Below are 57,671 nucleotides of genomic sequence, written 5' to 3'. Positions count from 1 at the left end.
ATACAAGCAGAATAAGGCTGATGTTGCAGAACCCTACACCTCTTAACCCTCCACATTTTACCTTTATTTAAGCGAGTTTTTCTTTTACAATTTCTGCAATTAATTTGCCATCTGCCTTACCAGCAAGTTCCTTATTGGCCATACCCATCACCTTTCCCATATCCTTAACCGATGTTGCGCCAGATTGTTTGATTACATTCTCGATTATTGCCGCAGCCTCATCCCTACCCAATTGTTGAGGCAAGAATTTGTTAATTACCGCAATTTCCTCTTCCTCTACCTGAAACAAATCCTCACGGTTTTGTTGCTTGTAAATATCCGCAGATTCGCGACGTTGTTTAATTAGTTTTTGAAGAATTTTTAGCTCCGTTTCCTCAGTAATTTCTTCCGAAGAACCTTTCTCCGTCTTAGCCAAAAGTAAAGCCGCTTTTATCGCTCTTAAACCCCTTAACTGCGCACTATCTTTAGCCAACATGGCTTGTTTAATTTCTTGATCTATTGTAGATGATATCATTGATGGTTAATTCTTTTAACTGGTTAATTGTTTAATTGTTGACTGAAAACTGTCAACTGAAAACTGAAACGTTTTATCCTCTATTTATAATTGTAGCCGTCGCTTGTACGGTTGGCATAATCAGCATGTCGTTAATATTTACATGTTTTGGCCTGCTCACTGCGTACCAAATGGCATCAGCAATATCATCGGCAATTAACGGCTCTAGGTTTTCGTAAACCTTTTTTGCCCGGTCTTCATCGCCCTTAAAACGAACTACTGAAAATTCCGTTTCTACCATTCCAGGATTAATTTCCGTCACCTTAATTCCGTGAGGTAAAAAATCGATTCTCATCGCCTTACTCAATGCATCAACAGCGTGTTTACTGGCGCAATATACATTTCCGTTGGGATAAACCTCTTTACCAGCAATAGATCCAATATTGATAATGTGTCCAGAATGATTTGGTATCATCCAGTTAGAAACGATCTTTGTTACGTAAAGCAAACCTTTAACGTTGGTATCAATCATTGTATCCCAATCATTCGTATCGCCTTTATCTAGTGGGTCCAAACCCTGACTCAATCCTGCATTGTTAATTAGAATATCAACCTTTTTCCATTCCTCAGGCAAAACTTCCAGCGTAGCTGATAAATTTTCTTTGTCACGAACATCAGCAATAACCTGATTAATGGTAATCGCATATTTATCTTCCAAGTGGTGTGCAATTTTAGCCAATCGATCTTCGCGACGAGCCAACAAAATCAAATTATAACCTTGCTGTGCAAATGTATGTGCGCAAGCTTCGCCAATACCAGAAGTTGCGCCCGTAATTAATGCAATTTTAGACATATTTATGAATTTTAAGTCTCGATAAATCATGCAACGCATCAGGCTGATGATTTACCTATGCGGGCAAAGGTAAGTTTTTTTGAATTTGTACGGCTATTGAAAAATTAAACTGAACGTTAATTGACGCAATTTCAACTTATCGATCGGGTTTGCAAATGCTGTATCATCGTGTTGTAGTAAATCGTTTGTAGAATATGCAACTTTAATTTCTGGAGACATTTTGAAGTACTCGAAATACAGATCGAAACCAATTCCGGTTTCATAAGAAAGGTAACTCCGCTGATTTTTTAGCAGTTTATTTATCGGCGTTTCGCCCTCATCGAAAAACTTTTTCTTAGAGGCTATATCAATTGAATATTTAGCGCCACCCAACCAATAAGCCCTAAAATTATTTAATCGGTTCGATTTTACTTTTATCCCCAAGGGAAATTCGAACATCGTTGCCTGAACTTTTTTATCGATTATAGTTTGAAAGTTTTTTGTTTGCCCATTGCCAACATTTAGCGGATCCGTAGGTACATACTCGTAAGTAACCACCCTGTCGCTAAAAATTAAAGATGGTGTAGCACGAACATCGAAGTTTTCGGCCAATCTCCTATTCATTACAAAGCCTAAACCAAATCCTTGAGATGGCGGACTTGAAATTGAATTTAACTCAGGTGTAACAGGTAAGCCAGAATTTGGATCGTAAGAAACGCCTAATGAATTTGGAACCTCGTAGAATGGAGATCTCCAATTATCCTTTTTCAAGATTTTGTATTCTGCAGAAATGTATTGAAAATTAAAGCCAAAACTCCAATCCTCATCATCAATTCCTCCACCCCAATTTTGGGCAAAGAGCTGTGTGGTTGTTAAGAAAAGAATGAGGATGAGGCTTAATTTTTTTATCATTTAGTACCGACGTATATAGAACTTATTCCAAACGTTAAAATTTTCTGTTTGGTACTTTTGAAACCCACTTTTTCCATTAAGGTTGTAAAATCCGTTCCATCAGGAAATGCAGCAACCGATTCTGGCAAATAAGTATAAGCTCTGGCATCTTTAGAAAATAGTTTTCCGAAGAAAGGCGTTACCTGTTTAAAGTAAAAACTGTAAAGCTGCTTAACCGGGAAAACTTTTGGCTTAGAGAACTCCAATACAACCATTTTTCCATTTGGTTTTAAAACCCGAAGCATGTCTGCCAATCCCTTTTCAAGATTTTCGAAATTACGGACACCGTAGGCGCAAGTAATGGCATCGAAAGTATTATCCTCAAAATGCAAGCCCTCCGAATCGCCAACCTGAACTGTAAAAACTTCGTTTAAGCTGCGTTCGTTAATTTTCTTTTTCGCTACATCGAGCATTCCCTCAGAGATATCTACACCAATCACTTTTTCTGGGTGAAGTTTTTTAATCGCTTCAAAAGCGAAATCGCCAGTTCCGGTAGCAACATCCAGCAAATTTCGCGGCTGAATGGAAACCAATTCCTTTATCGCTTTCTTACGCCATATAACATCTATCCCTAGAGATAGAAAATGATTTAAAAAATCGTAAGTACCCGAAATGTTATTGAACATGGTTGCAACCTGCTCTTTTTTGGTCGCATCTTCTACTTGATAAGGAGTGATATTCTGATTCATGATATAGGCAAAGATAGAGAAAAAGTCCGGAGTCTTTAGTCGGGAGTTCAGAGTCTGGGATGCTAAAAACAAGGTAAAAATATAAAATTTACATTTCCACGAGATTATTCAATTTGGACTCAAGACTTCGGTCTTCGGACTTCCGACTCAAAACCTTACCTTTGCCCCATGGTTATCAAAACGGCAACATTTGTTTGCAGCAACACCCAAATTTCGGCTTTACCGGCACCAACTATGCCCGAATATGCTTTTATTGGCCGATCTAATGTGGGCAAATCTTCTTTAATAAACATGTTGGTTAATCAACATGGCTTGGCAAAAACATCTCAAAGACCAGGTAAAACGCAATTAATAAATCACTTCTTAATTAATGAGAAGTGGTACATTGTCGATTTACCAGGTTATGGTTATGCGAAAGTTTCTAAAACAAGCAGAGAAAAATGGGAGAAATTTATTCGTGCCTACATCACTAAAAGAGAAAGCCTACAATGCATTTTCGTTTTACTTGATAGTCGTTTAGATCCGCAACAAATTGATATTGAATTTTGTTATTGGTTAGGGGAAAAAGGAATTCCATTTTCGCTCATATTTACCAAAGCCGATAAACAAGGAATGACCACAACACAAAAAAATGTTGCCGCTTTTAAGAAAAAGTTGGGTGATTTTTTTGAGGAAATTCCTGCAACTTTCATTTCATCAGCAGAAAAAGGAACCGGAAAAGATGAAGTTCTGGATTTTATTTTTGAAGTGAACAAGGATTTTGTAGTCCCGATAGATTATAAAAAGTTTTAAGCAGTCTGATTTTTCGGTTCGCAAGCCGAAAATCTCATCTATAGAATATTCGTATATCAATAAATGAAAAAATACTTTTCACTCGTATTATTCGCACACTCGGTTTTTGCATTACCGTTTGCAATGATCGGTTTCTTTTTAGGCGTAACCCCAACCAATAATCCTTTTGAATGGCATAAACTGATATTGGTTTTGCTGTGCATGGTGTTCGCACGCAATTCGGCGATGGCTTTTAACAGATATTTGGATAGAGATATCGATGCGAAAAACCCACGCACCAAAATGCGAGATATTCCCGCTGGTAAGGTTTCTGCAAACGAGGCCTTGATTTTTGTAATTATAAATTGCATTCTATTTGCCGTTGCAACCTACTTTATTAATCCACTGTGCTTCTATTTATCGCCAGTTGCTTTATTTGTAGTATTATTTTACAGTTATACCAAAAGGTTTACGGCACTTTGCCACTTGGTTTTGGGTTTGGGTTTATCCCTAGCTCCTATTGGCGCCTATATTGCCGTAACTGGTCATTTTGCTTTAGTGCCCGTTTTATATTCACTAACGGTACTATTTTGGGTGAGTGGCTTTGATATTATTTACGCTTTACAAGATGAAGATTTTGATCGTGATGAAAAATTGCATTCTATTCCATCGGCACTTGGCATAAAAAATGCGTTAAATGTTTCAGTTTTACTGCATATTTTGTCGGCAACCTGCGTTATTCTTCCTGTGTTTTTCACCCAATTTAGCTGGGTTTATTATGTAGGGATCGTATTTTTCTGCTCGATGCTGATTTACCAACACTTACTTGTAAAACCAAACGACATCAGTAAAGTAAATAGAGCATTTCAAACTTTAAACGGTTACGCATCGGTTGTATTTGCCATTTGCTTTTTGATTGATGCATACATAAGATCGAAATAATTCAATGAGTGAGTTTTGAATGATTGAATTAGAGAATGTTGCCTTTCTAAAAATCATGCTGAAATCAATCACTCATTCAAAATTCAATAATTTAATAGATTTATGATTATTAGCAAAAAACCTAGAACATATATTCCTCAAGATTTAGCGATTTCTTGGGATGGCTTAGCGCCACTTTTTACAGAATTGCAAAATCGCGAAATTAATAGCGGTATTGAATTAGAAATATGGTTAAAAGATCGTTCTGAACTAGAAGCTGCGCTTGAAGAAGATTTTGCTTGGCGATATATTAAAATGAGCTGCGATACAGCAAACGAGGAATTGGTTAAAAATTTCCAATATTTTGCAGAAGAGATCGAACCTAGAATCTCTCCATTAGCTAACGATTTAAACAAAAAATTTGTTGAGAGTCCTTTTATGGATGATTTAGACAAGGAAAAATATTTTGTTTACAGCAGAGCGATAAAGAAAGCACTAGAGATTTATCGTGATGAAAATATCGAATTGTTTACCCAATTACAGGTAAAGCAACAAAAATATCAAGGCATCACGGGCGCAATGAGTGTGGAGATTAATGGTCAGGAATACACACTTGAACAAGCCTCTATATTTATTAAGGATTTGAACCGTGAGGTTAGGGAAAATGCTTGGAAAACGATTCAACAACGTCGTTTAATTGATAAAGATGATTTGAATATTCTATTTGATGAATTAATCAAACTGCGTAATCAAGTTGCCTTAAATGCAGGTTTCGAAAACTACCGCGACTATATGTTTCAGGCTTTAGGTCGTTTTGATTACACGCCACAAGATTGCTATGATTTTGCCAATGCCATTGAAAAGGAAATTGTTCCAATCTTGAAAGAACAGGCAGAAAAACGTCGCGAGGCTTTGGGTTTAGAAACGCTAAAACCTTGGGATTTAGAAGTGAGCGTAAGTGGAAAGCCAGCATTAAAGCCTTTTAATAATGGAACTGAATTAATCGATAAAAGTATTGCTTGTTTTAATGCCATTGATGAAAAGTTGGGCGATAAATTGGCTATGATGAAAGCCAATAATCTCTTCGATGTAGAAAGCAGAAAAGGTAAGGCGCCAGGTGGTTACAACTATCCTTTGGCTGAAACCGGAGCGCCATTTATTTTTATGAATTCGGCTAACTCACTTCGTGATTTAACCACAATGGTACATGAGGGCGGTCATGCAATACACACTTTCTTAACGGCAAATTTAGAATTGAACGATTTTAAACATTGTCCGTCGGAAGTTGCTGAACTGGCATCGATGAGTATGGAATTGATTTCTATGGATAATTGGCATGTTTATTTCGATAATGCAGAAGATTTAAATCGTGCCAAAAAAGAGCAATTGGCCGATGTTTTGAAAACCTTGCCTTGGGTTGCCGTAATCGATCAGTTTCAACATTGGATTTACACCAATCCGGAGCATACAGCCGCCGATCGTGAGGAAACCTTTAAACAGATTTACAATCGTTTTGGAGCTGGCTTTGCAGATTGGACAGATTTAGACCATGAATTTGGAAACGTTTGGCAAAAGCAATTACACTTATTCGAGGTTCCTTTTTACTACATTGAATATGCCATTGCACAATTAGGTGCCATTGCAGTTTGGAAAAATTACAAGGAAAACTCAGAAAAAGCTTTGGAGCAATATTTAGCAGCACTTTCTTTAGGTTACACCAAACCGATGAATGAGATTTACGAAACCGCAGGAATCAAATTCGATTTCAGTGCAGAATATGTTAAAGAATTGGCAGCTTTTGTAAAAGAAGAGCTGGATAAATTAGGATAGGTTTAGGTTCAATTCTATAAATATAAACTTGTTTTAAGTAAAGGGAAAGTCGCAGCATAATGCTGGGATTTTTTTTTGTTTTTTTCTCATTGGGAATTAAGATTTTCTAAAAAAAACCTACGGGAGAAAAAAATTGAGAAATATAAATCTAGAATATATCTCCCATAGATAAAATCCAGTTTAATAGCATTTCAATTATTTAAGTTTTTAAGAATACTAATTGTAAAATTTTGTTAATTAAGTTAAACATTGTTAAAATGCTCATCTTGATAAACCTAATGATTTAGTTTAGTGGAATTATTTCTTCAGATAAGGAAATACTAATCATCAGGCTATCTAATTAACATGAAACAAATCTCTATGTTTTTCATATTTCTATTTGTTTTTTTTCTATCTCAGGTAAAGGCTCAGGATAAAAATGGAAAGATTTTGGGTTTAGTTACTGATGAAAATAGTAAATTAATCTCAGCGACAATCATCCTTAAAGATCTAAAAGATTCTACAATTTCGAAAAAGACATTTTCGAACGACCAAGGAAAATTTGGTTTTAAAAACTTATCAATTGGAAAATATCTGATTGAAGTAACCGCAGTAGGTTATTCACCAAAAAGTGAAAAATTTGAAATCAATCACAATCAATTATCCATCAATAAAAACATCATACTTGCCAGTGATTCTAAAAACTTAGGCAGCGTTAGCGTATCAATTAAAAAACCATTAATTGAAAGATTCGCCGACAAAACGGTAATGAATGTAGAGAGCAGTATTGTTGCAACAGGAAATACGGCTCTTGAGGTTTTAGCCAAAATACCAGGTGTTTCGGTTAATCAAGATGGAGTGATCAGCGTGAAAGGAAAATCGGGCGTTAATGTGTTGATTGATGGAAAATCTACCTTTCTCTCGAACGAACAGTTAGCAATACGACTGAAATCTCTTAACAGCAGTGAGCTGAAATCAATTGAATTAATTACTAATCCATCAGCTAAATATGATGCAGAGGGAAATGCAGGAATAATCAACATCAAATTAAAAAAGAATTCGGGTTTTGGCACAAATGGAAATATCGATCTAGGTTTTGGCTACGGGAAAAACCCTAAAAGTGATGCTGGAATTTCACTCAACCATAGAGATAAAAATTTAAACATTTTTGGGAATTTTGCTAACAATAACAATAAATATCAGGAGGATTTGAATATCGACAGAGTCACAAATGATGGGTTTTCCAATACTTTCTTTCATCAATATAACACTCAGATACGTTCTCTTCACAATAACAATTACAAACTTGGAGCAGATTTTTCTATAAATGAAAAGAATATCATCGGCTTTTTAACCACTGGTTATTTCAACAATGGACATGATAGCTCTAACGGTTTCACCGATATTGGAACGAGTTTTACAAAAATTGATTCTACTATCCTAGCGGATAATCCATCCTCAAGTAAATATAAAAACCAAGCCTATAATCTAAATTTTAAATCTGTTATTGATACACTTGGGCAGGAATTCTCTGTTGATTTAGATTACGCTCAGTACCGCAGCGAAGAATATACCGTTTACAATAATTATTTTTCTGATACGGATGGTTTCCAGTACAAAATCCCTTTAATTTTCAGAAACTTAACGCCATCAATGATAAAAATTAAAGCGGCAAAAATTGATTATTCATTACCGTTAAATGATAAAACAAAATTCGATTTTGGATTGAAAAGTAGCTGGGTAAGCACAGATAATGATTTCAGATTTGAGAATTTAATCACCTCTCAATGGCAAAATGATTTAACAAGAAGCAATCGATTCATTTACGAGGAAAATATAAATGCCGCTTATGCCAATTTTAAACACGATTTCGTATCAACGGGTATAGAAATAGGTTTGAGAACCGAGCAAACCAATTCGAAAGGCAATTCTGTTAACGAACAAAAAGTTGTTAAACGAAGTTACTTCGATTTTTTTCCGAGCTTATCGATCAATCAAACGTTATCAGAAAATAATCAATTAGGTTTTTCTTACAGTAGAAGAATCGACAGGCCTGATTACAAATCGCTCAATCCTTTCGTGTATTTCGTAGATTTATATACTTTCAGTCAAGGAAATCCATTTCTAAATCCGCAATATACTAATGCGTTTCAACTTTCTTATAACTACAAAAAAGAGCTCAATATTTCATTAGGATACAGCATTACGAGCAATTTAATTATTGATGTTTTGCTTCCTGATGATGAGAAAAAGATACTTTATCAAACCGTACAGAATTTAGATAAGCAGTTTTCCTACGATTTAACGATCGGCTATCCAACAACAATATCAAAATTCTGGAGCATGGATAACACCGTTACAAGTACCTATAACCAAATAAAATCAGCAAATTTAGGTGGCACAGATTACGATAGAAAAAAGGTAAACTTTAATTTAAACAGCAGTCATAATTTTACCATCACGCCATCAGCCTCTGCCGAACTTTCTGGAGAATTTGCATCGGCACAGATTTATGGAACTTATGCCATTAAACCTTATTACGAAATAGATTTCGGTTTAAAAAAATCGTTTATCGATAAAAGATTAAACTTGAAATTCGCTATAAATGATATTTTTAATAGCCGGATAGGTAGGATTAGCAGTGCGTTATCGAATTTAAATTATAGTCTAAGCCAAAAACAAGAAAGCAGAATTTTTAGGTTTAGTTTAAATTATACTTTTGGCAGTAACAGCATAAAAGCAACAAGAGATCGCAAAACCAGTGTAACAGATGAGGAACGTAGAATAAAATAATGGTTATAAATCTTCGCTAGGTTTCTTCATTTTAAGAATAATAAACATTACGATAACCGATAAGAGAATCATAATTAAATAGCTATAGCTGAGATTTCTTTCATCTTTCGCTGGCACAAAATTCACAATGGCATAACTCAAGAATGAAACAATAACATAGGTTATTCCTCCGGTTAAGCCGCCAGCAATACCTGCATTTTTCGGAAATTTGCTTAAACAAAAGGTGAAGTAGTTGTTAAAAGTAAAGCCTGCTCCGATGTGAATCAAGAAAGCAAAAAAGATCAGCGACCAAAGATTGGAAACGAAATTTAAACTGATTATCATCGCGATTACGAAAACAACTTGCATCAAAGAGTTAATCATTAGTCGCTTAAAAAATGGTCTATTAATAGTTGCTTTCCCAATAAAGCCGCCAACCATCCACGCGAAACCCAAAACTAAAGAGCTATAACCCGCAATAATTGGAGAATATTTTAATTCGTGTTCGATAATGAAAGGTCCCGTCATATTGTAAACCATCACCATACAATAAGCCAACCCAAGCATTACAATGCCTAAAGTAAAGCTGGTGGTTTTAATCATATCGATATAAATCCTAGTGATATTTTTAATTTGAAAAGCAGTGAAATGTTTTAACGTTTCGCCACTGAAAACAAATTCCAACAGGGCAAAAACGAGTGCAAAACCAGCTAAAAAATAAAAGTTAGATTCCCAACCAAATGCAGTTTGCAAATAACCGCCCACAAATGGTGCAATGATTGGTCCGGTAGACCAGATGATTGAGAATAGGCTCAAATAGTGCTTGAGTTTATCGCCTGAGAATAAATCGACAAAGTAGGCTCGCTTGGCTACCACAATAGCCCCAACTGAAAGACCGTGGATAATCCTCATAAAATAGATGAGGTAGATATTGTGCGTAATGGCGATAATGATACTTGCAGCGGCAAAAACCAATAAGGCATACAAACAAATTTTATAACGTCCAAAGCTATCTAACAGACTACCAACAAACAACTGTGCTACACCATAACTGATCAAAAAAATACTTAAAGTTAATTGAACTTGAACATTACTCACGCTCATTTCGCCAGCCATAGTTGGCAACGATGGAATGTAGATATCTGTAGCAAAACCAGAAAGTGGAATCAATGCAAAGGCCAATATTGTTGCTATACCTTGATATTTTTCTTTAATGTATGGAGAATTGATTGTTGATGAAGTCATTTTAAAATATGGAAAGTTACTTAGCGAAAGGGCTAATTTCTCTCTGGATATTGATGAGGTGGCAAAATTAACTTTCTAAGAACACATAAAATGATACTTTTCAAATAAACACAAACAGATTACATTTCAGCCTCAATTTTTACTTTCAAGAGGTAATTTCCATAGCACTTTAGTTGCTAAATCAATCATAAAAAACCATTTTTTATTCCATTAAAGTGGATACAATGAAATTTATATCTCCCTTTAAACGTTTTTAACTGATATTTTTATAAGTTTGAGGAATACAACAACCAAACACAGATGTTCGAAAAGCTATTCAGAAAGAAATCTATTTCCAAGATATTAAAAGATGCGGCAAACGGCTATGGCGACCACGAAAATACCTTACATAAAACCCTCGGCGTACGAGATTTAACAGCTTTTGGTATTGCAGCAATTATTGGAGCTGGTATTTTTAGCACCATTGGTAAGGCAAGTGCAGATGGTGGTCCGGCGGTAATATTCTTATTTATTTTTACTGCTGTTGCTTGTAGTTTTGCAGCATTTGCCTACGCAGAATTTGCATCGATGGTGCCAGTTTCTGGGAGTGCTTATACTTATTCTTATGTTGCTTTTGGAGAATTAGTGGCCTGGATTATTGGTTGGTCGCTGATTATGGAATACTCTATCGGTAACATTACGGTAGCCATTTCCTGGTCGGATTATTTTACAGGACTGCTCTCTAGCATCAAAATACCATTTCTCGGAATAGACAGTATCCACGTTCCAGATTGGATGACGATGGATTACTTGAGTGCCTACAACGGACATAAACATGCTGAAGCTTTATTAGCTGCCGGTAAAAACCTAGCCGATTTAGATGCTGCAACCACTTTAGCGAATAATGCTTGGCTTACTGCACCGCAAATTGGAAGCTTCCATTTGGTTGCTGATATTCCAGCTTTGGGAATTATCATCTTGATTACCTGGTTAATTTACCGAGGTATGAAGGAAAGCCGAAATGCCAGTAATGCGATGGTTGTAGTTAAACTTGCTGTAATTCTTTTGGTATTGGCAGTCGGTATTTTTTATGTAGATACTAAAAACTGGAATCCATTTGCACCCAATGGTGTTTCGGGCGTATTAAAAGGTGTTTCAGCGGTATTTTTTGCTTACATCGGTTTCGATGCCATTTCTACAACTGCCGAAGAATGTAAGAATCCGCAACGCGATTTACCTCGTGGAATGATGTGGGCAATTATCATCTGTACCATTTTATATGTGGCCATTGCTTTAGTTTTAACCGGAATCGTAAAATCAGATACACTTGCTGTAGGCGATCCGCTGGCATTTGTATTCGATCAAATCAATCTAAAATTAATGAGTGGAATTATTGCCGTAAGTGCTGTATTTGCGATGGCAAGTGTGCTTTTGGTTTTCCAAATGGGTCAACCTCGTATTTGGATGAGCATGAGCAGAGATGGTTTATTGCCGAAATCTTTTTCAAAAATTCACCCAAAATATAAAACGCCATCATTTGCAACTATAGTGGTTGGTTTTGTGGTTGCTGTTCCATCCTTATTTATGAATTTAACCATCGTAACAGATCTTTGCTCAATAGGAACCTTATTCGCATTTGTGCTGGTTTGCGCAGGCGTTTTGGTGCTACAAAACCGTCCGGATGTACAGCGTGGTAAATTTAAAATTCCTTATGCCAATAGTAAATTTATTGTTCCTATAGCCTTTGTAGCAGCCATTGCATTTGCATTTACCCAATATGGAAAGGAGACTAAATCTTTCTTGCTTAATTCTCCAAAAACTGTTACAACAGTAAATTTCGTAACATCCTTAAGTGGCGATGAGCTGAGAATAGTGAAAGAAGAAATTGTAAGAAATGCAGCTCCACAGATTATATTGGCTGATAAAGTTGATGCTGAATCTTACTTGAGTGCGCTTCCCGCAGATCGTTACGAGCAGTTTATTTCTGCATCAAATGTTTCTATGGAAAAAAAATATGAAAGTGGTTGGAGCTTGTTCAAACATAAAATCCCGATGTGGATTTTCCTAATCATTTGTGTGGTGATTTCTTATTACTGCATCACCAAAAACCTATCGCTAATTCCTGTTTTAGGGTTAATTAGTTGCCTCTACATGATGTGCGAACTAGGTATTTCTAATTGGATTGGTTTTGGGATATGGCTGGTAATAGGCTTAGTGGTGTACTTTGCGTACGGTTATAGGCATAGCAAGTTGGCACAGGCTGAGGGATAATGGGTTATAATCCCTTGATCCATCATCGAAGATCGATTAGACTAAAAGATTATGATTACTCTACAGTAGGGGCATATTTCATTACGATTTGTTGTGAAGATATGTCACACAGATTTGGCAAAATTTCTAGCGATGATATGGTCATAAATGAATCTGGAATTATAGCCTATAACGAATGGAATAATTTAGCAGAAAGGTTTTCAAATTTTGAGCTGGATGTTTTTTCAAATTATGCCGAATCACATGCACGGCATAATTGTTTTAAAAGAAAATGGAATTATTGATATTGCGGATGTCGGGGCAACCCTTGCGGTTGCCCAAGAAGAAAGTGAAACAATTAGGGCAACCGCAAGGGTTGCCCCGACAATATCCGATATAGTCGGAGCGTATAAATCAATTGTTTCTAATTCTTGCTTAGAATTGTTCAAATCACAAAACAAAACTATGGGAAAGTTATGGCAGCGAAACTATTACGAGCACATTATACGCGATGAGACTGCTTACTATAATATCTCGAACTATATTATAAACAACCCAAAGAAGTGGAGTGAAGACAGGTTTTGTAAATAACAAAATAAGCTCCTCAGTTTGCAAACTAAGGAGCTTATTTTTTTTGGGATTGAATTATGAAACTAATCTTTTTTCTTTATAAAACCTAAACCAGTAATCATCAACAAGCCAATTCCTGAAGCGATCATGTAAATATTTGCATGATCTAAACCATAAACTTTCGCCGCTGGCCCAGCGATAAAAAGACAAATTGCCAGTATCATAATTGCAGTTCTCATTTTTTAAACTGGCAATCTGTGCAATTCAATATCATCAGGTGTTACAAAAATTAGTGGCACTTTCTCCACATCAACATAACTACTGTCTAAACCAAAACTTCGTTCTTCAGATAGACTTAATTTCTTGAGGATGAAGTAATAATCCATGATCTGTCTTTCATAAAAACTCAATTTAGTGAACTTAGAAAGATGTTTCTCCAGCAGTACGAATCGGAAATCTCCAGCAATTTTGTGCTTATTTAATGAAGTATATTGACTCGTGATATCAATCTCTCCGTTTTTAACCAACTCTTCTACAACCTTACGATAAAGTAAGTTCACACGTTGTTCAATACGGAAACCTAATCTAAAATCGATACGAATTAACTTACCAGGTATCAAGAATTCTACCTTGTAATCCAAAGTATAAGGCTCGTCCATTACATCAACGTGAACCAACCAATACACATCGGCACGTTTCGGCTCCTTTTGAATAATTGAATAAATAATCTTCGATTCTATTTCAGTTTTAAAGTTTGCACTGGTTAAATAAACCAGTTGTGATGAATATTTAGGAACAGATTCATCACTACTTAATTCTGTTAAAATCTGATAATAATCTTCAATTTCTACATATTTAACAAATCGGTTCTTGATTTTCCTGGCTACAAACCAACTCCACATTACGGTAAATAAAAATGAGCCGATCATCACTGTAACCCAACCGCCATGCAAGAATTTAGTTAAATTACTGATTAAGAAAGTACCTTCAATAATAACATAAGTGAAAAAGAAAGTGGCAATCAGGTATTTTGGTAAACGTTTACTTCTCAGGTAGAAACTCACCAAAATCGTAGTCATCAACATGGCAATAGTAATGGATAATCCATAAGCGGCATCCATACGTTCGGCCTTTTGAAAAAGTAAAACGATACCACAACATCCAATCCAAAGCATCCAATTAATAGATGGAACATAAAGTTGTCCTTTAGAAACTGATGGATAAACAATCTTAATTTTTGGCCAAAGGTTTAAACGAACAGCCTCAGCAATTAAGGTAAACGAACCACTAATCAACGCCTGACTGGCAATTACAGCAGCCATTGTAGCCAAGATAACCATTGGTACTTGAAATTGGTCGGGTACGATTTGAAAAAATGGATTCATCTTCGCTCCAGGAATATAAGTACTGCTGTTTTGCAGAATCCAAACACCTTGACCCAAATAATTTAAAATAAGGGTAAGCTTAACGAAGATCCAGCTAATTCGAATATTGTTTCTTCCGCAATGCCCTAAATCAGAATATAAAGCCTCGGCTCCAGTAGTACAAAGGAAAACACCACCTAAAATTAAAAAAGCTAATTTATTGGTAACTAATAAATGAATGGCGTAATAAGGGTTAAAGGCCTTTAAAATTGTTAAATCCTTAACAATAAAAAACATGCCCAAAACACCCAAAACTGCAAACCAAACAAACATTACTGGTCCAAAAAGCTTTCCTACCAGATTAGTTCCAAACTGCTGAATAATAAAAAGTACAGTTAAAATCACTAATACAATTGGAATAACCTGAACATCGAACTTGTTTGTTAATCCCTCAATTGCCGAAGTAACCGTAATGCTCGGCGTAATTATACCATCGGCGAGTAAAGCGCAACCTCCGACAACAGCCGGAACAACAAGCCATTTTGCTTTTTTTCTTACTAAGGAGAATAATGAAAATATGCCACCCTCACCCTTGTTATCAGCCCTTAAAGTGATGATAACATATTTAATAGTGGTTTGTAGCGTCAATGTCCAGATGATACAAGAGAGAACACCTAAAACATTTGTTGGGTTAATATCTTGCTTTCCACCTAGAATGGTTGTAAAAATTGCATTTAAGGTGTAGAGGGGTGATGTACCAATGTCGCCGAACACAATTCCTAAACTTATTAGAACCCCACCGGCGGTTAATGCGTTGACATTTTTATGATTTGACACTTCGATATTTTTTAGTGCGGCAAAAGTAAACTAACTATAACAAATTAACAACCAAATTATTGTGTATTTTTCACACTTTGAAAAACAAATATTATTGTTAAATTGTGTTAAATTATGGCTTTTAAACAAAATGTTTAATTTCTTTGTTTTAAATTAATACATTTGCTATACCAATTTGATGAAACTCTACACTAAGATAACGTTGCTCACAAAATTCGCTTGCACATTGTGCATCGTTTTACTGTGTGCGGTAAATTCTTGGGCTCAACAAACTGATAGTATTCACATCAGTTTAAAAAATCGAGCTAAAAAAACCACGAGTAGAATTCCTGAAATTAAAGCAAACATCCAACCTTATAAGCCACTCTACATGTCTATAGGTGGATCTGGAATGTTTAACACCTACTCTAACACCACTAAAAACAATAATGTTACAGCAGCAAAAGATAAACTTTTAACCATTGTTAAAATTTATCCAAATCCTGTAGAACAACAACTGAATATTATTTTATCAATCGGTAAGGATAATACCCAGACTACTATAAAGATAATCGATTTACTGGGCAATGAGGTAGTTACCCTTTTAAATGAACGATTGAATGCTGGTGAGCAAACCAAAACGTTCACCATGCCTAGCAGGGTAAATGCAGGAATCTATTTCTTAAGGGTTATTGCTGGCTCCGAAAGTCAAGTAAAACGTTTATCAGTTTTATAACACCATTTTCTTTTCTATTTTTGATTTTTACGATTTTACGTCGTAAGTAATTATTTTATACCTCAATTTTAGATAATGAAAATCATCGCCATAGGCCGTAATTACGCGGAGCACGCCAAAGAATTAAACAACCCCATTCCTACCACGCCAGTTATCTTTATGAAACCAGATACTGCGGTATTAAAAGACAATAAGCCTTTTTATTTGCCCGATTTCTCAAACGATGTTCATTACGAATTGGAAGTGGTTTTAAAGATTTGCAAGGAAGGCAAGCACATTGCAGAAAAATTCGCTTCAAACTATTATGATGAAATTGGACTGGGAATAGATTTTACGGCTCGCGATATTCAAAGCAAACACAAAGAAAAAGGCCTCCCTTGGGAATTGGCAAAAGCATTTGATAATTCTGCTCCGATCAGCATATTTTATCCTAAAGGTGATTTTGAGGATCTGTATGACTTAAACTTTGAGCTTAAGGTTAATGGCGAAAGTTGCCAGAAAGGGCATACCAAGGATTTATTATTCTCTTTCGAGAAGATTATAAGTTTTGTTTCACAATACATAACCTTGAAAAAAGGCGACTTAATTTTTACAGGAACGCCTGAAGGCGTAGGCAAAACAGAAAAAGGCGATAAATTAGAGGCTTGGTTACAAGGCAAACAACTTTTAAATTTTGATGTTAGATAAAGAATGATTAAAAATCTGATCCCACATATAATTAAACCCGCTCTTTTCGTTTGTTTTGTTCTTACTGCTAATTTTATCCAGGCACAACAAATTTTCAGCACCAATAAATACCCAATAACTGATTTTAGACAACCGCTGGATATTATGCCTCCTGCCCTAGCAGGTTCTTTTGGCGAAATTCGCGGAAATCATTTTCACTCTGGTATAGATTTTCGCACTAATCAGAGAGAGGGCTATCCTGTTTATGCAGTTGCTGATGGCTATATTTCTAGGTTAAGGGTTCAAAATAGTGGTTTCGGACAAGCGCTTTACATCAACCATCCAAATGGTTTTACAACGGTTTATGGTCACTTGCAACGCTTTTCACCTAAAATCGCTACGATTGTAAAAAATCTAGAGTACGAAAAGAAATCGTTTGAAATTGATGAGTTTCCTGATGCTACTTTAATTCCAGTGCGCAAGGGCGAAGTTATCGCTTGGTCGGGCAATCGTGGTAGTTCTGGCGGGCCGCATTTACATTTTGAAATCAGAGATACTAAAACAGAAGAAACCATTAATCCGCAGTTTTTCGGCATCAACATCCCTGATAATATTCCGCCAATAATTCATGGCTTATACGTTTATCGTTTAAATGGAAAAGTTTTCAATGAAAATACACCTAAACAAGCCATTGGAATTACTGGGGCAAATGGAAATTACAAAGCATTGGCTCCAATCAGTTTGAGTGGAGAAGTTGGCTTTGGTATTGTTACCACCGATCGCCACAATGGTTTATCTGGCACAAACGGAGTTTATTCTATTCAATTGGAGTTAGATGGAAAATTAATTTATACATCGGCTTTGGAGCGTTTTTCTTTTGAAAACAGCAAAGCCATCAATTCTCATATAGATTATCCAACCTTCTTAAACACCAAACGAAGTATTCAGAAGAGTTTTGTTGAACCAGGAAATCCCTTGAAAATTTATAGTGGCTTGGTTAATAGCGGAAAAATTAATTTTAATGACGGTGCAAGTCATCAGCTTCGCTATATTATTACCGATTCAAAAGGAAATTCATCTGTATTACCATTTACCGTAAATGCAGGTTCAGCTGCAATTGCAGCATTGATAACTCCATCGGGCACTATTTTCCCTTACAACAAAGTAAACGAATTCAATACAGATGATATTAAGGTGATCTTTCCGCAAGGAACCTTGTATAACGATTTAAACTTCACTTATAAAAAATTACCTAAGCCTGCTGGCAATTCCTGGTCGGCATTGCACCAAATTCATAATCGTTACACACCGCTGCATGTAGGTTTTGAATTATGGATTAAAACTGACAATCTTCCTGAAAACTTAAGATCGAAAGCATTAATTGTAAACTCAAACGGCTCATCGCAGGGTGGAAGTTTTGATAATGGCTATGTTAAGGCAACTCCAAAAAATTTCGGCAGCTTTTATATATCAACAGATACCATAGCGCCAAGAATTGTTCCAGTAAATATTGCAGAGGGTAAAAGCATGGCTGGTTTATCAAAAATATTTTTCAAAATAAGCGATAATCTTTCTGGCATTAAAAGTTTTAACGGTTATCTCGACGGGCAGTGGGTATTAATGGAGTTCGATACAAAAACGGCAACGCTGTGGCATAGTTTCGATGAAAGAACGGGTGCGGGCAAACACATCTTAGAACTGGTGGTTAACGATATGAAAGAGAATACCCGACATTATAAGGTGTCCTTTTCGAAATAACTTGATGCTCTTTGTTCTTAAACCCGGGTGACGCGGATACCGGCCTGTGGTTAAGGCCTGCAGGCGTATGAGCAAAAAACGGGACTAACATTAAAATGAAATGCTGCAACTGCTTTTCAAATCCTGATGAAACCTGATTAAGACAAGCAAAAGTCATATTTTATTGATGAATGAACACTATAATGGGTTAAACTGTTTAACTTGCGATATCAATCATATACACATTAAAATTAAATATATGGCAGAACTAAATGAGGGCGACCAAGCACCTGCAATAACATCGAAAGACCAAAATGGGGTCGAAGTTTCACTTAACGACTATAAGGGCAAAACAGTTGTTCTTTATTTTTACCCAAAAGATGATACTCCAGGTTGTACAGCTGAGGCTTGCGATTTCAGAGACAATTACCAAGGATTGCAAGCAAAAGGAATTGTGGTTTTAGGTGTAAGTGTTGATGATGAAAAATCTCATCAAAAATTTATAACCAAGCATAACCTACCTTTTACATTATTGGCAGATACCGACCAAAAAATTGTAAATGATTATGGTGTTTGGGCAGAAAAAAACATGTACGGCAAAAAATATATGGGTACTGTACGTACAACTTTTATTATAGATGGCGATGGAAAAATTACACATATTATTAAAAAGGTTGATACTAAAAACTCAACGCAACAAGTACTCGATTTAATCAATAACTAATTATGATATAGCGGGTAAAATATTACCTTTGCTATGTAACAACAACCTCTTATTTTAATGAAACATACAATTAAAGAGCTAGAAGATATTGCCTCGCAGATAAGACGAGATATCGTAAGGATGGTTCATGGATGCCAGTCTGGTCACCCGGGCGGTTCATTGGGCTGCGCTGATTTTTTTACTGCCTTATATTTTGAGGTATTGAACCACAACAAAGAATTCAGTATGGATGGCGTTGGTGAAGATTTATTTTTCCTTTCCAACGGGCATATCTCACCTGTTTGGTACAGTACATTGGCTCATGCCGGTTATTTTGAGAAAAGCGAATTGGCAACATTTCGTAAATTAGATTCGAGATTACAAGGTCACCCAACTACGCACGAGCATTTACCAGGAATTCGCATTGCCTCAGGTTCATTAGGCCAAGGGATGTCTGTAGCCATTGGCGCAGCTTTAACTAAAAGATTAAACGGCGATAAATCTTACGTATTCACTTTACATGGTGATGGCGAATTGCAAGAAGGCCAAAACTGGGAAGCTGCAATGTTTGCACCATTCCACGAAATGGACCGCTTAATTTGTTCTGTTGATTATAACGGACAACAAATTGATGGTCCTACAAAAAAAGTACTTTCTTTAGATAGTCTTCAAGCTAAATTCGAAGCTTTTGGGTGGCATGTAATTAATACCGATGGTAATGATATGCAATCTATTGTAGAAGGTTTGCATTATGCAAAAACGCTAACAGGAAAAGGAAAACCAATTATGAACTTAATGAGTACTCAAATGGGTGCTGGTGTAGATTATATGATGGGTTCTCACAAATGGCATGGTACTGCGCCAAATGATGAGCAATTAGCAGCAGCATTAGCACAATTACCAGAAACTTTAGGGGATTATTAACCCCCTAGCCCCCTGAAGGGGGAACTAGTAGCAGGGTAAAAATATAATTATCCAAATTCCTAACAAGGAATAAATCACATTTAATTTAATTAACAAATGAAGCCCCTTTAGGGGTTTGGGGTTATGAAAAAATACACATATACAGAGAAAAAAGATACACGTTCGGGATTTGGTGCTGGTTTACATGAGGCTGGAAAGAAAAACGAAAACGTGGTTGCATTATGTGCCGATTTGGTTGGATCGCTTAAAATGGATGCTTTTATTAAAGATTTCCCTGAGCGTTTTACGCAAGTTGGTATTGCAGAGGCAAACATGATTGGTATCGCAGCGGGTATGACAATTGGTGGTAAAATTCCTTTCACAGGTACATTTGCCAACTTTTCTACAGGTCGTGTTTACGATCAAATTCGCCAATCTGTAGCTTATTCAAATAAAAACGTTAAAATTTGTGCATCTCACGCTGGCCTTACCTTAGGTGAAGATGGTGCAACACACCAAATTTTAGAAGATATAGGCTTGATGAAGATGTTGCCAGGAATGGTGGTAATTAATCCTTGTGATTACAACCAAACCAAAGCTGCTACGTTAGCAATCGCTGAATATGAAGGCCCAGTTTATTTACGTTTCGGTCGCCCGGTAATTCCTGTATTTACAGATCCTGACCAAAAATTTGAGATTGGTAAAGCTTGGATGGTTAACGAAGGTACCGATGTAACCATTATTGCAACTGGCCACATGGTTTGGAAAGCAATTGAAGCTGGAGAGAAACTTGCTGAGTTGGGTATCGATGCGGAAATTATAAATATCCACACCATTAAACCTTTGGATGACGAAGCGATCTTAAAATCGGTAAAGAAAACAGGTTGCGTGGTTACTTGCGAAGAGCACAACAAATTTGGTGGCTTAGGCGAAAGTGTTGCTCGTTTATTAACTACAGAATTACCAACTCCTCAAGAGTTTGTAGCTACTAACGATACTTTTGGCGAAAGCGGTACACCAGATCAATTAATGTCTAAATATGGTTTAGATGCTGTAAACATTGTTGAAGCGGTACAAAAAGTAATCGGCAGAAAAAAATAGAATTTAAAATTTAATCACAAAGACACCAAGAACACTAAGTATAGCCAAACCTTTGTGTACTTAGTGTCTTTGTGGTTTTATAATTATCGTAAATGAAACAAGTTGAAGATTCAGAAATTCTAGCAATGTTTGCTGTCGAGAAAACTCGAAATGAAGCCTTTAACCTGTTGCTAAAGAAGTATCAGCAGAAAATTTACTGGCACATTCGTCGATTAGTTCTTAACCACGATGATTGTGATGACCTTATTCAGGAAGTTTTCGTTAAGGTTTGGAAAAACCTCGATAAATTTAGAAGTGACTCACAGCTCTACACTTGGATTTACCGCATTGCCACAAACGAGTCGATTACCTTCTTAAACAAGCAAAAGCAACGCAACAATACTCCGTTGGATGAAGTATCCTCGGAGCTGGCGGATAATCTGGTTGCTTCATCATATTTCAATGGTGATAAATTGGAGCTAAAACTGCAAAAGGCAATTCTAACCTTACCAGAAAAGCAAAGGATTATCTTCAATATGAAATACTTTGATGATATGAAATATGAAGAAATTTCTGAAGTGCTAGGGACCTCTGTAGGTGCATTAAAAGCATCATTCCATATTGCCGCAAAAAAAATCGAGGCAATTATCACAAATGATGAAATAGACTATTAAACCTTTTAGCAAAAATTGAATCATATATCTGTGATGAACGAAAATGTAGAAAATAACGATTGGATTAACGAAGCACCTGCTCTTGCGGCAAGGGTAAAAAGTAATCCTTTTTCCGTTCCTGATGGATATTTCGAAAATTGTGATGAGGCCATTTTATCTAACATCTTTTTAGATGGATTGAAGCAAAAAACCAGTGATAAGAGTTTTGAGGTTCCACAAAACTACTTTGAAGAATTAACAGAGCGAATTGAGACACAGATTGCAATTGCAGAAATGCCAAAACCAGAAGCATCATTTGCAGTTCCAGAAAATTACTTCGATAATTTACAGCTTAGAATTTACAATAAAATTTCTATTGCTGAACCTAAAAGAGAAGCAAAAGTTATTCCTTTATGGAGACGAAATATTGTGAGGTATGCAAGTGCTGCTTGTTTCGTATTGATGGCATCTTTCGGAGTTTATTTTTATCAGAATGGTTCGTCTGCTCCAGTAAGTCAAGTGCAATCAGCAGAACTAATGAACGAGCAGATGTTATATGATATTGATGAGAGTACAATTATTGATCATTTGGAAGCTCAAAATACAACCCCAGCGAATACAATCAATACTACTTCTGCTTCAGATACAGAAATGGAAAACTACATCTTGAGTAATTTCTCTTCGAGTGATTTAACTCATGAATTAAATAACTAATTATAAAACCATCATGATTAACGACAATTGCAATACACATCAGAATCATGATAGCTTCATCACCTTTGAAAACAAGAATAAACAGATGAAAATGAAGAATTTATTATTCGTCGCTTTAATGTTTCTATTGCCGAATACTCTTTTGGCTCAACGCCCAAAAGGTGAAGAAATAGAATCACTTAAAATTGCATATTTTACTCAAAAATTAGATCTATCGGCAGAAGAAGCAAAGGTGTTTTGGCCAATCTATAACGATATGCAGAGCGAACAAAATACCTTACGTAAAGAGCGAATGCAGAAAATGATCTCTTTTAGAAAAACAACGGAGATTGATAACTTAACTGATGCACAAGTTCAAAGTTTAATTACTAGCGAATTCGATTTTAAACAAAGAGATCTTAATCTTGATAAGAAATATTATAACAGACTAAAATCTTCATTACCGATTAAGGTGGTTGGCAAATTTTACCGAGCACAAGAGGGCTTTAAGCGAGAGTTACTAAGCCGCTATAAAGGTGGCCCGAAATAAGATTACAAATAGACTTACAGAAATGTAGGTCTTTTTTTATTTAAAGGGATATTGAATTTCCGTACTTTTGTGCCATGCTTACCCAACGTCAGTTGTTTTTACAACATAATGCACAAACTTCTCCCGAACCTTTAATGCTCGAATTTGTTAGGGCCAAAGGTGTTTACATATACGATTCTTCAGACAAAAAACATCTAGATCTTATTGCTGGTATTGGCGTAAGTAATGTAGGACATTGCCATGCTGCGGTGGTTAAGGCAATTCAAGATCAGGCTGAAACTTACATGCATTTAATGGTTTATGGCGAATATGTGCAAACACCTCAAGTTAATTTTGCAAAGGCATTGGCCGACATTTTACCAGAAAGTTTAAGTTGCACCTACTTTTTAAACTCTGGAACTGAAGCGGTTGAAGGCGCCATGAAATTGGCAAAACGCTACACGGGTAGAAAGGGTTTTACCGCCTGCAAAAATGCTTATCACGGGAGTACACAAGGGGCAGAAAGTTTGATGGAAAGTGATTTTTATTCATCTGGCTACGGGCCTTTCTTGCCTCATGTTAGTTTTATCGAACATAACAACATAGCTGATCTCGAGAAAATCACAGAAGTAATTGCTGCTGTTTTTATCGAACCTATCCAAGGTGAAGCAGGGATTCGTGTAGCTGATTTAGCCTACATGCAAGCGCTAAAGGCAAAATGCGTAGAAACTGGCACCCTATTAATTTTTGATGAAATTCAATCGGGTTTTGGTAGAAGTGGCAAAATGTTTGCTTTCGAGCATTACAATGTAATTCCTGATGTTTTACTTCTGGCTAAAGGAATTGGAGGCGGAATGCCGATTGGCGCTTTCATTAGTTCATTAGAAATTATGTCTGTTTTATCGCATACACCTATTCTGGGCCACATGACAACCTTTGGCGGTCACCCGGTTTGTTGTGCAGCTGGGTTAGCAACTTTGCGAACATTGGTGGATAATAATATCGTTGATGAAGTAGAGGAGAAAGGCCAACTTTTTAAAACACTTTTAAAACATACAGCAATTAAAGAAATTAGAGGAAAAGGATTAATGCTTGCAGTGGAATTCGAAAATTTCGAAGTCAATAAAAAAATAATTGATGCTTGTATTTTAGATGGCGTGTTATCTGATTGGTTTTTACATTGTAGCAATTCCATGCGCATAGCTCCACCATTAATCATCACCAAAGAAGAAATTGAAGAAGCTTGTTCCATCATCCTTAAAAACATTAACTTAGTTTTGAGCTAAAAGACCAAAGGAAAGAGACTAAGTCTAAAACTAATTGTAGATTCGAATTGAATGAACACATACTCTTTACACCCGATCTTAATACTAAATACTTTATACTATAATGAACGTTTTAATAGTTGAAGATGAAAAAAGCCTAGCGCTTGAAATGGATGAATTCTTAAGCAAGGAGGGATTTATCATAGAACATGCTTGGAAGAAATCTTCTGCAGAGGAAAAAATTTTTGTAAACAACTATGACTTCATTTTACTCGATTTGGGTTTACCGGATGGAGATGGTTTCGATGTTTTGAAACAACTTAAGGCCCTAAAAGATCGTGATGATGCGGTAATTATTTTAACGGCAAGAAGCGCCGTTGATGATCGCATTAAGGGTTTGGACGAAGGTGCTGATGATTATCTACCTAAGCCATTTTCACTAAACGAACTTTTAGCTCGCATGCACGCCATTACGAGAAGGAAGCATAAGCTTGAAAAAAACGAGATTAACGTTCACGATTTTCTTCTAAATATTCAAAATAGAACAGTTGCATTTGGCGAAGAACGATTGAATCTAACCAAAAAGGAATTCGAAATTTTTAACTATTTGGTGTTGAACAAAAACCGAGTGGTTTCTAGAATGAGTTTAACAGAACACGTTTGGGGCGATATCCTAGAAGTAAATTCTGATTCTAACTTTGTTGATGTTCATGTAAAAAATCTACGTAAAAAATTAGCGGCGGTGCAGCCTATAGATTGGTTTGAAACGGTAAGGAGCATTGGTTATAGAATTAATTGCTAAAAAGTCCGAGGTCGGATGTCTGAAGTTAGGGAGAAAAAAGTAGCTAGAAAAAATCTGTGAAATCTCCAAATCTGTGTAATCATTCGCCAAAGGCGTGAAGTGTTTGGAAGTGTAGAAAGCCTAAGCTCATTTATATATTACATTTAACATCATCCATTAAAAATGAAGTTACAGGTTAAGTTTTCTTTATATAATGCTGTCACTAAAATTGCGATCATTTTGCTTTTGGGGGCGATTATATTATTTTCTTTGGATAAACTTGCTTATAACCAACTAGATAACCGCCTTATTAAAAAGAAGAATAAGATCATTAAAAACCTGAACGATAACGAAATTGATAGTCTTTTAAACAAGGAACAATCCTTTACCGATTACAATATTCTAAAAGAAGAATTTATCGTTTTAACTGATATACCAGATAGCCAAACAGATTCTACAGCTAAAGTTTACACGGAGAAAAGAGAAATTGAGGGTGATATAGAAGTTTACAGAATTCTAAACTATAAGTTCTCTTACCATACCAATTGGTACAACTTAGAGATTGGCGAAACCATGACTACACTCCAATCGATTAAAAATTCGATTCGATTTTATATGCTGATTGTTTTGGTTGCGGCATTACTGATCACTTTGGTTGCCGATTATACGTTCTCTAACTTTTTGCTCAAACCTTTCTATTTAATTATCGATAAAAAAATTAACCGGGTTGATGATCCAACGCATTATAATTACGAAAACATTCCAACTACAACAGCAGATTTTAAGATTCTCGATAATAGCGTAAACTCGCTAATGCGGAAAATTAACAACCTATTCGCACTCGAAAAGCAATTTATTGCCAATGTATCTCATGAACTCCTCACTCCTATTTCGATTTTGAGTACACGGTTCGAAAACATGTTGAACACACCAAACATTCCTGTAGAGCATGAAAATAAAATCTATTCTTCTTTAAAAACACTTAATCGCTTAAAGGTGATCATCAATAGCTTATTGCTTATATCCAAGGTGGAAAACAATCAATATTTAAAAACCGAAGAGATTAGCTTAAAACAAGAAATTGAGGATATTTACGAAGATCTTGAAGACAGAATTGCCGATAAAAGCATCACTTACACTTCCAATATACACGAAGATTTTCTTTTTATTGGAAACAAGGCATTGATCCATACGCTGTTTATCAACATCATTAACAACGCCATTAAATATAATATCGATGGCGGTTCATTATCAATAATCGGCAAAAAAGATCACAATCGATACATACTTACTGTTTCCGATACTGGCTTAGGCATGACCAATGAACTGGTTAAAAATGCTTTTGATCGCTTTAAACGTGGAAATGCCGAAGAAAATGGATTCGGATTAGGTTTGGCAATTGTAGAAAGTATTGCCAAATTTCATAAGATTGAAATCGATATTAAATCAGAAGAAAATAAGGGAACGAGCATATCCTTAACTTTTTAAAATGAAATTCGGCTGATAACGTTTTAGGTTGCACATAAATACAAATTACTACCTTTGTTGTTCATGTTGATCCCGAAGAACTATAAAAATTTTCTTTTCCTAATCTCGGCCTTTTTTGCACTTTCTATCTCACCAACGAAAGCGCAAAAAACAGTAGAAATACAAGATGCTATTCAACAGCACATCTTTACTTTTAGTGAAATAGAAGTATTGGAAGATGCAAATAACAAGCTCACATTCGATGAGATTAAAAGTGCAGAATTCAACCAAAAGTTTAAAGCAAGCTTAACCAGTACGCCACAAACAAAGAATTTGAATAAAACCTATTGGTTTCGAATTAAGATAAAGCAGAATGAGCAATCCAAAAAACCTTTTTTACTAGAGTTTTTTGATCAAACTATAGATCACATCACCGCTTATATTCCACAAGCCGATAATACTTTTAGAATAGAAAATCTAGGAGACGCAAATGCATTCAACCAACGCCTAATCCACCATAAAAATTTCGAAATTCCATTACAGAATGATGGAAATGAAATTCAAACGTATTATTTCAAAATCAGTTCTTCGCAAATTTCTGACGTAATTATAGTTCTCAGAACTTCAGAATGGTTCATTTCTTATGCTTTAGATGAATACTTTTATTTTGGCATATTTTACGGAATGATTCTGGTTTTCAGCTTTTACAACCTCATTATGTATGTTGCAATGAGGCAGAAGCAATACCTTTATTATGTACTCTACAATTTAAGTGTTGGTTTTTTTGAGATGAGTACCGATGGCATTGCCTACCAATACTTATGGCCGAATGCGCCTGCTTGGAACCAAGTAGCTTACGCTTTTGCCTTATGTGCAACCAGTATTTTTGCGCTCCTTTTTACGCGAGAACTTTTATTTGTAAAGGCAAAGGCGCCAAAACTAAACCAACTTATTATAGGCGTAATCGTATTTAGGCTACTATTTTTTGCCTATTGCTATTTATTCGATCAAACATTATTTAGCTATAAATTTATTGATGCTGTTCCGCTTTCCGTGGCCTTTTTTACAGGGATTTATATTTACAAAAATGGCTATTTACCGGCACGTTTCTTCGTTTTGGGTTACAGCTTCCTGTTTGCTGGTTTCACTCTAAAATTCTTAATTATGCTGGGCATTGGCTGGCTTAATTTTGGTGCGGTAAGTTATTATAGTTTGAGTTTTTGCTTCGTGTTAGAGATGATCTTTCTATCATTCGCTATTGGCGATAAGGTTCGCATACTTAAGTTGAAAAAAGATAAGGCGCAGCAAAAAATTATTCGGCAAATGGCGGTAAATGCAAAGCTAAAAGATAGCATTAACCAAGAGTTAGAAATTAAGGTTGAGGAACGTACGCGTGAGGTTTACCACAAATCTTTAATTATCGAAAGCAAAAACCAGGCATTAGAAGAAGCAAATACTTTACTACAGCAACAGGCGGAAGAAATTTCGAGAATGAATGTATTGCTGGAACATGATAATGAGGAGCTGCAAACCAGCGTTGAAAAGGTAACCAGAGATCGGGTAATGAATACCGAAGTTGATTTCGAGGAGTTTAGTAAAATCTATCCAGATAAGGAAACCTGTTACGAGTTTTTAGCTGATCTGAAATGGAGCAAGGGATATCATTGCCGCAAATGCAGTAACGATCATTATTTTAATGGCCACATTTTGCACAGTCGCAGGTGCAGTAAATGCGGCTATGAAGAATCGGTTACTACTTACACCATTTTCCATAATACCAGAATTCCAATCAATAAAGCATTTTACATGATTTTCTTGATTTATTCATCAAAAGGAAAAATATCTTCTCATAAACTATCAGAACTACTTTCTATTCGGCAAAGTACCTGTTGGACTTTCGGTTCACGCATAAAAAAGGTAATGGAAGATAGGAAGAAAACACTCAAGAAAACAGCAAAAGATGGCTGGAGCCAGCTCGTAGTTGAGTAGTTACCCATCTTATTAAGTCACAATTTTGTTGTTTTTCGTTTAATATCCAAAAAAAGCGAATAGGTATTTAAGCGTATCAAATTTGCTCCGCATGACTACTTCATTAAGGTACTTATATGCTGATAATCAAGCTTAAACGGCACAAAATTGTAGTGGTATCAAAGCGTATCGAAAACAATACAAAATTCTAATTATCAATTAGTTACGTAAAATTTAACCTTACAAATACTTGCTTTTAACATTAAATGAGTGTTAACTTTACAATCTATAATATTAACAGAGCAAAAATTATGAGAAAAAAGTTTACATTACTTATGGTGTGTATTCTATGCGGAATCTCCTTGAGTTGGGCACAGAATATTACCGTAAAAGGTTTGGTAAAAGACAATCAAGGCTTGCCATTACCTGGAGTATCTGTGAAAGTGAAAGGCACTAACCAAGGTACCTCAACAGCAGATAATGGATCATACTCCATTAGCGCTCCATCAAATTCTACTTTAGAGTTTACATTTATCGGCTACAAAACCGTAGAGGAAGTTGTTAATAATCGCACAACAGTTAGCGTTATTTTATCTGATGACAACCAGCAACTGAACGAAGTAATCGTTATTGGTTATGGAACAACAGTGAAAAAGGACTTAACAACGGCAGTAGTTTCCCTATCATCGAAAGATATCGAAAACCAACCGGTTACTAATCCTTTACAAGCCATTCAAGGTAAGGCAGCTGGGGTTCAAATTACTTCTCAATCTGGTAAGCCAGGTGCGGGTGTATCGGTTACCATTCGTGGTAATACATCAATTAATGCTTCGAATAGCCCATTATACGTTATCGACGGGGTAACTTCCAGAGATGCAAGTTTCTTAAATCCAACAGATATTGAGAGCTTAACCATTTTAAAAGACGCATCAGCGGCAGCGATTTATGGCTCGAGCGGTGCAAATGGGGTAATCTTAATCACTACTAAGAAAGGATCATCTGATAAGATTCGTGCAACATTCAACGCTTTCACAGGTTTTTCTAACCTTTGGCAAAAACAGGATGTATTGAACAGGGACCAATATGTAGCTTTAATGAGAGAATTAGGTTACGATACAAATGGTTTAGGAAATGAAAATACAGACTGGCAGGATTTAGCCTTTGGAACAGGTGTTCAAAATAGCTACCAAGCCTCCATCTCTGGTGGAATTAAAGGTGGTCAGTACGCTTTATCTACGGGTTACCAACAAGATAAAGGTGTGGTTGCTCCAGCAAAATTAGATAAATATACCATTCACTTTAACGGATCGCAAAACATTACGAAGTGGTTAAAACTAACAGGAAACGCTGCTTTAACGCAAAGTAATTCTGTTGATGTTAGCGATAACAACAACGGTGCAAGAGGTGGAACAATTCTTTCTGCTTTAACTACTCCACCTACAATTGGGGTTTATGCCGCAAACGGAACTTACGCCTTTAACCCTTACAAAGGTGGCTCAGAAAATCCAGTTGCAAATGCTTTCGCCGCAAAAAACAACAATAGAAACTTCCGTTTCTTAGGAGCATTTTCAGCTGAGGTTAAATTCACAAAAGACTTCTCTTTTAAATCAAGCATCAGTACAAATAACAACGATAACCGTTATTCTTATTTCATCGATCCATATTCTACTGATTATGGTAGAGCACAAAAAGGGGTTAGAAACGCAAGTTTTAGCAATGATCATGTTTGGTTAAATGAAAACATTTTAAACTACACCAAAAACTGGGGCAAAAATGCTTTTACTGCAACTGGCGGTATGACTTTACAAGAATCTAAATACTATTCACTAGGTTATAATGAACAAAACTTTTTAGATGCAAGCGGTAAATTATTAGATAGAGGAACATCTATTCCAGCTCAACTACCAACAGCTTCGCAATGGTCTAAACGTTCGTATTTAGCTCGTTTAACTTATGCTTATGATAGCAAGTATTTATTCAGCACTAACTTCAGGGCAGATGGTTCATCCCGTTTCGGTCCAGAAAATCAGTACGGTTATTTTCCATCGGCCTCCATTGGATGGAGAATTTCTGGTGAAAACTTCTTAAAGGACGTTAAGGCTATTAATGATTTAAAATTAAGAGCAAGTTGGGGTAAAGTTGGTAACGATGAAGGTATTGGAGATTATTCGTACCTAGAACTATACACACCAACAACTCAGGGTTCTTATGTATTTTCTCAGTTGCCAAATCCAGGTTTAAAATGGGAAGAAACTACTCAAACTAACATTGGTTTAGATTTATCAATGTTTAATAGCAGAGTAGTTTTTACTGCAGATGCTTACTTGAAAAAAACGAACGACTTACTAATTAATCAACCTTTACCTAACTCTATTGGTTTTGGAAGTATTGCTTCTAATGTTGGGGATATGGAAAACAAAGGTTTAGAATTTGTTTTAACCACTAAAAACTTTGTTAAAGACAAATTTACCTGGACAACAGATATTAACTTTTCATTAAACCGCAATAAGGTTACCAATTTAGGCGATAAAGTTGGATCGATTACATTTGGTGGAATTTACGAACGCGATGCTGCGATAAGAGTAGTTCCTGGTCGTCCGTTGGGTAGTTTTTATGGCTATGTTTCTAATGGTGTAGATCCTCAAACAGGAAACATCGTTTACCAGGATTTAAATGGTGATGGTGCAATTAACGCCGATGATAGAACTTTTATCGGTTCGGCTCAACCAAAGTTCACTTATGGTGTTAACAATACATTTACCTATGGCAATTTCGGTTTAAACTTTTTATTCCAAGGTGTTCAGGGTAATGAAATGTTTAATGCATCGAGAATGGAACTAGAAGGCATGAACGATTCGAAAAATCAATCGGCAGTAGTTTTAAACAGATGGACGACACCTGGACAAATTACTGATGTTCCAAAAGCAATTAAAGACAATACAAACAATACATTAACCTCTAGCCGTTTTGTTGAAGATGGCTCTTACTTGCGCTTAAAAACAACTACACTATCCTACAATTTTGGCAGTGTAGCTCTAGGTAAACTTAAAATGAGCAAAGTAATGCTTTATGCATCTGCTTACAATCTATTAACTTTTACAAACTATTCGGGTTTCGATCCAGAGGTGAATGTAAACTCCGCAAATGGTCCAGCAATGGGTATCGATTATGGTACTTATCCTCAATCGAGAACTTTCTTATTTGGTGTTAACGTAGGCTTTTAATTTAAACAACAATGAAACTTAAAATATATTCATTAATTGCAGTTGGCACCATTACGATGGCGTTGAGCAGCTGTAAAAAAGATTTCTTGGAACAAACTCCAATTACTCAGGTTGGTCCTGATGTTGCATTTGCCGATGCAGCCGCAGCAGAAAAGCTAATTCAAGGTGCATACGATGGTATGTACAACGATTTCCACATTTGGGATTATATGACCAATGGAGATGTAAGATCTGATAACGCTTATGCTGGTGGAGACAATCCAGCAAATATCCAGTTAGATTTATTTACGGTTAACTCTACAAATGGAAACGTTGGTAGAGATTGGAATTCTCTATATAGTGATATCAAGAACTGTAACTTAATTCTAACTAATGTTCCAAATATTCAAGATCCAAAACTTGATGTTGGCGATAGGAGAAAACAAATTTTAGCTGAAGCAAGTATTCTTCGTGCTTACATGTATTTTAATTTAGTTAGAACTTGGGGCTCTGTTCCACTGGTAGTAAAAGTACCTACAACCGATGCTGAATTCTATCCAGCGAAATCAAGTGTTGATGCCATTTATGCGCAGATTATAACAGATTTAGAATATGGAGCAGCAAATGCCCGCGTAACTGCACCAACTAAAGGTATTATGACCAAAGGTGTTGCTAATGCTTTATTGGCTAAGGTTTATGCTTCAAAAGCAACACCAGATTGGTCAAAAGTAAGCACTTATGCAGACGCAGTTATTGGTGGTGGCTATTCTTTAGTTGGCAATTACGATTTCCTTTGGGATTCTAACCATAAAAACAACGCTGAAGCGATTTGGGAAATGCAATATGATGGCTACGGTGGCCTACACGGTAACTGGATGCCAAGCGTAATTGTTGGTACTGGATGGAAACGTTTCAATTCACCAACAAACAGTTTATCAAAAGCTTTTGACGACGCTGGAGATGCTGTTCGTAAAGCTTCGAGCATTAAATTCAACAATGTGGTTTCAGAAGGTTGGAGCGATTCTTATTGGTCTAAAACCAGTTATCCTTACATCAATAAATATCGTGCTGATGATAAATCAGATAATTACATTTTGAGGTTAGCAGATATTATTCTTTTAAAAGCTGAGGCATTGAACGAATTAAGCGCTTCGGGTTGGTCTTCGTCCGCTACATTAGTTAACCAAGTTCGTGGCAGAGTTAATTTAGGCGCAACCCCAGCTACAAATCAAGCTGCTATGCGTTTGGCAATTGAAAACGAACGCCGTTTAGAATTGGCTTTTGAAGGTCACCGTTATTATGATTTGTTAAGAACAAACAGAATTATTCCTGTGATGAATGCGCAGGTAGATGGAACTGGTGCTAATTTAAATTACAATTTAACAGCAGCAAAACTTTACTTCCCAATTCCACAGGATGAGTTAGACAAAAACCCTAACGTACGTTAACACTATTTTTCAAATACAAAGGCGGCAATTGTCGACTTTGTATTGAAATCTAAATATCATTAGATAGAAATCGTGAAGATCTTAATACGGCTTCTAAAGAATTTTAATTGCACAAATTAAAACCTGGAGGACGAGGTTGGCTCAAAATCACCTCGCTCCTTTCTTTTCATTAACGCCTCCAGATTTACTAAACGGAAAAACAATGAAACCAATTTATAATATATGTTTGGCAGCAAGCATTTTATTTGCATCCTGCGCCTGCAGAAAAGCTGCGTCAACCGCTCAAGACAATAAGCAACCAACAGAAAATGTTAAAACTGATGTAGCTTTTTGGCTTACCAAAGGTGATCAGTCCCAATTGTTAAAAAAGCAAAATATAGCGCTCAACTTTTCAGAAGCCACAAATGCCAACCCAACCATAGAAGTTGATCCAAAAACAACGTTTCAAGGCATTGATGGTTTTGGTTATACCTTAACCGGCGGAAGCGCAAGCTTAATTAATACTTTACCTGCCGCAGAGCGGGATAAATTGCTAAACGAATTATTTTCTACCTCGGATGATGCCATCTCCGTAAACTACATCAGAATCAGCATAGGTGCTTCGGATTTAAGCGCAACACCTTTCACCTATAATGATTTAGCAGATGGTGAAACTGATGAATCACTAGCTAAATTTTCCATCGCCAAAGAACAGGCAGATTTAATTCCAATACTTAAAAAAATCGTAGCCATAAATCCATCGATTAAAATTTTAGGGTCGCCATGGACTGCTCCAACTTGGATGAAAACCAATAAAAGTTTTATTGGTGGAAGTTTAAAATCTGAATACTATCAAACTTATGCGAAGTATTTGGTAAAATATATTCAGGCGATGAAAGCCGAAGGAATTGTGATCGACGCCATTACGCCACAAAACGAACCATTGCATCCGGGTAATAATCCAAGCATGTATATGGAAGCTTTGGATCAGGCCAATTTCATTAAAACGGCTTTAGGTCCTATTTTTAAAAGCAGTGGTGTAGCTACCAAAATTATTGTTTATGACCATAATGCCGATAAACCTGAATACCCAATTACAATTTTAAATGATGCTGATGCGAAGAAATACATCGATGGTTCTGCGTTTCACTTATACGCCGGCCCTATTTCGGCATTAACCCAAGTGCATAATGCACATCCTGATAAAAGTGTTTACTTTACAGAGCAATGGGTTGGTGGACCGAGTAATTTCAGCGAAGATTTGAAATGGCATGTTTCAACCTTAATTATTGGCGCAACCCGCAATTGGAGTCGCAACGTATTGGAATGGAACTTGGCAGCAGATCAAAACTACAATCCTCATACCGATAGAGGTGGTTGTACTTCGTGTTTAGGCGCCATTACTATAGCGCCAGCAGTAAGTAGAAATGTGGCTTATTATGTTATTGCACATGCATCTAAATTTGTAAAACCAGGTTCGGTGCGCATTGCTTCGAACATTACCAATAACTTGCAAAATGTGGCTTTTAAAACACCAGACGGCAAAAACGTACTTATCGTTTGCAATAATAACAGTTCCGAAACAGCATTTAATATTAAATATAACGGTAAAATGGTCAACACGATCCTGGATAAAGGTGCTGTAGCTACTTATGTATGGTAAAAATTTTGTTTAATTGTTTGGTCAGCCTCGCAACTTAGCGGGGCTTTCTATTTTAAAATCTTTTTGAAAAGCAGGTTTCTGTGGTTATCGGTTAATGTCCCCGCTTTCGCTACAATACTTTTGAAAGGAAAAGTATTTTCACTTTAATCGGGTTTATTTAACCTCTATTCCCCTACTATCAATGGGCAGCCTTTTTCAGCGGAGATAATAAGATTAAAAATTATTACTAAAATTGGCAGGCACTTTGCAGTAAGCAATTAAATCAATCCTATAAAAAATGAAAAATACCATCACCTTTTTAGGCCTTGCAGCCGTTTTTTTTGCCTCATGTCAAGGCGGAACAGCAAAGAAAACGCAAGCCAAAATAGATTCTACAATTGTTACCAACTCCGAAAACCAGGTGGATGCAAAGGAGTGTTTTCAATTCATTAAAAATAGAGATACGGCATCATTATCAATAAATAAAACAGATAATACAGTTAAAGGAAACTTGAGTTATAACTTTTATGAAAAGGATAAAAATGCAGGTACAATTTCTGGCTTAGTTAAGGGAGATACCATCATTGCTGATTATACATTTCAATCTGAGGGTACAAAATCGGTTAGAGAAGTGGTATGGCTAAAACAAGGTAATCAATTAATTGAGGGTTTTGGCGATGTGCAAGAAGTTGATGGAAAAACCAAGTTTAAGGATATTAGTAAACTTAAGTTTGGCGCTTCAATGGTTTTCAGCAAAACACCATGTAAATAAAAAGGGTTGTGCCTTTCGGCACAACCCTTAACCACTTATAAAAATTAAATTATTTTACTGCTTCTTGTGCTGCAGCAGCCCATTCTTGACTTAATTTAGTCATGTAATCTGATTACTTTTGAACTTCATCTGGTTTTAATTTACTTGCCCATGCAGAAGCACCTGTTGCCCAAGTAGAATATTTGGCACTCAAAGCTTGGATTTCTGCTTCATTTTTACTTTTTAAAGCCGCTACATACTCATCTTTTAGTTTAGCATATTCTGCTAATCCTTTATTAACTTCATCGCTAGAAAACGTTGGAGCCGAAGTTGTAGTAGTTGTTTCAGTTTTGGTTGTGGTAACCGTAGTATCACCTTTTGAAATTACTGAATCAGTTTTTGTTTCTGATTTTTTCGTGCTATCGCAAGAAACTAATGTAACTGCCAATAAGCCTATTGCAGCAACCGATAAGATTGTTTTTTTCATTATTGTTTTGGTTGTTTGGACTAATGTGGTTAAAGATTGTGCCAAAGATAAAAAGTGCTAGTCAAGCATTTTTAATGGCTATAACCAAAATCGACTGCGGCAAAATTGGGGAATTTATTTTTGTAACCGTGTAAAAATTCCCCAATTATTAAACCATTACATTTTACACTACTTAATCTTTGGGATATTATAGATTTTCGAATCTTTCCCAAAAACCATCAACAGGTAATTTGGCAAAAATATTAACGGGTTCTTTTTTAACTGGATGCTCAAAACGCAATCTCCGGGCGTGTAAACAAATACTTCCTTTTCTGCTTCCTCTTGGGTAGCCATATTTATTATCACCAACAATCGGGCAACCCATTGATGAAAGCTGAACACGAATTTGATGTGATCTACCCGTTAATGGATCTACTTCCAACAAATAATAATCACCTAGTTTGGCAACCAACTTGTAAGAAAGTTCGGCTCTTTGACTGCCTTCCACTTCTGAATTATAATAAGTAACCACATTTTTTTGTGGGTTTTTAATTAACCAATGAACTAAAGTAGCCGATTCTATTTCAGGTTTATTACGAACTACCGCCCAATAGGTTTTCTTTACTTCACGGTTTTTAAAAGCAGCATTCATCCGCTCTAATGCCTTACTGGTTTTAGCAAACAAAATAACGCCACTAACCGGCCGATCTAAACGATGTACAACACCTAAAAATGCGCCATTTGGTTTATTGTACTTTTTTGCAATGTATTTTTTTACCTGCTCATCTAAAGGCTCGTCGCCAGTTTCATCTACCTGCACAATATCTCCCGCCCTTTTGTTAATGGCGATTAAGTGGTTGTCTTCAAATAATATGTCCTTATCGGTTATTGGCATCTGTAAAATTGTTACTGACTTAGTTTGTAAATTGCCATTTTAAATGGTTGGCAATTTACAATTTGAGTTATTAGCAGAAATTTTATTAATTAAACCCGACTGAAGCGGCAGCTCCCGATTTTTTATCGGGACTATAGCGTAAAGCGGGAGTGACTTTAATTTGAAATGCTGTATATGCTTTTCAAAACCACAAATACTTAACAAGGTTGATGCTAATTGCAAAAAAGCCTTAAATTTAATATTGTTCTTTTTCGTTAGGAAAATCGTTTGCTTTAACATCACGGATGTAAGATTGTGCTGCGCCCAAAATTTCATCGTACAGGTTAATGTACTGACGTAAAAAACGTGGCTTAAATCCTTTAGTTAAGCCAATCATATCATTTACGACCAAAACTTGCCCATCGCAGTCTGGTCCAGCACCAATCCCTATAGTTGGAATTTGGATACTTTCAGAAACTATTTTACCTAAAGAAGCTGGGATTTTCTCCAAAACTACCGCGAAACAACCTGCATTTTGCAAGGCAATTGCATCAGTCTTCAGTTTATTAGCTTCCTCCTCTTCTTTAGCCCGAACAGTATAAGTTCCGAACTTGTAAATAGATTGCGGCGTTAACCCCAAGTGTCCCATTACCGGTATTCCCGCTGTAATAATACGTTGTACAGATTCGATAATTTCTTCACCACCCTCTAGCTTCACACCGTGAGCACCAGATTCTTTCATTATTCTAATAGCAGAATTTAAGGCTTCTTTAGAATTACCTTGATAAGAGCCGAAAGGCAAATCGACTACAACGAAAGCCCGTTTAACCGCCCTAATTACCGATGCAGCATGATAAATCATTTGATCTAAGGTAATTGGCAGCGTAGTTTCATGACCAGCCATTACATTGGAAGCAGAATCGCCAACGAGTAAAACGTCCAATCCAGCATCATCTAAAATGGTTGCCATGGAATAATCGTAAGCGGTTAGCATAGATATTTTTTCGCCACGCTGTTTCATTTCTTGTAAAATGTGCGTGGTAATGCGCTTTATTTCTTTGTGTACCGACATGGGTTTTGTTTTGTGATTCAAAAGTATTGTTTTTTATTTAAGCGGAAAGACCAAAGCGGAAAGATTAAAGCGAAATGACCAACATTAAAGACTAAGGCTTTATTATTTATTGATACTGTATTAAATCCTGTACTTGCTTACTTTACTCCTATCCTTATTTCACATTTTTCTTTACATTCCCAACCATAAACCCTATCTTTGTACCCCGAAATGGAAAGGATATATTCATCTTTTTTTGCACCCAGCAAAAACAGCTTTAATGCTGAAAGGACTCCTTTTTTCAACTCTTTTTTAAATCAAAATCCATATTGTAATTACCATGACTAACTACACCAAGTTACCTGCGATTTTATTACTGGCCGATGGCACAGTTTTTTACGGCAAAGCTGCCGGAAAAATTGGAACCACTACTGGCGAAATTTGTTTTAATACCGGGATGACAGGTTACCAGGAAATTTTTACCGATCCAAGTTATTTTGGACAAATAATGGTAACCACAAATTCCCACATCGGGAACTATGGTATCCAAAAAGATGAAATCGAATCAGATTCGATAAAAATTGCTGGCCTGGTTTGCAAAAACTATAACATTGTTTACAGCCGTAAGCAAGCAACAGAATCTATTCAGGATTACTTCCAAAATGATAATTTGGTTGCCATTTCGGATATTGATACACGTGCCTTAGTTCGTCATATAAGAGATAAGGGCGCAATGAACGCTATTATTTCTTCTGAGATTACGGATTTAGATGAATTGAAACAAAAATTAGCTGAAGTACCATCAATGGAAGGTTTAGAGCTTTCATCGAAAGTAAGTACTACGGAACCCTATTTTTATGGTAATCCAGAAGCAAGCTTGAAAGTCGCAGCATTAGATTTGGGTATAAAGAAAAACATTCTTCGTAGCTTCGAAAACCGCGATATTTATGTTCAGGTTTTTCCAGCGAAAACAAAATTTGCGGAAATGGAGAAATTTAATCCTGATGGTTATTTTATTTCAAATGGCCCTGGCGATCCATCGGTAATGCCATACGCAGTAGAAACTATTAAAGAAATCTTAGCCGAAGATAAACCATTGTTCGGTATTTGCTTAGGTCACCAATTATTAGCTGAAGCGAATGATATTGGCACGATGAAAATGTTCAACGGTCACCGTGGCTTAAACCACCCAGTTAAAAACATTATCAAAAACCATTGTGAAGTTACTTCTCAAAACCACGGTTTTGGCGTAATTCCAGATGAAGTTAGAAATTCGGATAAGGTTGAAATTACCCACGTAAACTTGAACGATAAATCAATCGAAGGTATTCGTGTTAAAGGTAAAAAAGCTTTCTCAGTTCAATATCACCCAGAGTCTTCTCCAGGTCCACATGATTCTCGTTATTTGTTCGATGATTTCGTGAACGTTATGAAAGGTGAGTTGGTTTGGTAGCTTCAAACTGAAAGATAAAAGCTTAAAGACTAAAGCGAAATATTAAAATCTGCGAATCTGCGGCTCAATTGAAGCCGAAGATTCGCAGATTTCTTTTATAATCAAATTTCCACCTACCAAAACCATCATTTTACCGACATTTTAGCAGATAGTATTCATAATTCATTTTCTATTCATCTAAAGCTGCTTACATTCGCAATATGGAAACAAAAAAAGCCATTATCACTGTTAAAGATCTTGTCAAAAAGTATGATGACTTCGTAGCTGTTCAAGGCTTAAGCTTTGAGGTTTATGAAAATGAGATTTTCGGTTTACTTGGCCCAAATGGAGCTGGTAAAACCACAACACTTGAGATTATTGAGACCTTAAGAGATAAAACATCAGGCGAAATTATTGTAGATGGTTTTTCTGTTGATAAAAACCCACAAGAAATTAAACAGATCATTGGCGTTCAGCTACAGGCAGCTGGTTATTATCCCAATTTAAATCTTATAGAATTACTCGAGCTTTTTGCAGGTTTGTATGGTGCCAACATTAAACCGATGGAAATGCTGGAGAAAGTTAATCTTCAAGATAAAGCCAAAGCGAAATACAAAGCACTTTCTGGCGGACAAAAACAGCGTTTTTCCATCGCCACTACTTTAATAAATCAACCTAAAATTATTTTCCTTGATGAACCGACAACAGGTTTAGATCCACAGGCAAGAAGAAATCTTTGGGATTTGATCACAGAGATTCGAAATGCAGGAACAACCGTGGTAATTACAACGCATTACATGGATGAGGCTGAACAACTTTGCGATCGTGTTGCTTTTGTAGAAAGAGGACAAATTATCGCTTTAGATACACCAGATAACCTAATTGATAAATTGGTAAACAGCGGATTCGAGCGCAAAAAAGAAGTAAAAAAAGCTAATTTGGAAGATGTTTTTATCAACCTGACAGGTAAAGAGTGGAGGGAGTAGTAAATGAGTTTTATTCGAAAAGCAGTTTAAGCATTTCAAATTAAAGTTACTCCCGCTTTCCGCTGTAGTCCCGATGAAAAATCGGGAGCTGCCGCTTCAATCGGGTTTATCCAAATAAAACAGTACAACTATTAGAAAATAGTACATGCAAAAATATAGCAACATAACAGCAACAATAGCATTAGCAAAAGCAAGCTTTCGCTCCATTATGAGAAGCCCATCAGCAGTGGTGTTTACGCTGGCTTTCCCACTTATTTTTATTTTGATTTTTGGTTTTTTAGGTGGAGGTGGAACGCGTATCGATGTTGGAATCACACCAGGATCAGACATGAACAATCCGGTAATTGGCATGCTAGATAAAACTGGGATGATTCGTTTGGTTAAAAACAAGACTAAGGCAGAGTTTGATAAGCTTCTTGAAAAAGGAAATGTAGATGCGATGATTGATGTCCACAGAAAAGTTAATTCTGCTGCTTATTCGGTTAATGTAATTTACACTTCAGCATCAAGAGACAAAGGCGGAATTTTAAAATCGGTTTTAAACAATCTTTTCTATGATAAGACCTTAAAGCCATCTATTGCCGAAATCAAGGAAAACACCATTACAGTACGCGAATATAAAACCATCGATTTCATTTTACCCGGACAATTAGGCTTCTCCTTATTAAGTACAGGTGTTTTTGGAACAGCATTCGTTTTTTTAAGCTTACGACAAACATTGGTAATCAAACGCTTTTTCGCTACGCCCGTAAAACGATCTAGCATTGTAATTGGCGAGGGCATAGCGAGAATAGGTTTTGCATTAATTGGCGCATTATTTATTATTCTTATCGGCCATTTCTTTTTTGGCTTTACGCTCGTCCACGGTGTATTTACGGTGGCAAATATGCTCATATTGGCTACATTGGGCGTTATTGTATTCATGGGCTTTGGCTTTATTATTTCTGGCGTTGCCAAAAGCGAAAGTATGGTTCCACCGATTTCGAATATCGTAACCTTGCCTCAATTTTTGCTTTCTGGAACTTTCTTTTCTATTGAGGCCTTTCCAACTTGGTTACAGCCGATTAGTAGAGCCCTGCCCCTCACTTATTTAAATGATGCCATGCGAAAGGTTGCTTTTGAGGGTATGGGATTATGGGATGTAAAATTCCAGATTATGATCCTTTTACTTTGGGGAATTGGCATTTACGCCGTTGCTGTAAAAGTTTTTAAGTGGGAATAAAACCTACATTCGTTTAAAAAAATCAAGAAAATGTATATTTTGGTAAATGTAAATCGCCATAAATGTCATGGAAAGCATTACCCAGATCACAATTCCAATTAACGATTGTAGAAATACTTTTGCTCCACCGAAAAATCCTTTTATTTGCATAAATCCTTTGTATGCATAAGTGTAATATACAACTTGGGTAATTAAACCAATTAATGGTATTATTGCTATCCAAGGCGTGTTTTTAGCCAATGCTTCTAATGGAAAAACCAACAGCGTAAAAGCTAGATTTGAAAAACTAACAAAGAGAATATTCGCCACAAAATGTTCTGCATAATTGTATTGCTTTTTAAAATAAATTAACCAAAAAAACAGCGCAAAGAATGGAACAGCAATCATGGCGATAACATTTCCGTATTTGGCTGTAAAATATTTTGCTTTCATAGCTCGACCAAACATTTGTACCGACTCGGCCTTTTTTACAGGATCTTGGATAGATTGTATGTTTGCAGGAATCTCCACCTTTTGATGAGCATCTGTTGGCCGAAAAAAAGTATTTGACAACACAAATAATCCTGCAAGAATTAAGAAAAAAGTAAACGGACTGAAATATTTTTTCCTTTTTCCGTTCACATATTCCATGGCTACTACGCCTGGTCTAATCAATAATTCCTTAAGCAAGAAGAATATACCTTTATCGGCATGGGTAAAGGCATGAAAAAATTCATGAAATATATGCGCCAAGGTAAAGCGATGAACATGAGCTTCTTGTCCGCATTTGCTACAATATCTATCTTCTTCTCTATTTAAGGCATTGCAATTTGAACAATGGTTTACCTGCATACTAAGTTTTTAATTGTACCCTAAACTAATGAATTTATGCCCAAGTTCAAATAAGGTGAAAACCATCGCTGATTACAATTAAGATTAACAAAGTAAAATAATTTTAATATCGGCTAAATAATTTTTATAACTTAACCGATATTTATATATTTGTGCGTGTGGAATATTGATTTAACAGATTTAGAAGAACTAAAGCCTCATGCGGATAGGCTATTTGAAAAGAAAAAAAGCTTGGATGAATCACGTCCACTGCCCAATAGTGCCCTACAAAGAATAAGAACAGACTTAAGCATTGAGTGGACATACAACTCCAATAGTATTGAGGGCAATACCTTAAGCTTAAGAGAAACCCAAATGGTTTTACAAGAAGGCATTACGATAAAGGGCAAAACATTAGTAGAACATTTTGAAGCGCATAACCACGAAAAAGCAATTGATTATTTATACACGCTAGTAAATAAAAATTATGTGCTACGAAGTATCGATGTCCTATCGTTGCATGGATTAGTTCTACGTAGTATCGAGGATGATTATGCTGGCAGAATAAGAAATGGGGGTGTTCGTATTATTGGTGCAAACTTTACCCCTCCTAATGCGAATAAGGTTTCTGATTTATTGGATGAACTTATTTCTTTTGTAAACGAAAATACAGATGGCTTAAATGATGTTTTGTTGGCTACTATTTTTCATCATAAATTAGTTTGGATCCATCCATTTTTTGATGGTAATGGCCGAACAGTTCGTCTTGCCATGAATTTACTTTTGATGAGAAACGGCTTTCCGCCTGCGATTATTTTAAAAAACGATCGGAAAAAATACTACGAGGCCCTAAACCAAGCGAATAACGGCAACTATCACAAGCTATATTTGCTTATGCTGCAAGCTTTGGAACGCTCATTAAACATTTACCTTAATGCTATGCCTGGCAACACGTATGGCGAATATGAGCCAATATCTCATATTGTTTCCGAACCCGAATTTAAGTATGGGCAAGAATATATTAGCCTATTGGCTCGGCAGGGTAAAATTGATGCCTACAAAGAAGGCAGAAATTGGTTAACTACCAGAGAAGCCATAAACAACTATATAAAAACCAGAAAACGTGATCGTTAACGTTTTTTAACTTTTGATCAACAGATATTGAAGTAATTTTAGCAAAAAATATTTAATGAAAAATCTGTTTGTTTTCTGCGTTTTTATTTCATTTACGTTTTCGGCAAAAGCCCAATTTAAATTTCTATCTAACAATAGCTCGACTCAATACAACGCTAAAATTTTTGTTGCTAATTGCGAAAATGGCGCTTGTGGAGGAAAGGCAACAATTATTCTTTATGATAAAATATCAGAAAAAGAGCTTGAGACATTTCATTCGGCTGATTTGGATTTTGGCTTAACTGAAAAGCAGAATGCACAACTTGGCTGGCTCGATCTGGGCAAATATCAAAGTCCTTTAATTTTTGGAGATTTTAATTTCGATGGTTTGGAAGATATGGCAATTAGAAATGGAAGTAATAGCGCTTACGCAAGTCCTTCTTACGATGTATATCTAGCTTCGGCAAATAATAAATTCATTTTAAACAAGGAATTAACCAAGTTAGCGAGTGAAAACCTTGGTATGTTTGATGTTGATCGAAAGCTGAAAACACTAACAGTCCATTTAAAAAGCGGCTGCTGCTATCAACAAGCCATTAGTTATAAAATAGATACAAAAAGCTTTTTAACGGAATTTTTATCAGTTATTGAAGATTCTAGCATTGGCGAAAATGTAACCGTTATTACGCAAAAATTGGTAGATGGCAAGATGAAGAAAACCGTTGAAAAGTTTAAAACGAAAGACTATTACGAACAATAACTACATATCTGGTTTGTTCTTATTCGATCCTATCATTTTATCATTGGAAAGCAAAGAGAATAAACCTAATTAAAGGGCTGCTTTCACTAAAAACGGAAGAATTTCCTTTTGAAAGCTCACGAAATTTTTACGCACATCAGAATCGCTAACAGAGGTAAAGGCAAAAGAAAATACAATGCTTTTACTCGCTTTTAATAGAAAGGCTAAGCCTTCTCTCCTAGCGGGATTATTTTTAAAATTATCGAGCTGTAAATAAGCGGCCAACAATAGGGCCTCCAACTGATCGGATAAATGCTTTAAAAATTCTTGTGAGTTGGCATTTTCACGTACAAAATCCCATCCAATAAATTCATTACAGGCTGTAAATGATAATCGGCTAGTCCGCATCACCAAAGCTTTAAGATGCTCTTCCTCAGAAGCATAACTCAATGTATTATGCAGAATTTCATGCAAATTTTGGTCAAGATAATCCATCAAAATACTATCTAGAACCTGCTCTTTACTTTCGAAATATTTATAGATTGTTGCTTTGGCAATCCGAGCTTTTTTGGCAATTTCGTTAACGCTAGTTTTATGATATCCGTACTTTCGAAAAAGTTCTTTGGCAGCTTTTTTAACTGTTTCTTTTATTTTTTCAGCTTCCATTAATTTCTAACATTTAATAAGGTATTGCCTTGCAAAGAAACATTATAAGTTTTTAGGTTTCTTTCTGCAGGTGCTTTTTGTGGACTACCATCGAGCATCGAAAATTTTGCTCCCGTACATGGATCAGTAGCCGTTAAACCGCTGTCATCGATAGTAACTTTACAGGCATTTTCTGGATTTACAGAACTACAACGATCAAATGCGACAAATCCACTTAAAGGCGTTTTAACGATTATTAATCCAGCAACACCATAATTGGGCACAACTAAAACATTGTTAACTGCTTTTAAACTAAACTCAGTTAAAGTAACATTATAATTTACTGCAACATCCGGAATATAACTTTGCTCCTTTCCGCATCCTGTAGAAAGTACCAATACAATTAATATGCTGTAGAAATATTTCATTTTTTTAAATCAAGGCTGATTTATATTGCTTTAAGAACCGAACGTCGTTCTCAGAAAACAAACGTAAATCTTTAATTACATATTTTAGGTTCGCAATACGTTCAATACCCATTCCGAATGCAAAACCACTATATTTTTTCGAATCGATACCACAGTTTTCCAAAACATTTGGATCTACCATGCCGCAACCTAAAATTTCTACCCAACCACTATATTTACACATGTTACAACCAGCACCTTTACAAATGGTACAAGAAATATCCATTTCGGCAGATGGCTCTGTGAATGGAAAATATGATGGGCGGAAACGTACCTCTGTACCTTCGCCATACAACTCTTGAACAAAGTAAAATAAGGTTTGCTTCAAATCTGCAAACGAAACATTTTCATCAACATATAAACCTTCTATTTGATGAAAAAAGCAATGTGCCCTGGCAGAAATGGCTTCGTTGCGGTAAACACGACCAGGCATAATTGCCCTAAACGGCGGTTGACCTTGCTCCATCATACGAACTTGCACCGAAGAAGTATGCGTACGCAAAGCGATATCACCCTTTTCTCCACCTTTTCTAATGAAGAAAGTATCTTGCATGTCTCTTGCAGGATGTTCCTCTGGAAAGTTTAATGCTGAGAAATTATGCCAATCATCTTCAATTTCAGGACCTTCGGCAACATTGAAACCCAGTTTTGAGAAAATTTCTACAATCTCTCTGCGCACCAAAGCTAATGGATGGCGAGAACCAATCTCAAAACCCTCACCAGGCAAAGTCATATCCAAAGCTGTATCTTCCGTTTTGGATTCTAAGCTTTCAGTAGATTCCTTTAAGGTTTGATATTTTGATTCAGCAAGTTGTTTAAATTCATTTAGAACTTTTCCCAAAGATTTTTTCTCTTCAATCGAAACTGATTTAAAATCCTCGAAAATTTCTTTTATAATGCCTTTACTTCCTAAATACTTGATGCGAAACTGTTCTAATTCATCAGCTTTCTCTGTTACGAAAGCATTAATTTTCTCAGTGTATTGTGTTATTTTGTCCTGTAACATGGGTTCAAATATACGGCAAATTATCTAAAACATTTACTGTTCATCGGTTCAAAAGTTATGTTTAAAGGTATTTATTACAAGAAAATGAACTTAGCGACAGAAAATATTTTTATCTAATTTTGAAATACTTTTTAATCATTACCCACAATAAGAGGAGTAGCAAACCTAAAACAATGGAAATTAGATAAGATTTATAGAAATTTAAACCGTGATATTTGAAAACAAATCTAGCCATCGTATAAATTACAGTAGAAAAAATTGCTACTCCCCAAAAGAATGAAGCAAAAATCATCAACATAAATGCGCCTTCTGCTCTTTTGTTTCTCCACAATGGCGGGAAAATAAATATTGCGAAAGGCAATAAAAAAGAAACAATTATTAAAAGATATGTTGGCATTGTTGCTAATTAAAAAGGTCTCATTTGAATAGCAAATGAGACCTCCAAAGGTTTAAATATTGTTCTTGCAATTTTAAATCACCCCCAACTCTTTTCCAACTTTGGTAAAAGCAGCAATGGCTTTATCTAAATGATGTTGCTCGTGTCCTGCTGATAATTGCACACGGATTCTTGCTTTACCTTGTGGCACAACTGGATAGAAAAATCCAACCACATAAATTCCTTCTTCGAGCATTTTTGCAGCAAAGGTTTGTGCAATTTTAGCATCGTAAAGCATTACCGGTACAATTGGGTGAAAACCAGATTTGATGTCAAATCCAGCCTCAGTCATTTTTTCGCGGAAATATTTGGTATTGCTTTCTAACTTATCCCTCAAAGCAGTAGTTTCGCTAAGCATATCTAAAACTGCAATAGATGCCCCGGCAATGGCTGGAGCCAAAGTATTAGAGAATAAATATGGGCGAGAACGCTGGCGAAGCATGTCTATAATTTCTTTTTTACCAGAAGTAAATCCACCCGAGGCACCACCCAAGGCTTTACCTAAAGTGCCGGTGATGATATCGATGCGATCCATTACATTAAAATGCTCATGTGTACCACGACCATTTTTACCAATAAAACCAGTACAGTGCGATTCATCTATCATGATTAAGGCCTCGTATTTATCTGCCAAATCAGCGATTTTATCTAAGGGTGCAACAGAACCATCCATAGAAAAAGCGCCGTCGGTAACGATGATTCTATGTCTGCAGCCTGCAGCAGCAATTAATTGCTTTTCTAAATCTTCCATATCCGCATTTTTATATCGGAAACGTTGTGCTTTACACAACCTAACTCCATCGATGATTGATGCATGGTTCAATTCATCAGAGATGATCGCATCCTCAGCGTTAAATAAAGGTTCGAAAACGCCTCCATTTGCATCAAAAGCTGCAGCATATAAAATGGTATCTTCTGTACCTAAAAACTGAGAAATTTTTGCCTCTAATTCTTTGTGTACCTCTTGCGTACCACATATAAAACGCACTGATGACATTCCATAACCATGATCATCAATCGCTTTTTTAGCTGCTTCAATTACTTTTGGATGAGAAGAAAGTCCTAGATAATTATTAGCACAAAAATTAATTACTTCTGCGCCACCTTTTACCTTAATATCGGCGCCTTGTGGTGTAATAATAATGCGTTCACGTTTAAATAATCCAGCGTTTTCGATTTCCTCAAGTTCTTTTTGCAGAACTGGTTGTAATGTTTTATACATGGTATTTTATTATGGTTGATTTTGATCCAAAGTTATAAAAAAACTGCTTACAGTCATAAAAACCATAATCCAGATTAGGGGCGATAATCAAACGTTTGATGTTGGAAATCCTGATCAAAAGCGTTTGATCAAATCCAAAAATACCGATAGATAAATATTTTTTTTATCCCTTAACAAACTTTAACATGTACCTATATGTATAGTGTTAAAACTTATTCGATATTTATAGCTTACTAATCACTACTTATGATAAGAATTTGCGCCCTCCTCCTTTTTTGCGGTTTAGCTAATTTTGCGCTTGCACAACATATTGTTTCGGGCACAATTAAAGATTCTAGCGGGCAGCCAGTTCCTTTCGCTTCGGTTTATCTTAAAAATACCACAACCGGCACATCGGCCAATGTTGATGGTAAATATGCAATTAAGCTTAAAAAAGGCGAACATACATTGAGCTTTAGGGCGATTGGATATAAACAGCAAGAACACATTGTTAATTTATCGGCAGATATTTCTCTCGATGTTAAATTAAGCTCTGAAAGTTATACGCTTGATAATGTGAATATTAGAGCGAATGCAGAAGATCCAGCTTTTGAAATTATCCGTAAAACTATTAAACAAAGAAAAGCACACCTAAATGAAGTTAATGAGTTTAGCTGTGATGTTTACATCAAAGGTGTTCAGAGATTAAAAGGTGCGCCGAAGAAATTTTTTGGTCAGGATATTCAGAAAGTCTTAGAGCTAGATACCAATAGAAAAGGCATAATTTACCTTTCAGAATCGCAAAGCAAGTTCAATTTTAGACGACCAAATGATGTTCATGAGGAAATGATTTCATCAAAAGTTGCCGGAAGAAACAATGCTTTCAGTTTCAATAAGGCTTCTGATTTAATCATTAATTTCTACGATAATTACCTGCTAGAAAACAAATTAAGTGCTAGGGGTTTCGTTTCTCCGATTGCAGATAATGCCCTATTTTATTACAAGTACAAACTTTTAGGAGAAAGTAAAGAAAATGGAGAGGTAATCCATAAAATTCAGGTTATTCCACGCCGTGAAAACGACCCAGTTTTTAGGGGGATTATTTACATTATTGATGATAGTTGGAGAATTTACAATACCGATGTTTATCTGACAAAAAATTCTGGGATTAATTTTATAGATACCTTAAATATTAATCAGCAGTTTACCAAGGTTGAAAATATTTACATGCCTACAACTATTAATTTCCAGTTTGCTGGTAATGTTTTAGGCTTTAAAATAGCTGGTTATTTTGTAGGGATTTACAGCAATTACAACCTCGATCCAAAATTTCCTAAAAACTTTTTTAACGGCGAAATTTTGAAGATTACAGAAATGGTAAATAAAAAGGATTCTACCTTTTGGACCAATAATCGCCCGATTCCGCTAACGCTCGATGAAAAAATAAACTACGTAAAAAAAGATAGTGTGGCGAAATTAAAGGAATCGAAAAAGTACCTCGATTCTATTGAAAACGACAATAATAAGTTTGGCATCGTTAAGCTTTTGTTAAGAGGCTACAGTAAGAATGATCGATATGATAAACAATATTTAAGCTTTGATCCAGTATTAAAATCTCTGTTTTATAATACTGTGGAGGGTTTCGGAATTAAATATGGGGTTACTTACAGAAAAGAATTCGAAAATAGAAGAATGTATTCCATCCGCCCTGAATTTAGGTATGGTTTTGCCAATCAAAAATTAACAGGAAGTTTAACTGGAAGCTATTATTACAATCCACTAAAACGTGCGAGTATTGGCGCATCTTTTGGAAATGGAATTTTCGACTTAAACAATCTCGGTTCGATGACTGCTTTAGGAAATACGATAAACTCGTTGATTTATGAAAAGAATTTTCCGAAGTTCTACTACAAAAGTTTCATCAACTTAAATACGACTAGAGAGTTGGCAACGGGGTTGCAAGGAAGTTTGAGCGCAGATTACACGCACAATAAAACTTTAACCAATAATTCTTCTTTTAGCTTTTTTGATGCTAAGGATCGAGAATTCACTTCGAATAATCCATTTACGCCAAATAGCGAAACGCCATTGTTTCCTACCTATAATTCATTTAGCGCTACAGCAAGTCTAACTTATACCATCGGACAAAAATACATCACCCGTCCCGATGGCAAGTTTTACACCGAATCGCAGTTTCCGAGAATTACTGTTCTCTATAAAAAAGGTTTCAAAAATGTTTTAAATAGCGACGTAGATTACGACTTTATAAAGGCCGAAGTTTACCAAGATAGAATTGGTCTAGGCTTATGGGGTTACACCTCATTTTTGGTGGGCGCAGGAAAGTTCATCAATAACGAAAAAATGTTTTATCCCGATTTCAAGCATTTTGCGGGTAATATTTCTACGATCTTCCCACCTAACTTAAGGAAGTTTCAGTATTTGGATTTCTATCAGTTTAGCACTAATCAACAATATTTTGAAGCACACTTAGAGCACAATTTCGCAGGTTTCTTCTTGAATAAACTTCCTTTGTTGCGCAAAGCAAAGCTCGAGGAATTTATAGGTGGAGGTTACTTATCATCACCAGAAAAAAGAAATTACAAAGAGTTTTACCTTGGTCTCCAGCGTTTGGTTTTAAGAGCTAGTTATGGCTTTGCTTATGATGGCGCCAAAAAATTAACCCAAGGATTTAGAATTAGCTACGGGTTTTAGAATGGAAAACGTTGATGTAAGATGGATGATGGCGGGCGACACATTATCCATTTTCCATTTTTACATCTTACATAAATCCCTTATCTTTGCCACGCTTTAAACGCCGTTTGCAACGGTATCAACAGCGTTATGAAAAAATATCAAACACTACTTTACTATTGCTATAGTTACATAGCAGATGCAGAGCAATTTGCTGCCGATCACCTTAAATTTTGTAAATCACTAGACTTAGTTGGACGAATAATCGTTGCCAATGAGGGTTTAAATGGAACAGTTTCGGGTTCTCCAGAAAGCTGCGAAGCTTATATGAAAGCGATCCATGCTGATGAAAGATTTGCCAAGACAGAGTTTAAGATTGATGATGTTGAGGAACTTTCCTTTATCAAAATGCACTGCAGATACAAATCTGAAATTGTTCATTCGGGTTTGAGAGATACCTCAATTATTAACCCGAACGAGAAAACTGGTAAACATTTGGAGCCCGTAGATTTCATGAAAATGAAAGACGATGATGATGTTATTATTTTAGATGTTAGATCTAATTATGAGCATAATCTAGGCAAATTTAAGAATGCCCTTACTTTGGATATTGAGAATTTTCGCGATTTTCCGGAGCAAATAAATCAGCTTGCGCAATATAAAGACAAAAAGATTTTAACCTATTGTACTGGTGGAATCAAGTGCGAAAAAGCCTCTGCCCTACTTTTGCATCATGGTTTTAACGATGTTTACCAATTGCATGGCGGCATTATAAAATATGGTAAAGAAGCTGGTGGAAAGGATTTCGAGGGTAAATGTTATGTTTTCGATAACCGTATTGCTGTCGATGTAAATGCAGTAAACCCAACCATTGTTTCTGTATGTTACAACTGCGGAAAAACCACTCCAAAAATGATTAACTGCTCCAATCCAGAATGTAATGAGCACATTACCCAGTGCGATGAATGTGGTGATGAACTGCAAGGTTGTTGTTCTGTAGTTTGCACAAGCAATCCTCGCAAACGCCCTTATGATGGAACGGGGTATTACGTTAAAGTCCCTCAACCTGTAGGGAAAAAGATGGAAGTGGGATGATAGTATATGGTTGATGGTTAATGGCATTTATGCTCCCAACCCAAATTAATCATCACCGATATTTACATTTTAAAACATATCTTTAATTCTGAAATAAAAGTTATGGCTTTCAAATTTGAAGAATTAAAGGTTTGGCAAATATCCTTGAAGCTTAGTAATGAAATAGATGCTATAGCGAAAGAGTTTCCAAAAATTGAACTTTTTAGCTTGTCTAATCAGATTAAAAAAGCTGCTGATTCTGTAAATCTAAATATCGCAGAGGGATGTTTAGGACAATCAAAAGCCGAGTTTTCAAGATTTTTGACTTATTCCGTTCGCTAAGGACTAGAAGTTGTGAGTTGTTTATTTATGGCTGTCTCTAGAAAATATATTTCTGAAATAGAATTCAAACGGCTATATTCCGAATTCGAACAGCTTTGTAAAATGATTTCTACCTTAAAAAACTCATTACACTAATCTCAATCGATTGAATGCCCGTAGGCTATTAACTATAAACTATTAACCATCCCCTATCTTCCATCCAACAATTTTTCATTTACTTTGTGTAACAATGGCCTAACCAATAAACCATTTTATGCTAAAACTTTTCTGTTTCCTTTTACTACTATCCCTTACATCCTTAAACACCTATGCAGCCGATATTAAAAGTATTGGTGTTCCTTATATTGAAAATTATCCAAAATCTGTTTATGCATCTGGGAATCAAAATTGGAGCATTGTTTGGAAATGCCGAAGGACTTTTAACTTTTGATGGTCGTTTTTGGCAGAAATATAAAATGCCCAACAGGCAGATTGTGAGATCTGTAGCTACTGATAATAATGGGAGAATTTATACAGGAAGTTTTGGAGAATTTGGATATTGGGCAATTAAAAACAGTAAACTTTCTTATAATTCCCTCACTAAACTGTTGCCAAAAGGGATTACAGTAACCGATGAAATCTGGAAAATTTATGTAGATAAGGATCGTGTAATATTTCAATCATTCTCTAAAATATTCATTTACAAAAACAATAAGATAGAAATTGCTAAATCGCCATCTTCCTTTCTTTTTCTCCATAAGGTTAATAGTCGGTATTTTATCGAGGTACTGGAAAAAGGACTTTATGAACTCATTGGTAGCAAGTTAATTTTCATCCCACAAAGTGATAAACTAGGTAAAGAAGGGATTTTATCTATCCTCCCATATAAAAATAACCAATTCATCATTGGCACGAGCAAAAACGGTCTTTTTATTTACAATGGAAAAGATTTTTCTCCATTAATTACATCAGCTAATGATTATTTAAAAACCTACCAACTCAATAATGGGGTAATGTTGTTGGGTAAATATTATGCCTATGGAACAATTCTTAATGGTTTAATCATTATTGATGAATCAGGAAAGGTTGTACAGCGAATTAACAAATCAAGCGGACTTCAAAACAATACCATACTAAGTTTATATGCTGATAATGAGCAAAATTTATGGGCGGGATTGGACAATGGAATAGATCGAATTGAATTGAACTCACCACTTTATTTTTATTTCGACAAAACGGGCCAATTTGGAACAGTTTACTCGAGTATAATCTTTAACAACAAAATTTACTTAGGCACCAATCAAGGTTTATTTTATAGTGAGTGGTCGCCAATTAACCAACTCAATTTCAATTTTAAGCTTATTCCAAATTCTCAGGGGCAGGTTTGGGAATTGGCAATCGTAGATAATGAATTAATCTGCGGCCATAATAGTGGAACGTTCAAGGTAATTGGCGATCGCATTGAATGGATTTCGAGATCAAGTGGCGGCTGGACAATAAAGAAGCTCCAATCGAATCCAAATTATCTCATTCAGGGAACCTATACAGGTTTGTCGCTATTTTCTACTTCCGCAGCTGGCGGCTTAAAATTCGAATCCAGAATTGCTGGATTTGATGCGCCTTCTAGGTATATCGAAAAAGATAATAAAGGAGATATCTGGGTTGGCCACGCCTACAAAGGTTTATATAAACTTAGCCTAAGCGCTGATTACAAAAAAGTAACTAGTATAAAATATTTTGATGAAAGAAATGGTCTGCCAGGAAATTACAACATCAATATTTTTAATCTAGAAAATAAGATCGTTTTTTCTTCTGATGCTGGGTTTTACACTTATGATGAATTGAGCAATAAGTTTACCAAATACGAAACCTTAAATAAAAGGGTTGGTTCATTCGCCACTTCAAACAAAATAATTAGCGCAGGGGAAAAAAGATATTGGTTTATTAACCATGGAAAAACAGCTCTGGTTAATTTTTCTGAGCCAGGAAAAGTGGAAATAGATTCCAATCAGTTTAGCATTCTCGATGGAAGAATGGTTCAGTATTATGAGAACATCAGCCGCATAAGTAATTTAATTTATTTGGTTAGTGTAGATGATGGTTTCGTGATTTATAACCCCGCAGAAGCGCTGACCATAGAAAAACAGCAATTGCCAGCTGTCTTGATCAGACGAGTAGAAGATATTACTGATAAATACTCACTCATTAGTGAATCTGGTAATAATACAGAACCAACGGAAATTAAAAACAGCCGCAATAATATTAGGATCTCTTTCTCATTACCTTTCTATCGCCAGGCGAAAGTTAAATATCAATATTATTTGGAGGGTTATTCAAAAGAATGGTCTGATTGGAGTTATGCCACCCAAAAAGATTTCACAAATCTAAGCAGTGGAAGCTATAAATTTAAAATTAGAGCCAAAATTGACAACAACTCCATCAGTAAGGAAACCATTTATGAATTTATAATTCTGAGGCCTTGGTACCTAAACAACTGGGCAATTCTTCTTTATGTAATTGCTGTTGTGATCATTCTGATCTTGGGTAAAAAAATATATGAACAGAAGCTCCGAAGAGACAGTGAGAAAATTACCGACAGACTGCAAAGCGAGCAAGATGAAATATTAAAACTTGAGACGGAAGCAAATGAGAAGCAAATCATTAAGCTCCAAACCGAAAAATTACAAGCAGAACTGGCCTCTAAAAATAGGGAATTAGCGAACTCCGCAATGACATTGGTTTATAAAAATGAGTTGCTCCAAAAGTTAAGCGATGAGATAACCAAATTGAAAGATGAAACTGGCAAGAAGCTTTCTGATGATCAAACCAGAAAAATCCAAAAAGTTATTAACGATGGGATGAACGATGAACGAGATTGGCATCTTTTCGAAAACAGTTTTAATGAGGCGCATGAAAGTTTCTTTAAAAAACTAAAAGCCCAACATCCAGACCTTGTCCCAAACGACTTAAAGCTTTGCGCATATCTAAGAATGAATATGAGTAGTAAAGAGATGTCTTCATTACTAAACATAAGCTTACGAGGTGTGGAAATTCGAAGATATCGCCTTCGCAAAAAATTAGAAGTACCACACGACAAAAACCTTACAGAATTTCTAATGGAGTTGTAACGATTCGTGGTTTATTAAAATAAAATGGCTTAAAAGTATCTCGGGAACGTTTGCATAAAAATTCAATATTTTGGCTAAAAGAAATATCTCTGTATTTTACCACTACATCATTACCTTCTCAAACTGAGATTAAGCACCCCACAAAACACTTAGTGTATGGGCTACACGAGTGTGCAGGTAATTATTCAGTTCCAATCTTAAAAAGCCTGTTTTTAGCCTAAATTCCAAATTAGTTTTTGTCGCTGAGATACCTTTCCAAACTGTTTGATGTAATAATGTAGAGGTAACATTACTTGCACAAGCAAAAAAACAACCTCACTTTTAACATAACAATTAACTAAATATATAATAAAGCATGAAAAGAATTTTTACAAGACTTTCTGTTCTCGCTGCTTTTTGTCTACTAATGATTAATGTAGCGATTGCGCAAAACATTACTGTAAAAGGTAAGGTACTTGATGGAGGCGACAAAACCTCCCTTCCTGGCGTAACTATTTTAATCAAGGGAACACAAAACGGCACACAAACAGATGCAAACGGAAACTACTCAATTAGTGCTCCGGCAAATGCCACATTGGTATTTAACTTCGTAGGTTACACAGCACAAGAGCAGGCTGTTGCTAACCGTACAACAATAAATGTTTCACTAGTATCATCATCACAACAATTAGAGCAAGTAGTAGTGGTGGGTTATGGTACACAAAGAAAAATCGACGTTACAGGATCTGTAGCAACTGTAAAAGGTGAAGATATTTCAAAACAGGCATCTGTTAATCCTGTAAGTGCTTTGCAAGGTAAAGTTGCAGGTGTTTCTATAACCAATAACGGTGCTCCAGGTTCATCTCCGCAAATAACTATCCGTGGTACTGGAACAGTTTATGGCAATACTGGTGTTTTATACGTTGTTGATGGTGTGTGGTATGATGACATTAGCTTCTTAAACCCGGCCGATATCGAAAACTTAAGTATTCTTAAAGATGCTTCATCTCAATCTATCTACGGTATTCGTGCAGCAAATGGTGTTGTTTTGGTAACCACAAAAAGAGGTAAAATTGGCGAACCTAGTATAGCATATAATGGATCTATAGGTTATAAGGCTGTAACCAACCAAGTTGAAATGGCTAATGCCACAGAATATGCAACCATAATTAACGAACTATCTGCATCAAACGGCGCCAATCCGTTGTTTACTAATCCTTCTTCATTTGGTACGGGTACAAACTGGTACAATCAAGCATTTAGAAATGCTTTACAAACGAATCATCAAATCTCAGTAAATGGTGGAACAGAGAAAACAACTTACAATTTCTCTTTAGGTTACACTAATGAGGATGGAATAGTGAAAACTCAGAACTATAAACGTTATACAGCTAAATTATCCAATGATTTTCAGGTATTAAAACCTTTAAAAATCGGTTATACCGTTTCGGGTACAGCCATTAATACAAACGACATTAACGATGGTATATTTCGTCAGCTCTACACAGCAGGACCAGTAGTACCTGTTTATTACGCTGATGGAACTTATGGCGATGCGAATGATTTTAGCTTAGGTGGTGGAAACAATTTCAATCCACAGGTTACTTTAGATTATTTTAATCAGAAATCTAAAAACTATAGAATGAATGGAAATGTTTATGCCGAATTAACATTTGCCAAAAATTTTACCTTTAAAACCAGCGCTGGCGGAGATTTTGGCCAGAATGAGGTTAGAGCATACACGCCTATATATGCAGCAACACAGGGACAGAGAACAACACAAAGCACGTTAGAAATAAAGAGAAGTGAAACAAGAAACTGGATCCTAGAAAATACCTTAACGTATAAAAATACTTTTGGCAATCATAACATAACAGCTTTACTAGGAACAACAGCGCAACGAAGAAAATCTTATTTTATTAATTCGAAAGCTTTTGATGTTCCCTATTCAAGTGATGGTGATTTATACCTAGCTCTAGGAACTGCGGCTACGCGTACTGTAGTGGATGGTGGAACTTTATCAACATCAGCTTCTTACTTTGGTCGCGTGAATTATTCTTATAAGGATAAATATCTGTTAAATGCTACTATTCGTAGAGACGGAGCATCTCAATTTTTTGGGGGTGGTGACTTATGGGGTAATTTCCCAGCAGTTGGTGCAGGTTGGGTAATTAGCAATGAAGATTTCATGAAAGATCAAAAAGTTGTTAATTACTTAAAACTAAAAGGATCATGGGGTAAGGTAGGTAATGCAGGTGTTCCAATTAATCCAACTACGCTAACTGTATTTCAAGGTGGTGATTTAGTAGCCTTTTTTAATGGCGTTGGATACACTGGTGCAAACATCAACTCATTGGTTCCTTC

General features: G+C 35.9%; 48 protein-coding genes (1 of these 48 only partly in view). 33 read left to right on the top strand and 15 right to left on the bottom strand.

The features are described from left to right. Window positions 1-67 precede the first annotated feature (67 nt). The 4 genes from EZ449_RS14970 to ubiE all read right to left on the bottom strand — a co-directional run bounded on the left by EZ449_RS14970 (window position 68) and on the right by ubiE (window position 2,965). Window positions 68-514, bottom strand: a complete 447-nt coding sequence (locus EZ449_RS14970; protein ID WP_131560237.1) for a GatB/YqeY domain-containing protein — start codon at window positions 512-514, stop codon at window positions 68-70. A 73-nt stretch (window positions 515-587) separates the two neighbouring features. After that, window positions 588-1,346 (bottom strand): SDR family NAD(P)-dependent oxidoreductase, encoded by a 759-nt coding sequence (locus tag EZ449_RS14965; protein WP_131560235.1) that lies wholly within the window; start codon window positions 1,344-1,346, stop codon window positions 588-590. A 93-nt stretch (window positions 1,347-1,439) separates the two neighbouring features. Beyond that, window positions 1,440-2,237: a type IX secretion/gliding motility protein PorT/SprT gene (porT, locus tag EZ449_RS14960; protein WP_131560233.1), complete on the bottom strand. Its 798-nt coding sequence runs from the start codon at window positions 2,235-2,237 to the stop codon at window positions 1,440-1,442. Next, on the bottom strand, window positions 2,234-2,965 hold the full coding sequence (gene ubiE / locus EZ449_RS14955) for a bifunctional demethylmenaquinone methyltransferase/2-methoxy-6-polyprenyl-1,4-benzoquinol methylase UbiE (protein WP_205943013.1): 732 nt from the start codon (window positions 2,963-2,965) through the stop codon (window positions 2,234-2,236). The genes porT and ubiE overlap by 4 nt, the downstream gene beginning before the upstream one ends. A 168-nt stretch (window positions 2,966-3,133) precedes the next feature. Here ubiE and yihA point away from each other — a divergent pair, with 168 nt between their 5' ends. From yihA to EZ449_RS14935, 4 genes are all read left to right on the top strand, one after another. Continuing rightward, window positions 3,134-3,757: a ribosome biogenesis GTP-binding protein YihA/YsxC gene (gene yihA / locus EZ449_RS14950; RefSeq protein ID WP_131560231.1), complete on the top strand. Its 624-nt coding sequence runs from the start codon at window positions 3,134-3,136 to the stop codon at window positions 3,755-3,757. A gap of 63 nt (window positions 3,758-3,820) precedes the next feature. Beyond that, window positions 3,821-4,678 carry a UbiA-like polyprenyltransferase gene (locus EZ449_RS14945; RefSeq protein ID WP_131560229.1) on the top strand — a complete coding sequence of 286 codons (858 nt, stop codon included), beginning with the start codon at window positions 3,821-3,823 and terminating at the stop codon, window positions 4,676-4,678. A gap of 102 nt (window positions 4,679-4,780) precedes the next feature. Continuing rightward, the gene (locus EZ449_RS14940) at window positions 4,781-6,487 is read left to right on the top strand and encodes a M3 family oligoendopeptidase (protein WP_131560227.1); all 1,707 of its coding nucleotides are present in this window, start codon (window positions 4,781-4,783) and stop codon (window positions 6,485-6,487) included. Between the two features lie 345 nt (window positions 6,488-6,832). After that, the gene (locus tag EZ449_RS14935) at window positions 6,833-9,259 is read left to right on the top strand and encodes an outer membrane beta-barrel protein (RefSeq protein ID WP_131560224.1); all 2,427 of its coding nucleotides are present in this window, start codon (window positions 6,833-6,835) and stop codon (window positions 9,257-9,259) included. Window positions 9,260-9,262: 3 nt separating this feature from the next. Here the strand turns inward: EZ449_RS14935 and EZ449_RS14930 are convergent, their stop codons facing one another. Continuing rightward, window positions 9,263-10,483, bottom strand: a complete 1,221-nt coding sequence (locus EZ449_RS14930; RefSeq protein WP_131560222.1) for an MFS transporter — start codon at window positions 10,481-10,483, stop codon at window positions 9,263-9,265. A gap of 300 nt (window positions 10,484-10,783) precedes the next feature. On the opposite strand from EZ449_RS14930, the gene EZ449_RS14925 reads away from it, so the two are divergent. Both EZ449_RS14925 and EZ449_RS22845 read left to right on the top strand, forming a co-directional pair. After that, the gene (locus EZ449_RS14925) at window positions 10,784-12,733 is read left to right on the top strand and encodes an amino acid permease (protein ID WP_131560220.1); all 1,950 of its coding nucleotides are present in this window, start codon (window positions 10,784-10,786) and stop codon (window positions 12,731-12,733) included. 243 nt (window positions 12,734-12,976) lie between these two features. Next, window positions 12,977-13,303, top strand: a complete 327-nt coding sequence (locus tag EZ449_RS22845; RefSeq protein ID WP_205943012.1) for a transposase — start codon at window positions 12,977-12,979, stop codon at window positions 13,301-13,303. A gap of 62 nt (window positions 13,304-13,365) precedes the next feature. On the opposite strand, the gene EZ449_RS14915 is transcribed toward EZ449_RS22845, so the two are convergent. Together EZ449_RS14915 and EZ449_RS14910 are read right to left on the bottom strand one after the other, a co-directional pair. Beyond that, on the bottom strand, window positions 13,366-13,521 hold the full coding sequence (locus EZ449_RS14915; protein ID WP_131560218.1) for an LPXTG cell wall anchor domain-containing protein: 156 nt from the start codon (window positions 13,519-13,521) through the stop codon (window positions 13,366-13,368). 3 nt (window positions 13,522-13,524) lie between these two features. Next, on the bottom strand, window positions 13,525-15,483 hold the full coding sequence (locus EZ449_RS14910; protein ID WP_131560216.1) for a KUP/HAK/KT family potassium transporter: 1,959 nt from the start codon (window positions 15,481-15,483) through the stop codon (window positions 13,525-13,527). A gap of 178 nt (window positions 15,484-15,661) precedes the next feature. On the opposite strand from EZ449_RS14910, the gene EZ449_RS14905 reads away from it, so the two are divergent. The 17 genes from EZ449_RS14905 (at window position 15,662) to EZ449_RS14825 (ending at window position 35,687) form a co-directional block, all read left to right on the top strand. Then, window positions 15,662-16,198, top strand: coding sequence for a T9SS type A sorting domain-containing protein (locus EZ449_RS14905; protein ID WP_131560214.1), 537 nt, complete (start codon window positions 15,662-15,664; stop codon window positions 16,196-16,198). 75 nt (window positions 16,199-16,273) lie between these two features. Further along, on the top strand, window positions 16,274-16,885 hold the full coding sequence (locus EZ449_RS14900) for a fumarylacetoacetate hydrolase family protein (RefSeq protein WP_131560212.1): 612 nt from the start codon (window positions 16,274-16,276) through the stop codon (window positions 16,883-16,885). A gap of 144 nt (window positions 16,886-17,029) precedes the next feature. Then, entirely contained in the window at window positions 17,030-18,622 is a 1,593-nt protein-coding gene (locus EZ449_RS14895) for a M23 family metallopeptidase (protein WP_225872336.1), read from the top strand. Between the two features lie 238 nt (window positions 18,623-18,860). Beyond that, window positions 18,861-19,325 (top strand): thioredoxin-dependent thiol peroxidase, encoded by a 465-nt coding sequence (gene bcp / locus EZ449_RS14890; RefSeq protein WP_131560208.1) that lies wholly within the window; start codon window positions 18,861-18,863, stop codon window positions 19,323-19,325. Window positions 19,326-19,382: 57 nt separating this feature from the next. Then, the gene (locus EZ449_RS14885) at window positions 19,383-20,228 is read left to right on the top strand and encodes a transketolase (RefSeq protein ID WP_131560206.1); all 846 of its coding nucleotides are present in this window, start codon (window positions 19,383-19,385) and stop codon (window positions 20,226-20,228) included. A 123-nt stretch (window positions 20,229-20,351) separates the two neighbouring features. Next, on the top strand, window positions 20,352-21,308 hold the full coding sequence (locus EZ449_RS14880; RefSeq protein ID WP_109931287.1) for a transketolase family protein: 957 nt from the start codon (window positions 20,352-20,354) through the stop codon (window positions 21,306-21,308). Window positions 21,309-21,400: 92 nt separating this feature from the next. Beyond that, window positions 21,401-21,961: an RNA polymerase sigma factor gene (locus EZ449_RS14875; RefSeq protein ID WP_131535719.1), complete on the top strand. Its 561-nt coding sequence runs from the start codon at window positions 21,401-21,403 to the stop codon at window positions 21,959-21,961. Window positions 21,962-21,976: 15 nt separating this feature from the next. Further along, window positions 21,977-22,654 carry a hypothetical protein gene (locus EZ449_RS14870; RefSeq protein ID WP_131560204.1) on the top strand — a complete coding sequence of 226 codons (678 nt, stop codon included), beginning with the start codon at window positions 21,977-21,979 and terminating at the stop codon, window positions 22,652-22,654. A gap of 91 nt (window positions 22,655-22,745) precedes the next feature. Further along, complete coding sequence (locus tag EZ449_RS14865; protein WP_131560202.1) at window positions 22,746-23,183, top strand: hypothetical protein; 438 nt, start codon at window positions 22,746-22,748, stop codon at window positions 23,181-23,183. A gap of 74 nt (window positions 23,184-23,257) precedes the next feature. Next, window positions 23,258-24,448, top strand: coding sequence for an aspartate aminotransferase family protein (locus EZ449_RS14860; protein ID WP_165499773.1), 1,191 nt, complete (start codon window positions 23,258-23,260; stop codon window positions 24,446-24,448). Between the two features lie 103 nt (window positions 24,449-24,551). After that, on the top strand, window positions 24,552-25,229 hold the full coding sequence (locus EZ449_RS14855) for a response regulator transcription factor (protein WP_131560200.1): 678 nt from the start codon (window positions 24,552-24,554) through the stop codon (window positions 25,227-25,229). A 162-nt stretch (window positions 25,230-25,391) separates the two neighbouring features. Further along, window positions 25,392-26,696 (top strand): sensor histidine kinase, encoded by a 1,305-nt coding sequence (locus EZ449_RS14850; protein ID WP_131560198.1) that lies wholly within the window; start codon window positions 25,392-25,394, stop codon window positions 26,694-26,696. 63 nt (window positions 26,697-26,759) lie between these two features. Next, complete coding sequence (locus tag EZ449_RS14845) at window positions 26,760-28,664, top strand: 7TMR-DISM family protein (protein WP_131560196.1); 1,905 nt, start codon at window positions 26,760-26,762, stop codon at window positions 28,662-28,664. A 290-nt stretch (window positions 28,665-28,954) separates the two neighbouring features. Next, a complete protein-coding gene (locus tag EZ449_RS14840) occupies window positions 28,955-31,867 on the top strand; it encodes a SusC/RagA family TonB-linked outer membrane protein (RefSeq protein ID WP_131560194.1) in 2,913 nt (970 codons plus the stop codon). 11 nt (window positions 31,868-31,878) lie between these two features. Continuing rightward, window positions 31,879-33,294 carry a RagB/SusD family nutrient uptake outer membrane protein gene (locus EZ449_RS14835; protein WP_131560192.1) on the top strand — a complete coding sequence of 472 codons (1,416 nt, stop codon included), beginning with the start codon at window positions 31,879-31,881 and terminating at the stop codon, window positions 33,292-33,294. Window positions 33,295-33,496: 202 nt separating this feature from the next. Next, window positions 33,497-34,936 (top strand): glycoside hydrolase family 30 protein, encoded by a 1,440-nt coding sequence (locus EZ449_RS14830; protein ID WP_131560190.1) that lies wholly within the window; start codon window positions 33,497-33,499, stop codon window positions 34,934-34,936. A gap of 277 nt (window positions 34,937-35,213) precedes the next feature. Further along, the gene (locus EZ449_RS14825) at window positions 35,214-35,687 is read left to right on the top strand and encodes a hypothetical protein (protein ID WP_131560188.1); all 474 of its coding nucleotides are present in this window, start codon (window positions 35,214-35,216) and stop codon (window positions 35,685-35,687) included. A gap of 112 nt (window positions 35,688-35,799) precedes the next feature. Here EZ449_RS14825 and EZ449_RS14820 read toward each other — a convergent pair whose 3' ends face one another. From EZ449_RS14820 to panB, 3 genes are all read right to left on the bottom strand, one after another. Beyond that, entirely contained in the window at window positions 35,800-36,153 is a 354-nt protein-coding gene (locus tag EZ449_RS14820) for a hypothetical protein (RefSeq protein WP_131560186.1), read from the bottom strand. A 187-nt stretch (window positions 36,154-36,340) separates the two neighbouring features. After that, the gene (locus EZ449_RS14815; protein WP_131560184.1) at window positions 36,341-37,027 is read right to left on the bottom strand and encodes an RluA family pseudouridine synthase; all 687 of its coding nucleotides are present in this window, start codon (window positions 37,025-37,027) and stop codon (window positions 36,341-36,343) included. Between the two features lie 235 nt (window positions 37,028-37,262). Then, window positions 37,263-38,078 carry a 3-methyl-2-oxobutanoate hydroxymethyltransferase gene (panB, locus tag EZ449_RS14810; RefSeq protein WP_131560182.1) on the bottom strand — a complete coding sequence of 272 codons (816 nt, stop codon included), beginning with the start codon at window positions 38,076-38,078 and terminating at the stop codon, window positions 37,263-37,265. Between the two features lie 319 nt (window positions 38,079-38,397). On the opposite strand from panB, the gene carA reads away from it, so the two are divergent. From carA to EZ449_RS14795, 3 genes are all read left to right on the top strand, one after another. Next, window positions 38,398-39,510 (top strand): glutamine-hydrolyzing carbamoyl-phosphate synthase small subunit, encoded by a 1,113-nt coding sequence (carA, locus tag EZ449_RS14805; protein WP_131560180.1) that lies wholly within the window; start codon window positions 38,398-38,400, stop codon window positions 39,508-39,510. Between the two features lie 200 nt (window positions 39,511-39,710). Next, window positions 39,711-40,475, top strand: coding sequence for an ABC transporter ATP-binding protein (locus EZ449_RS14800; RefSeq protein ID WP_131560178.1), 765 nt, complete (start codon window positions 39,711-39,713; stop codon window positions 40,473-40,475). Between the two features lie 145 nt (window positions 40,476-40,620). Then, window positions 40,621-41,697, top strand: a complete 1,077-nt coding sequence (locus EZ449_RS14795; protein ID WP_131560176.1) for an ABC transporter permease — start codon at window positions 40,621-40,623, stop codon at window positions 41,695-41,697. A 3-nt stretch (window positions 41,698-41,700) separates the two neighbouring features. Here the strand turns inward: EZ449_RS14795 and EZ449_RS14790 are convergent, their stop codons facing one another. Further along, window positions 41,701-42,528 (bottom strand): DUF3667 domain-containing protein, encoded by an 828-nt coding sequence (locus tag EZ449_RS14790; protein ID WP_131560174.1) that lies wholly within the window; start codon window positions 42,526-42,528, stop codon window positions 41,701-41,703. A 156-nt stretch (window positions 42,529-42,684) separates the two neighbouring features. On the opposite strand from EZ449_RS14790, the gene EZ449_RS14785 reads away from it, so the two are divergent. Continuing rightward, window positions 42,685-43,641 (top strand): Fic family protein, encoded by a 957-nt coding sequence (locus tag EZ449_RS14785; protein ID WP_131560172.1) that lies wholly within the window; start codon window positions 42,685-42,687, stop codon window positions 43,639-43,641. 55 nt (window positions 43,642-43,696) lie between these two features. After that, a complete protein-coding gene (locus EZ449_RS14780) occupies window positions 43,697-44,380 on the top strand; it encodes an XAC2610-related protein (RefSeq protein WP_131560170.1) in 684 nt (227 codons plus the stop codon). Between the two features lie 69 nt (window positions 44,381-44,449). On the opposite strand, the gene EZ449_RS14775 is transcribed toward EZ449_RS14780, so the two are convergent. The 4 genes from EZ449_RS14775 to kbl form a co-directional block, all read right to left on the bottom strand. Then, on the bottom strand, window positions 44,450-45,025 hold the full coding sequence (locus EZ449_RS14775) for a TetR/AcrR family transcriptional regulator (RefSeq protein ID WP_131560168.1): 576 nt from the start codon (window positions 45,023-45,025) through the stop codon (window positions 44,450-44,452). Then, window positions 45,025-45,432 (bottom strand): Rieske (2Fe-2S) protein, encoded by a 408-nt coding sequence (locus EZ449_RS14770; protein ID WP_131560166.1) that lies wholly within the window; start codon window positions 45,430-45,432, stop codon window positions 45,025-45,027. Before EZ449_RS14770 ends, EZ449_RS14775 begins: the two co-directional genes overlap by 1 nt. A 4-nt stretch (window positions 45,433-45,436) precedes the next feature. Further along, the gene (gene pheS / locus EZ449_RS14765; protein ID WP_131560164.1) at window positions 45,437-46,477 is read right to left on the bottom strand and encodes a phenylalanine--tRNA ligase subunit alpha; all 1,041 of its coding nucleotides are present in this window, start codon (window positions 46,475-46,477) and stop codon (window positions 45,437-45,439) included. Between the two features lie 470 nt (window positions 46,478-46,947). After that, the gene (kbl, locus tag EZ449_RS14760; RefSeq protein ID WP_131560162.1) at window positions 46,948-48,135 is read right to left on the bottom strand and encodes a glycine C-acetyltransferase; all 1,188 of its coding nucleotides are present in this window, start codon (window positions 48,133-48,135) and stop codon (window positions 46,948-46,950) included. Between the two features lie 246 nt (window positions 48,136-48,381). On the opposite strand from kbl, the gene EZ449_RS14755 reads away from it, so the two are divergent. The 5 genes from EZ449_RS14755 to EZ449_RS14735 form a co-directional block, all read left to right on the top strand. Beyond that, window positions 48,382-50,826: a DUF5686 and carboxypeptidase regulatory-like domain-containing protein gene (locus EZ449_RS14755; RefSeq protein ID WP_131560160.1), complete on the top strand. Its 2,445-nt coding sequence runs from the start codon at window positions 48,382-48,384 to the stop codon at window positions 50,824-50,826. Window positions 50,827-50,955: 129 nt separating this feature from the next. After that, window positions 50,956-51,900 (top strand): oxygen-dependent tRNA uridine(34) hydroxylase TrhO, encoded by a 945-nt coding sequence (gene trhO, locus EZ449_RS14750; protein WP_131560158.1) that lies wholly within the window; start codon window positions 50,956-50,958, stop codon window positions 51,898-51,900. Window positions 51,901-52,002: 102 nt separating this feature from the next. After that, a complete protein-coding gene (locus EZ449_RS23520) occupies window positions 52,003-52,221 on the top strand; it encodes a four helix bundle protein (protein WP_394347144.1) in 219 nt (72 codons plus the stop codon). A 368-nt stretch (window positions 52,222-52,589) separates the two neighbouring features. Beyond that, window positions 52,590-55,328, top strand: coding sequence for a triple tyrosine motif-containing protein (locus tag EZ449_RS14740; protein WP_225872335.1), 2,739 nt, complete (start codon window positions 52,590-52,592; stop codon window positions 55,326-55,328). A 355-nt stretch (window positions 55,329-55,683) separates the two neighbouring features. Beyond that, window positions 55,684-57,671: the 5' portion of a SusC/RagA family TonB-linked outer membrane protein gene (locus EZ449_RS14735; RefSeq protein WP_131560156.1), read on the top strand. The gene runs 1,027 nt beyond the window's last position; only the first 1,988 of its 3,015 coding nucleotides appear in the window; the start codon lies at window positions 55,684-55,686; the stop codon falls past the right edge of the window.

This window comes from Pedobacter frigidisoli (assembly GCF_004331675.1).
Lineage (GTDB): Bacteria > Bacteroidota > Bacteroidia > Sphingobacteriales > Sphingobacteriaceae > Pedobacter > Pedobacter frigidisoli.
The sequence above is the reverse complement of the archived record's forward strand: the minus strand, read 5'-3'. Positions and strand labels throughout refer to the sequence as shown.

Coding starts and splice junctions, on each gene's coding strand:
- EZ449_RS14970 (WP_131560237.1), bottom strand. CDS start 514: ATGATATCATCTACAATAGATCAAGAAATTAAACAAGCCATGTTGGCT.
- EZ449_RS14740 (WP_225872335.1), top strand. CDS start 52,590: ATGCATCTGGGAATCAAAATTGGAGCATTGTTTGGAAATGCCGAAGGA.
- EZ449_RS14880 (WP_109931287.1), top strand. CDS start 20,352: ATGAAAAAATACACATATACAGAGAAAAAAGATACACGTTCGGGATTT.
- EZ449_RS14815 (WP_131560184.1), bottom strand. CDS start 37,027: ATGCCAATAACCGATAAGGACATATTATTTGAAGACAACCACTTAATC.
- EZ449_RS14940 (WP_131560227.1), top strand. CDS start 4,781: ATGATTATTAGCAAAAAACCTAGAACATATATTCCTCAAGATTTAGCG.
- EZ449_RS23520 (WP_394347144.1), top strand. CDS start 52,003: ATGGCTTTCAAATTTGAAGAATTAAAGGTTTGGCAAATATCCTTGAAG.
- EZ449_RS14770 (WP_131560166.1), bottom strand. CDS start 45,432: ATGAAATATTTCTACAGCATATTAATTGTATTGGTACTTTCTACAGGA.
- yihA (WP_131560231.1), top strand. CDS start 3,134: ATGGTTATCAAAACGGCAACATTTGTTTGCAGCAACACCCAAATTTCG.
- EZ449_RS14790 (WP_131560174.1), bottom strand. CDS start 42,528: ATGCAGGTAAACCATTGTTCAAATTGCAATGCCTTAAATAGAGAAGAA.
- EZ449_RS14850 (WP_131560198.1), top strand. CDS start 25,392: ATGAAGTTACAGGTTAAGTTTTCTTTATATAATGCTGTCACTAAAATT.
- EZ449_RS14905 (WP_131560214.1), top strand. CDS start 15,662: ATGAAACTCTACACTAAGATAACGTTGCTCACAAAATTCGCTTGCACA.
- EZ449_RS14925 (WP_131560220.1), top strand. CDS start 10,784: ATGTTCGAAAAGCTATTCAGAAAGAAATCTATTTCCAAGATATTAAAA.
- EZ449_RS14775 (WP_131560168.1), bottom strand. CDS start 45,025: ATGGAAGCTGAAAAAATAAAAGAAACAGTTAAAAAAGCTGCCAAAGAA.
- EZ449_RS14860 (WP_165499773.1), top strand. CDS start 23,258: ATGCTTACCCAACGTCAGTTGTTTTTACAACATAATGCACAAACTTCT.
- bcp (WP_131560208.1), top strand. CDS start 18,861: ATGGCAGAACTAAATGAGGGCGACCAAGCACCTGCAATAACATCGAAA.
- EZ449_RS14900 (WP_131560212.1), top strand. CDS start 16,274: ATGAAAATCATCGCCATAGGCCGTAATTACGCGGAGCACGCCAAAGAA.
- EZ449_RS14930 (WP_131560222.1), bottom strand. CDS start 10,483: ATGACTTCATCAACAATCAATTCTCCATACATTAAAGAAAAATATCAA.
- EZ449_RS14915 (WP_131560218.1), bottom strand. CDS start 13,521: ATGAGAACTGCAATTATGATACTGGCAATTTGTCTTTTTATCGCTGGG.
- pheS (WP_131560164.1), bottom strand. CDS start 46,477: ATGTTACAGGACAAAATAACACAATACACTGAGAAAATTAATGCTTTC.
- porT (WP_131560233.1), bottom strand. CDS start 2,237: ATGATAAAAAAATTAAGCCTCATCCTCATTCTTTTCTTAACAACCACA.
- EZ449_RS14755 (WP_131560160.1), top strand. CDS start 48,382: ATGATAAGAATTTGCGCCCTCCTCCTTTTTTGCGGTTTAGCTAATTTT.
- kbl (WP_131560162.1), bottom strand. CDS start 48,135: ATGTATAAAACATTACAACCAGTTCTGCAAAAAGAACTTGAGGAAATC.
- trhO (WP_131560158.1), top strand. CDS start 50,956: ATGAAAAAATATCAAACACTACTTTACTATTGCTATAGTTACATAGCA.
- EZ449_RS14845 (WP_131560196.1), top strand. CDS start 26,760: ATGTTGATCCCGAAGAACTATAAAAATTTTCTTTTCCTAATCTCGGCC.
- EZ449_RS14840 (WP_131560194.1), top strand. CDS start 28,955: ATGAGAAAAAAGTTTACATTACTTATGGTGTGTATTCTATGCGGAATC.
- EZ449_RS14875 (WP_131535719.1), top strand. CDS start 21,401: ATGAAACAAGTTGAAGATTCAGAAATTCTAGCAATGTTTGCTGTCGAG.
- EZ449_RS14865 (WP_131560202.1), top strand. CDS start 22,746: ATGAAGAATTTATTATTCGTCGCTTTAATGTTTCTATTGCCGAATACT.
- EZ449_RS14895 (WP_225872336.1), top strand. CDS start 17,030: ATGCCTCCTGCCCTAGCAGGTTCTTTTGGCGAAATTCGCGGAAATCAT.
- EZ449_RS14830 (WP_131560190.1), top strand. CDS start 33,497: ATGAAACCAATTTATAATATATGTTTGGCAGCAAGCATTTTATTTGCA.
- EZ449_RS14800 (WP_131560178.1), top strand. CDS start 39,711: ATGGAAACAAAAAAAGCCATTATCACTGTTAAAGATCTTGTCAAAAAG.
- EZ449_RS14835 (WP_131560192.1), top strand. CDS start 31,879: ATGAAACTTAAAATATATTCATTAATTGCAGTTGGCACCATTACGATG.
- EZ449_RS14825 (WP_131560188.1), top strand. CDS start 35,214: ATGAAAAATACCATCACCTTTTTAGGCCTTGCAGCCGTTTTTTTTGCC.
- EZ449_RS14795 (WP_131560176.1), top strand. CDS start 40,621: ATGCAAAAATATAGCAACATAACAGCAACAATAGCATTAGCAAAAGCA.
- EZ449_RS14780 (WP_131560170.1), top strand. CDS start 43,697: ATGAAAAATCTGTTTGTTTTCTGCGTTTTTATTTCATTTACGTTTTCG.
- EZ449_RS14945 (WP_131560229.1), top strand. CDS start 3,821: ATGAAAAAATACTTTTCACTCGTATTATTCGCACACTCGGTTTTTGCA.
- panB (WP_131560182.1), bottom strand. CDS start 38,078: ATGTCGGTACACAAAGAAATAAAGCGCATTACCACGCACATTTTACAA.
- EZ449_RS22845 (WP_205943012.1), top strand. CDS start 12,977: ATGCACGGCATAATTGTTTTAAAAGAAAATGGAATTATTGATATTGCG.
- EZ449_RS14885 (WP_131560206.1), top strand. CDS start 19,383: ATGAAACATACAATTAAAGAGCTAGAAGATATTGCCTCGCAGATAAGA.
- ubiE (WP_205943013.1), bottom strand. CDS start 2,965: ATGAATCAGAATATCACTCCTTATCAAGTAGAAGATGCGACCAAAAAA.
- EZ449_RS14855 (WP_131560200.1), top strand. CDS start 24,552: ATGAACGTTTTAATAGTTGAAGATGAAAAAAGCCTAGCGCTTGAAATG.
- EZ449_RS14820 (WP_131560186.1), bottom strand. CDS start 36,153: ATGAAAAAAACAATCTTATCGGTTGCTGCAATAGGCTTATTGGCAGTT.
- EZ449_RS14965 (WP_131560235.1), bottom strand. CDS start 1,346: ATGTCTAAAATTGCATTAATTACGGGCGCAACTTCTGGTATTGGCGAA.
- EZ449_RS14935 (WP_131560224.1), top strand. CDS start 6,833: ATGAAACAAATCTCTATGTTTTTCATATTTCTATTTGTTTTTTTTCTA.
- carA (WP_131560180.1), top strand. CDS start 38,398: ATGACTAACTACACCAAGTTACCTGCGATTTTATTACTGGCCGATGGC.